Source organism: Allobosea sp. P5_A5, assembly GCF_056400625.1.
The window spans coordinates 226,391-282,087 of record NZ_JBFUKY010000005.1 but is presented as its reverse complement, the minus strand read 5'-3'; the positions used below and the strand labels follow the sequence as shown (position 1 = coordinate 282,087).

The 55,697-nt window shown below is 65.2% G+C and carries 53 protein-coding genes (1 of these 53 cut by a window edge); 31 read left to right on the top strand and 22 right to left on the bottom strand.

Translation table 11 applies throughout. The features are described from left to right. Positions 1-165: 165 nt before the first annotated feature. A complete protein-coding gene (locus AC1DR6_RS12920; protein ID WP_476829640.1) occupies positions 166-2,904 on the bottom strand; it encodes an EAL domain-containing protein in 2,739 nt (912 codons plus the stop codon). A 1-nt stretch (position 2,905) separates the two neighbouring features. Further along, entirely contained in the window at positions 2,906-4,246 is a 1,341-nt protein-coding gene (locus tag AC1DR6_RS12915; RefSeq protein WP_476829639.1) for a FecR domain-containing protein, read from the bottom strand. Between the two features lie 175 nt (positions 4,247-4,421). On the opposite strand from AC1DR6_RS12915, the gene AC1DR6_RS12910 reads away from it, so the two are divergent. Continuing rightward, entirely contained in the window at positions 4,422-6,122 is a 1,701-nt protein-coding gene (locus AC1DR6_RS12910; protein WP_476829638.1) for a ShlB/FhaC/HecB family hemolysin secretion/activation protein, read from the top strand. Between the two features lie 95 nt (positions 6,123-6,217). Further along, entirely contained in the window at positions 6,218-7,498 is a 1,281-nt protein-coding gene (locus AC1DR6_RS12905) for a phospholipase D-like domain-containing protein (protein WP_476829637.1), read from the top strand. Positions 7,499-7,939: 441 nt separating this feature from the next. Here AC1DR6_RS12905 and AC1DR6_RS12900 read toward each other — a convergent pair whose 3' ends face one another. Further along, positions 7,940-8,485 (bottom strand): cupin domain-containing protein, encoded by a 546-nt coding sequence (locus AC1DR6_RS12900; protein WP_476829636.1) that lies wholly within the window; start codon positions 8,483-8,485, stop codon positions 7,940-7,942. 135 nt (positions 8,486-8,620) lie between these two features. On the opposite strand from AC1DR6_RS12900, the gene hisD reads away from it, so the two are divergent. From hisD to AC1DR6_RS12855, 9 genes are all read left to right on the top strand, one after another. After that, complete coding sequence (hisD, locus tag AC1DR6_RS12895; protein ID WP_476829635.1) at positions 8,621-9,928, top strand: histidinol dehydrogenase; 1,308 nt, start codon at positions 8,621-8,623, stop codon at positions 9,926-9,928. 111 nt (positions 9,929-10,039) lie between these two features. Then, positions 10,040-11,089 carry an ABC transporter substrate-binding protein gene (locus AC1DR6_RS12890; protein WP_476829634.1) on the top strand — a complete coding sequence of 350 codons (1,050 nt, stop codon included), beginning with the start codon at positions 10,040-10,042 and terminating at the stop codon, positions 11,087-11,089. Between the two features lie 182 nt (positions 11,090-11,271). After that, complete coding sequence (locus AC1DR6_RS12885; protein WP_476829633.1) at positions 11,272-12,345, top strand: ABC transporter ATP-binding protein; 1,074 nt, start codon at positions 11,272-11,274, stop codon at positions 12,343-12,345. Continuing rightward, the gene (locus AC1DR6_RS12880) at positions 12,342-13,511 is read left to right on the top strand and encodes an ABC transporter permease (protein WP_476829632.1); all 1,170 of its coding nucleotides are present in this window, start codon (positions 12,342-12,344) and stop codon (positions 13,509-13,511) included. Before AC1DR6_RS12885 ends, AC1DR6_RS12880 begins: the two co-directional genes overlap by 4 nt. Further along, positions 13,508-14,341, top strand: coding sequence for an ABC transporter permease (locus AC1DR6_RS12875; RefSeq protein ID WP_476829631.1), 834 nt, complete (start codon positions 13,508-13,510; stop codon positions 14,339-14,341). Before AC1DR6_RS12880 ends, AC1DR6_RS12875 begins: the two co-directional genes overlap by 4 nt. 159 nt (positions 14,342-14,500) lie before the next feature. Next, positions 14,501-15,334, top strand: coding sequence for a transporter substrate-binding domain-containing protein (locus AC1DR6_RS12870; protein ID WP_476829630.1), 834 nt, complete (start codon positions 14,501-14,503; stop codon positions 15,332-15,334). A gap of 63 nt (positions 15,335-15,397) precedes the next feature. Next, entirely contained in the window at positions 15,398-16,060 is a 663-nt protein-coding gene (locus tag AC1DR6_RS12865; RefSeq protein ID WP_476829629.1) for an amino acid ABC transporter permease, read from the top strand. Next, positions 16,057-16,833, top strand: coding sequence for an amino acid ABC transporter ATP-binding protein (locus AC1DR6_RS12860; RefSeq protein WP_476829628.1), 777 nt, complete (start codon positions 16,057-16,059; stop codon positions 16,831-16,833). The genes AC1DR6_RS12865 and AC1DR6_RS12860 overlap by 4 nt, the downstream gene beginning before the upstream one ends. Before the next feature lie 22 nt (positions 16,834-16,855). Further along, a complete protein-coding gene (locus AC1DR6_RS12855) occupies positions 16,856-17,977 on the top strand; it encodes an enolase C-terminal domain-like protein (RefSeq protein ID WP_476829627.1) in 1,122 nt (373 codons plus the stop codon). A 69-nt stretch (positions 17,978-18,046) separates the two neighbouring features. Here the strand turns inward: AC1DR6_RS12855 and AC1DR6_RS12850 are convergent, their stop codons facing one another. From AC1DR6_RS12850 to AC1DR6_RS12840, 3 genes are all read right to left on the bottom strand, one after another. Then, on the bottom strand, positions 18,047-18,448 hold the full coding sequence (locus AC1DR6_RS12850; RefSeq protein WP_476829626.1) for a DUF3597 domain-containing protein: 402 nt from the start codon (positions 18,446-18,448) through the stop codon (positions 18,047-18,049). 37 nt (positions 18,449-18,485) lie between these two features. Beyond that, positions 18,486-19,562, bottom strand: a complete 1,077-nt coding sequence (locus AC1DR6_RS12845; protein ID WP_476829625.1) for an alpha/beta hydrolase — start codon at positions 19,560-19,562, stop codon at positions 18,486-18,488. Between the two features lie 95 nt (positions 19,563-19,657). Then, complete coding sequence (locus tag AC1DR6_RS12840) at positions 19,658-20,236, bottom strand: DNA-3-methyladenine glycosylase (RefSeq protein ID WP_476829624.1); 579 nt, start codon at positions 20,234-20,236, stop codon at positions 19,658-19,660. A gap of 197 nt (positions 20,237-20,433) precedes the next feature. On the opposite strand from AC1DR6_RS12840, the gene AC1DR6_RS12835 reads away from it, so the two are divergent. Then, entirely contained in the window at positions 20,434-20,877 is a 444-nt protein-coding gene (locus tag AC1DR6_RS12835) for a VOC family protein (RefSeq protein ID WP_476829623.1), read from the top strand. Positions 20,878-20,962: 85 nt separating this feature from the next. On the opposite strand, the gene AC1DR6_RS12830 is transcribed toward AC1DR6_RS12835, so the two are convergent. The 6 genes from AC1DR6_RS12830 to AC1DR6_RS12805 are packed head-to-tail and all read right to left on the bottom strand — an operon-like array spanning position 20,963 to position 28,502. After that, positions 20,963-22,183, bottom strand: a complete 1,221-nt coding sequence (locus AC1DR6_RS12830) for a M20 family metallopeptidase (RefSeq protein ID WP_476829622.1) — start codon at positions 22,181-22,183, stop codon at positions 20,963-20,965. A gap of 17 nt (positions 22,184-22,200) precedes the next feature. Further along, positions 22,201-23,820, bottom strand: coding sequence for a dipeptide ABC transporter ATP-binding protein (locus AC1DR6_RS12825; protein WP_476829621.1), 1,620 nt, complete (start codon positions 23,818-23,820; stop codon positions 22,201-22,203). Positions 23,821-23,823: 3 nt separating this feature from the next. Next, positions 23,824-24,648, bottom strand: coding sequence for an ABC transporter permease (locus tag AC1DR6_RS12820; RefSeq protein WP_476829620.1), 825 nt, complete (start codon positions 24,646-24,648; stop codon positions 23,824-23,826). Beyond that, positions 24,641-25,588, bottom strand: coding sequence for an ABC transporter permease (locus tag AC1DR6_RS12815; protein WP_476829619.1), 948 nt, complete (start codon positions 25,586-25,588; stop codon positions 24,641-24,643). Before AC1DR6_RS12815 ends, AC1DR6_RS12820 begins: the two co-directional genes overlap by 8 nt. A 21-nt stretch (positions 25,589-25,609) precedes the next feature. Continuing rightward, positions 25,610-27,166 (bottom strand): ABC transporter substrate-binding protein, encoded by a 1,557-nt coding sequence (locus tag AC1DR6_RS12810; RefSeq protein WP_476829618.1) that lies wholly within the window; start codon positions 27,164-27,166, stop codon positions 25,610-25,612. Between the two features lie 16 nt (positions 27,167-27,182). Then, complete coding sequence (locus AC1DR6_RS12805; RefSeq protein ID WP_476829617.1) at positions 27,183-28,502, bottom strand: M20 family metallopeptidase; 1,320 nt, start codon at positions 28,500-28,502, stop codon at positions 27,183-27,185. Positions 28,503-28,631: 129 nt separating this feature from the next. Here AC1DR6_RS12805 and AC1DR6_RS12800 point away from each other — a divergent pair, with 129 nt between their 5' ends. Beyond that, a complete protein-coding gene (locus AC1DR6_RS12800; protein ID WP_476829616.1) occupies positions 28,632-29,438 on the top strand; it encodes a GntR family transcriptional regulator in 807 nt (268 codons plus the stop codon). A 77-nt stretch (positions 29,439-29,515) separates the two neighbouring features. Here AC1DR6_RS12800 and AC1DR6_RS12795 read toward each other — a convergent pair whose 3' ends face one another. Then, entirely contained in the window at positions 29,516-30,190 is a 675-nt protein-coding gene (locus tag AC1DR6_RS12795) for a GntR family transcriptional regulator (protein ID WP_476829615.1), read from the bottom strand. Between the two features lie 57 nt (positions 30,191-30,247). Further along, positions 30,248-31,639 (bottom strand): flagellar biosynthesis protein FlgA, encoded by a 1,392-nt coding sequence (locus AC1DR6_RS12790; protein ID WP_476829614.1) that lies wholly within the window; start codon positions 31,637-31,639, stop codon positions 30,248-30,250. 130 nt (positions 31,640-31,769) lie between these two features. Between AC1DR6_RS12790 and AC1DR6_RS12785 the strand changes: the two genes are divergently transcribed. From AC1DR6_RS12785 to AC1DR6_RS12770, 4 genes are all read left to right on the top strand, one after another. Then, positions 31,770-32,807, top strand: a complete 1,038-nt coding sequence (locus AC1DR6_RS12785) for a 4-hydroxythreonine-4-phosphate dehydrogenase PdxA (protein WP_476829613.1) — start codon at positions 31,770-31,772, stop codon at positions 32,805-32,807. 68 nt (positions 32,808-32,875) lie between these two features. After that, on the top strand, positions 32,876-33,868 hold the full coding sequence (locus AC1DR6_RS12780) for a Bug family tripartite tricarboxylate transporter substrate binding protein (RefSeq protein WP_476829612.1): 993 nt from the start codon (positions 32,876-32,878) through the stop codon (positions 33,866-33,868). 123 nt (positions 33,869-33,991) lie between these two features. After that, on the top strand, positions 33,992-34,480 hold the full coding sequence (locus AC1DR6_RS12775; protein ID WP_476829611.1) for a tripartite tricarboxylate transporter TctB family protein: 489 nt from the start codon (positions 33,992-33,994) through the stop codon (positions 34,478-34,480). A 19-nt stretch (positions 34,481-34,499) separates the two neighbouring features. Then, positions 34,500-36,011 (top strand): tripartite tricarboxylate transporter permease, encoded by a 1,512-nt coding sequence (locus AC1DR6_RS12770; protein ID WP_476829610.1) that lies wholly within the window; start codon positions 34,500-34,502, stop codon positions 36,009-36,011. Between the two features lie 28 nt (positions 36,012-36,039). Here the strand turns inward: AC1DR6_RS12770 and AC1DR6_RS12765 are convergent, their stop codons facing one another. Further along, the gene (locus AC1DR6_RS12765) at positions 36,040-36,936 is read right to left on the bottom strand and encodes a GntR family transcriptional regulator (protein ID WP_476829609.1); all 897 of its coding nucleotides are present in this window, start codon (positions 36,934-36,936) and stop codon (positions 36,040-36,042) included. A 324-nt stretch (positions 36,937-37,260) separates the two neighbouring features. Here AC1DR6_RS12765 and AC1DR6_RS12760 point away from each other — a divergent pair, with 324 nt between their 5' ends. The 3 genes from AC1DR6_RS12760 (at position 37,261) to AC1DR6_RS12750 (ending at position 41,009) form a co-directional block, all read left to right on the top strand. After that, positions 37,261-38,241, top strand: coding sequence for a substrate-binding domain-containing protein (locus AC1DR6_RS12760; protein WP_476829608.1), 981 nt, complete (start codon positions 37,261-37,263; stop codon positions 38,239-38,241). 223 nt (positions 38,242-38,464) lie between these two features. Further along, positions 38,465-40,000, top strand: coding sequence for a sugar ABC transporter ATP-binding protein (locus AC1DR6_RS12755; protein WP_476829607.1), 1,536 nt, complete (start codon positions 38,465-38,467; stop codon positions 39,998-40,000). Between the two features lie 25 nt (positions 40,001-40,025). Further along, positions 40,026-41,009, top strand: a complete 984-nt coding sequence (locus AC1DR6_RS12750; RefSeq protein WP_476829606.1) for an ABC transporter permease — start codon at positions 40,026-40,028, stop codon at positions 41,007-41,009. Positions 41,010-41,045: 36 nt separating this feature from the next. Here the strand turns inward: AC1DR6_RS12750 and AC1DR6_RS12745 are convergent, their stop codons facing one another. Further along, positions 41,046-41,993 carry a LysR substrate-binding domain-containing protein gene (locus AC1DR6_RS12745; RefSeq protein WP_476829605.1) on the bottom strand — a complete coding sequence of 316 codons (948 nt, stop codon included), beginning with the start codon at positions 41,991-41,993 and terminating at the stop codon, positions 41,046-41,048. 138 nt (positions 41,994-42,131) lie between these two features. On the opposite strand from AC1DR6_RS12745, the gene AC1DR6_RS12740 reads away from it, so the two are divergent. The 8 genes from AC1DR6_RS12740 to AC1DR6_RS12705 all read left to right on the top strand — a co-directional run bounded on the left by AC1DR6_RS12740 (position 42,132) and on the right by AC1DR6_RS12705 (position 49,891). Continuing rightward, positions 42,132-43,295, top strand: coding sequence for a pyridoxal-phosphate dependent enzyme (locus AC1DR6_RS12740; protein WP_476829604.1), 1,164 nt, complete (start codon positions 42,132-42,134; stop codon positions 43,293-43,295). Further along, positions 43,292-44,134 (top strand): transporter substrate-binding domain-containing protein, encoded by an 843-nt coding sequence (locus AC1DR6_RS12735; RefSeq protein WP_476829603.1) that lies wholly within the window; start codon positions 43,292-43,294, stop codon positions 44,132-44,134. Before AC1DR6_RS12740 ends, AC1DR6_RS12735 begins: the two co-directional genes overlap by 4 nt. Positions 44,135-44,197: 63 nt before the next feature. Next, positions 44,198-44,860 carry an amino acid ABC transporter permease gene (locus AC1DR6_RS12730; RefSeq protein WP_476829602.1) on the top strand — a complete coding sequence of 221 codons (663 nt, stop codon included), beginning with the start codon at positions 44,198-44,200 and terminating at the stop codon, positions 44,858-44,860. Between the two features lie 10 nt (positions 44,861-44,870). Beyond that, positions 44,871-45,578 (top strand): amino acid ABC transporter permease, encoded by a 708-nt coding sequence (locus AC1DR6_RS12725; protein WP_476829601.1) that lies wholly within the window; start codon positions 44,871-44,873, stop codon positions 45,576-45,578. Positions 45,579-45,609: 31 nt separating this feature from the next. Continuing rightward, positions 45,610-47,109, top strand: coding sequence for an argininosuccinate lyase (gene argH, locus AC1DR6_RS12720; protein ID WP_476829600.1), 1,500 nt, complete (start codon positions 45,610-45,612; stop codon positions 47,107-47,109). Beyond that, complete coding sequence (locus AC1DR6_RS12715) at positions 47,106-47,870, top strand: amino acid ABC transporter ATP-binding protein (protein ID WP_476829599.1); 765 nt, start codon at positions 47,106-47,108, stop codon at positions 47,868-47,870. The genes argH and AC1DR6_RS12715 overlap by 4 nt, the downstream gene beginning before the upstream one ends. Continuing rightward, positions 47,863-49,188 (top strand): NAD(P)/FAD-dependent oxidoreductase, encoded by a 1,326-nt coding sequence (locus AC1DR6_RS12710; protein WP_476829598.1) that lies wholly within the window; start codon positions 47,863-47,865, stop codon positions 49,186-49,188. Before AC1DR6_RS12715 ends, AC1DR6_RS12710 begins: the two co-directional genes overlap by 8 nt. 13 nt (positions 49,189-49,201) lie before the next feature. Beyond that, a complete protein-coding gene (locus AC1DR6_RS12705; protein WP_476829597.1) occupies positions 49,202-49,891 on the top strand; it encodes an SDR family NAD(P)-dependent oxidoreductase in 690 nt (229 codons plus the stop codon). 71 nt (positions 49,892-49,962) lie between these two features. Here the strand turns inward: AC1DR6_RS12705 and AC1DR6_RS12700 are convergent, their stop codons facing one another. Beyond that, entirely contained in the window at positions 49,963-50,358 is a 396-nt protein-coding gene (locus AC1DR6_RS12700) for a winged helix-turn-helix transcriptional regulator (protein ID WP_476829596.1), read from the bottom strand. 116 nt (positions 50,359-50,474) lie between these two features. On the opposite strand from AC1DR6_RS12700, the gene AC1DR6_RS12695 reads away from it, so the two are divergent. Continuing rightward, positions 50,475-51,209 carry an SDR family NAD(P)-dependent oxidoreductase gene (locus AC1DR6_RS12695; RefSeq protein ID WP_476829595.1) on the top strand — a complete coding sequence of 245 codons (735 nt, stop codon included), beginning with the start codon at positions 50,475-50,477 and terminating at the stop codon, positions 51,207-51,209. A gap of 98 nt (positions 51,210-51,307) precedes the next feature. Here AC1DR6_RS12695 and AC1DR6_RS12690 read toward each other — a convergent pair whose 3' ends face one another. After that, positions 51,308-51,487, bottom strand: a complete 180-nt coding sequence (locus tag AC1DR6_RS12690; RefSeq protein ID WP_476829594.1) for a hypothetical protein — start codon at positions 51,485-51,487, stop codon at positions 51,308-51,310. A gap of 139 nt (positions 51,488-51,626) precedes the next feature. On the opposite strand from AC1DR6_RS12690, the gene AC1DR6_RS12685 reads away from it, so the two are divergent. Beyond that, on the top strand, positions 51,627-52,646 hold the full coding sequence (locus tag AC1DR6_RS12685) for an ornithine cyclodeaminase family protein (RefSeq protein WP_476829593.1): 1,020 nt from the start codon (positions 51,627-51,629) through the stop codon (positions 52,644-52,646). Then, positions 52,643-53,446 carry a phosphate/phosphite/phosphonate ABC transporter substrate-binding protein gene (locus AC1DR6_RS12680; RefSeq protein WP_476829592.1) on the top strand — a complete coding sequence of 268 codons (804 nt, stop codon included), beginning with the start codon at positions 52,643-52,645 and terminating at the stop codon, positions 53,444-53,446. Before AC1DR6_RS12685 ends, AC1DR6_RS12680 begins: the two co-directional genes overlap by 4 nt. On the opposite strand, the gene AC1DR6_RS12675 is transcribed toward AC1DR6_RS12680, so the two are convergent. The 4 genes in view from AC1DR6_RS12675 to AC1DR6_RS12660 are tightly spaced (each overlapping or abutting the next) and all read right to left on the bottom strand, a layout consistent with a single transcriptional unit that may run on beyond the window. Continuing rightward, a complete protein-coding gene (locus tag AC1DR6_RS12675) occupies positions 53,443-54,396 on the bottom strand; it encodes an ABC transporter ATP-binding protein (RefSeq protein ID WP_476829591.1) in 954 nt (317 codons plus the stop codon). The two genes, AC1DR6_RS12680 and AC1DR6_RS12675, sit on opposite strands and share 4 nt — an antisense overlap. After that, the gene (locus tag AC1DR6_RS12670; RefSeq protein WP_476829590.1) at positions 54,393-55,028 is read right to left on the bottom strand and encodes an ABC transporter permease; all 636 of its coding nucleotides are present in this window, start codon (positions 55,026-55,028) and stop codon (positions 54,393-54,395) included. Before AC1DR6_RS12670 ends, AC1DR6_RS12675 begins: the two co-directional genes overlap by 4 nt. Next, positions 55,028-55,657, bottom strand: coding sequence for an ABC transporter permease (locus AC1DR6_RS12665; protein WP_476829589.1), 630 nt, complete (start codon positions 55,655-55,657; stop codon positions 55,028-55,030). The genes AC1DR6_RS12670 and AC1DR6_RS12665 overlap by 1 nt, the downstream gene beginning before the upstream one ends. Beyond that, on the bottom strand, positions 55,654-55,697 hold the end of the coding sequence (locus tag AC1DR6_RS12660; RefSeq protein WP_476829701.1) for an HAL/PAL/TAL family ammonia-lyase. The gene runs 1,435 nt beyond the window's last position; 44 of the gene's 1,479 nt are visible here — the last part of the coding sequence; the start codon falls outside the window, past its right edge; its stop codon occupies positions 55,654-55,656. The genes AC1DR6_RS12665 and AC1DR6_RS12660 overlap by 4 nt, the downstream gene beginning before the upstream one ends.

The window sequence follows — 55,697 nt, the reverse complement described above, 5'->3', positions numbered from 1 at the left end:
CGAAAGGGCCGGCGGAATGATGTAGCGGGGATCAGCGATACAAAATCGGCCGGAACAGGCGATATCATCCACGCGGATTGGCGCGTGATCTCAAGAAAAGCGGTGCTGCCACCGACTTAATCTTGGAATATTTGTTTGATCGCCTGCAGTATCGCGACAAGACTATTATGCGGCTTTGCGTAGCCAAGCTCCTTCGAATTCGGCGGTGGGCACCGGCCTGCCGAAAAGGTAGCCCTGTCCCTCCTGACAGCCGATGGATGCCAGCAGGGCGGCCACCGGTTCGGTTTCGATCCCCTCGGCGATCAGCGAGTGGCCGAGAGCCTTTCCAAGTTCGATCGTCGCCGCGACGATGGCTGCATTACCGCTGCCGGGCTCCAGTGTTCTCACGAAAGTCTGGTCGATCTTGATCGTATCCAGCGGAAAATCGCGGAGCGAGGTCAGGCTGCCATAGCCCGTCCCGAAATCGTCGAAGGCGATGTGCACCCCGATGACCTTCAGCGATGCGAGGATCGCACGGACCCTGCTTACATCGTCGAGAATGATGTCCTCCGTCACTTCCATTTCGAGCCATCGGGGGTGCAGCCCTGTGGCGGCCAGCAGTCGCGCCACATCCGGCGCGAGCGAACCCGTGCCAAATTGCGACTGAGAGAGATTGACGCCGACTCGCAGCGGCGTTCCCTGGTGTTGCCAGACGGCCGCCTGCCGGATAGCGGTCTCCAACACCCAGGCCGAAACACCGTCGGAGAGCGAGCTGGCATTGATCACAGGCATGAACTCGCCCGGCGAAACATAGCCGCGTTCAGGATGGCGCCATCGGATCAGCGCTTCGGCCCCGACGATGGCGCGCGTCCGCAGATCGACCTGTGGCTGATAGAACAGTTCGAACTCGTCGGCTGCCAGCGCCTGGCGCAATCTCGCTTCGAGGCTGACGCGCGTTTCGACGTCTGCCCGCATGGCTGCCACGAACGCCACAGGCGCATCCGCTTCCTGCCGCTGAGCGGCGGCGAGCGCGAAGCGGGCATTGCCCAGCCAGGTTTCCGCATCAGTGGCGTCTTGCGAGTCGGCATGGCCGAGGAAAAGCGGCATGCGGACGGCCCGGTCTTCGGCGGCCAGAGGCATGGCGCGAAACTCTTCGATGATCCCGGTCGCGAACGGCTCCCCATCCGCCTCTGTCGGGATAAGGATCGCGAACTCATCGCTTTCGCTGCGCGACAGGAAGATCCGATTGTCGAGCCGTGTCCGCAGCCGCGCGGTCGCCGAGCGGATAAGCGCGTCGGCGAAGCCTTGGCCTTCGAGGTCGCGCATGCGGCGAAACTGCGACAGGCTGGCGAGGATGAGCCGGTGGGACCGACCGTCCCGGATGGCCTCACTGAGGGCGGCGATCAGGCTGTTGCCATTGGGCAGATCGGCCACGGTGTCGTTCTCCGCGAGATAGCGGATGCGGGCTTGCTGGCGGCGGCGTTCCGAAATGTCGCGCAAGACAGCGCCATGCTGGCGGCCCGAGGGTGTCTCCCAGACCGACCAGCTGCATTCCAGCGGGAAGGTTTCGCCGTTGGCGCGTCGCCCAGTCTCCTCGACGACCTCGCCGTTCAGCGGAGCAAGCCGATGCGCGGCGGCAAGGCTTGCCGGGCCGCTCAGCAAGTCCACGAAAGGCCGGCCCTTCAGCTCCACTGCCCCGAAGCCGAAGATCCGGCTTGCGGCGTCGTTCGACATGGTGATCCGGCCTTCGTCGTCGAGGCAGACGAGGCCGTCGGACAACGACATCGCGACGTTGTGGAAGCGCTTTTCTGCCGCGAGCCCGAGAAGGCCGCGAATGTCGACCTCCTCGACGAGGGCGATCAGCGCATAGCCGAGCGCCGCCACATGCAGAAGCGAGGTGTCGATGGCGACGGGATAGACCGCCTGCAGCGCGATCGCTCCAGCCTCCGCCACAAAGGCCAGCGCCACGGCCGCCATGATCCGAGCCCGCGCCCGGCGCCGCCTCAACAACAGCGCCGCAAACAACGGCACCACAGCAAGCGCGGCCGAAAGCGTCCGCGATGTCGTCTGCAGGATACGCCCTTGCAGCATCGATTCTGCTGCGAGGACCTGCAGCAGCGCGCCGGGAATGATCTTGCCGCCCGGCACCACGAAACGGTCGCCAAGCTCGGCGGCCGTTCCCGCGACGATGATCTTCTTCTCTTGCAGCATCGAAGCTGCTGCGGGGTCGCCCCGCAGGATGTCGATATAGGATACGCCGCGTATCGCCGTCTCATCGATGCCGAAATCGATCCGGAACGCGTGAGCCTTGGGTTCGTGCGCACCAGCCAGCAGCGCGGCGATGGAGGGAATGAAGGGTCCGTCGATCATCGCTCCGAAATCGAAATCCCGGGCGACGCCGTCTGCGTCGGGGGTAACGTTGACGAGGCCGAGCCAAGAATCCGCCTCAAAAGCCGCGAGAGGTCGGTTGACGTAGCCCTGCTTCACGCCGCCCGCCTCGGCGGCGACCTGGCGAAAGATCGGCAGGATAACACTGCCGCCGGCCTGCTTGAGCGCCTCGGCGAAAACGCCGTCTTCGGCCTCGGTCGAGCGAGCGCTGAAATCGACGTCGAAGGCGATATCCGTGACGCCGATCGCGCCGAGCTTGCGGACGAGCTCGGCATGGAGCGAACGGGGCCAAGGCCACCGCCCGATCGCGGCGATCGAACGCGGATCGATCTCGACCAAGGCGATGGTGCCGGTCGGGGCGCGCTTCACGAGATGAAAGCGCGCGTCCAGCACCGTCTCCCGCAAGCGCGGATGGATCCCGGCCAGGATAACCGCCGCCACGGCGAGGACAGCAAAGAAATAGGGCCGCGATGCAAACAGCAGCGCGGCGGCCCAAGTGGCGCGCCTCACTGATGCATAGGAGGGCCGACTGGCCACGTCAGTGTTTTTTGCCGAGGCCCAAGGCCTTGCCGACGCCATTGCCGCCGTTCAGGCCGTAGGCATTGCCTCGCCCCCGATTGTCCACCAGGCCGCCGAGCCCGAGGTCATCCGCAAATTGGGCGATCACGCCCAATAATCCATTGCCAGTCCCCGGGCCACGACCAGCACCAGCAGCAGCGCCGGGACCCGCGGCAGGGCCAGCAGCGCCGGGACCGGCAGCAGGGCTCCGACCAGGCGCCGCGGGTCCATTACTGGAAGGGCCTGCCGGGTTTCCGCCGGGACCGACCGCATTGCCGGAGCCTCCCATCGGTCCGACCGCGTTCACAGCTGCGTTGGAAAGAATGATAACGCCCGTCGCAGGAGAAGGCGCGCTTGTGCCGGTCGTTCCTGCACCGGCAGCCGAGCCGCTTGCCGCGCCGATCGACGAGGAGGCGCCGCTGTTTTCGCTTTTCGCCGTGTTACCGCCATTGCTCGGTTGAAGCCGCCCAGCCCAGTCCTTCGGGTTGCCATTGCTACCGCTGTCGCTGCGGGCCATGCCATTCGTGACCTGCCGGATGTCGAGCCGCAACTCGCCAATCGGCGCGACGATGCGTGCGCCTCCGTTCGAAGACCGTTCGATGACCGGCTGTCCGGAGCCCGACGCGCTTGCCGAAGTCGTCGACGGGGCGCTGCGCAGCGGCACCGAATTACTGTCCGGCCGCAAGCCGCCGGCGGGAACGCGCAAGGGTTGGACACGGGGATTCTGGGGCGTACCTCGCAGCACCGAATCGAGCTGGCCACTGCCTCCCAGCCGCAAGCCGCTCGAAGCTCCAGCCGAGGAGCGAGCGAATTGCTGCGGATTGACCAGCGCATGGTCGCCCGACCGAAAATCGGTGACCTGAACCTGGCCGCGCACGACATCGACCTTCGTCTGGCCGCCCACGATGGTAACCTGGAAGCGGGTGCCCTTCACGACCGCTGCCAGATAGGGCGTCTCGACCTCGAAATGCTGGACGTTCCGCTTCTCGACATCGAGCATGATGCTGCCGGCCTGCTGGATGACGGTGGACAGGCCGGACCGACCCTCTTCCGGCAGGCTGATGGCGGAGTTCGGCGAGACGAGGATCGTCTCCTGGCCGCGCACCAGAAGGACACGTCCGTTCCGCCCTGTCCGAACCGAGTCTCCGGGGCGCAACTGCGTCTGCTGGCTCAGCGAGGCTTGCTGAGACGCCGAGCCGACCCAGGCTTCGCCAGAGCTTTTCGAGACGGTCCAGGCCGCATCCTGCGCCACAACCGATGTGACATGGACGCTCAACAGAGCGACCGCAGCGGCAAGCCAGAGCGAAAAGCGACCACTCATGCACTCATTCCTTGAGTCCGAAAGGCTCCATGCTGGAGCCCGTTGGTCGCACCTAAGCATCAAGCAATGAAGAGAAACTTAGCCCGCCTGCGTCGAACGGCGTTTCGGACTTACACTTCGTTAACCCTTCCTCTTCACTCCTCGTAAAGAATTCAACGGGGCGTGCGACTTTCGAATGTTTAAAGGCTTTCTTGTCCGAGGTTGCGCCATCGCGCTGCTCTGCGCGCCGCCGGTGCTCGCGGGTCCGGCCTCTGCGCAATCGCAGCCGCCCGCGACGCCGTTGCACCCTGCGCCGTCAAGCGTCGATAGCCAGGCGGAGCGCCGCGAGATCGACGAACGGCGCCAGCCGCTCGGACTTCCGGCGGTCGGTTCCTCGGCGGGGCCGCAGGACGAGAAGCCGCTGTTCCGGCTGAAACAAGTGCAGATTGAAGGCGCCTCTGCGCTGACCGCTGCGCAACTCTCGGACGCTTATGTCCCCTATCTCGACCGTGACCTGTCGGCGCAGGACCTTGCGGCGGTCGCGGCCGCGATCACGGCGCAATATCGCGCCGCCGGCTTTCACCTCAGCCGCGCCCTGATCCAGCCGCAAGACATGCGCTCTGGGACCTTGCGGGTCACGGTCGTCGAAGGCGTGATAGAGCAGGTCTCCATCTCGGGCGCCGGCGCCGCCTTCGGGCTGGAAGGCTTGCTCGATCCGCTGACGAGGGAGCACCCATCGCGGCTCGCGACGCTGGAGCGCCAGCTGCTTTTGATCAACGAGCGCCCTGGCGTCAAAGTCGTCGACACGACGCTCGACGAGACTTCGCCGGGCTCGGGCCGCTTCCGGCTCGGCGTGAAGACGGAGACGTGGCGGCTCTATGGCGCGGCCGGCATCGACAATATGGGCTCGGCTTCTTCCGGGCCCTGGCAGACCTCCGCCAGCGCGGCGCTGAATTCGATGCTGCTGCCGGGCGACAGCCTGACGATCAGCGGGTCCTTCGTTCCCGGCTCGCCGCGCGAGATGCGCTATGGCCGCATCGCCTACGACCTGCCGCTTGGTTCCGACAGCTGGCGCATCGGCGTCGCGGCGTCGCACAGCGAGATCTGGCCGGGCGATCTGAGGCGCTATCTCCGAGATCGCTCGGTCGCGGACACGGTCGAGGCCAGGCTCGCTTTCGCGCCTGTGCTGAGCCAGATGCAATCGCTGTGGCTGACGGCCTCGCTAGGGATCACGCGTGCTTCGGAGCGGGATTTCTTCGGCCCGCTTTTCGCTGACAGGATCGGCATCGCGAGCCTCGCTGCCGACTACAAGCTGCATCTGCGCGCCAGCAGCTGGACCTATGCGTCGGTGACGGTGCGCAAGGGGCTTGGCCTCATCGACAAGCAGGATGACAGCCAGGACTGGCTCTCCCGCTACGGCGCTTCTCCGCATTTCTCGCTGATCAACGGCTCGTTGACTCATTACGAAAACATCACCGACAACTGGTCGATCAAGCTGGCAGCCGGCGGTCAGTTGGCCTCCGGACCCCTGCTGAGCTCGCAGCAATATGCGTTGGGCGGCCTCTCTTTCGGCCGCGGTTTCGATGCCGGCTGGATTTCGGGCGACGATGCGCTCGCGGGATCCGCCGAGCTGCGTTACGACCGCTCGCTGTCGCTGCCGTTCCTGAAAGGCTATCAGCTGTTTACGTTCGTCGAGGGGGGCGCGGCGCGCATCAAGCTGCCAGGGCATGACCTTGATCAGAGCTTCGCATCGGTCGGCGCAGGGGTGCGTCTCTTCATCACCGAGGACCTCAACCTCGCCGTCGGCATCGCCAAGCCCGTCATGGTAAATTCGCCCTTCGAACCGCGCAGAGGCGCCCGCTTGCTCTTCTCCTTGTCCAATGTTCTGAGGCTTTGAAACGGAACGCTGCGAGGACCTTGTAGGTCCGGTTGGCGACGCGTAAGCCGCGTGGCGACGCCTTTCCGACGCTGCAGCTTCGAGTTTCCCTGCCGATGAACCTCCGACGCCACCCCCTTGTGATTGGCCTGCTGTCGGCCACCCTTGGTGTCGTCGGCTGCCTTGTGGTCGGCAATCTCCTGCCGGAACGGCAGGAGTTGCGAGAGCCGCTGCCGCATCACCTCGCATCCTCCGATGGGCAGCTCAGGACATCGATGGGAGCGCTCTTCGGCTCCGGTTATATCGCCGGAAACCGCGTTGAGACGCTGGTCAACGGCATGAGGATTTTCCCTTCGATGCTGCGCGCGATCCGGGAGGCGCGGCAAACGATCACCTTCGAGACCTACATCTACTGGCGCGGCGATGTCGCCGCCGAATTCGCTGAAGCGCTGGCCGCGAAAGCCCGTGAAGGAAAGAGCGTGAAAGTGCTGCTCGACTGGGTCGGCAGCATCCCGATGGACGAGGGCCTGATCAAGCGGATGCAGGATGCCGGGGTCGAGATCGTCCGGTTCCGCCCGGTCACTTGGTATACGCTCGATCGCCTCAACAATCGCACCCATAGGAAGATTCTGGTCGTCGACGGGCGCATCGGCTTTATCGGCGGCGTCGGTATTGCCGACGAATGGAACGGCGATGCCCGTTCTCCCCACGAATGGCGGGATAATCATTATCGCCTGGAGGGTCCGGCAGTCGCCGAGTTGCAAGCCGCCTTCGCCGAGCATTGGATCGAGGCGACCGGCGAATTGCTGCTGGGCGATCGCTTCTTTCCAGATATCGCCGCAGCGGGCGACTATGCGGCGCAAATCGTCATCAGTTCCACGCACCAGCGCAATGTCATGCACCTGATGCTGATGACGGCGCTCGCATCGGCGCAGAAGAACGTCCGCATCGCGACGCCGTATTTCGTTCCCGACGAACTCACCAGACGGCAGCTTCTCGATGCGCGCAGCCGGGGTGTCGAAGTCCAGATTCTGGTTCCCGGTGCCCAGACCGATGCCCGCGTCGTGCGGAAGGCATCCCGGCATCTCTGGGGCGAATTGCTTCAGGCCGGTGTGAAGATCAGCGATTACCAGCCAACATTCTTCCACGGCAAGCTCGTGGTGATCGACGATGTCTGGACCTCTGTCGGTTCCACCAACATCGACGATCGGGCTTTGCGCTTGAACGATGAGGCCAATGTTAATCTGTTCGACCAGCGCTTCGCCAGAGCCCAGATCACGGTCTTCGATAGGGATGTCGCGGCCTCTCGGCCCTACAGCCTGCAGGATTGGCAGAACCGCTCAGCCAGCGAAACCTTTTCGGACTGGCTCGCAAGCCTGACCCGCTCGCAGATTTGACGTATGACGAGGGTGAGGGGAGGGATCGCGGCCAGCTTCAGGCTGCGTTTGGTAGCCACTTGCATTCCGCTCGGGCAGGCTGGACGGGGAGCGTTGCCAGGCACCGGGCCGCCTCCGTCCGGCAGGTAACCTTCGGTTAGCCTTGATATGTTGATCGCCGAACATGCGGCGCGACAGCCGGGAGGACCTTCGATGAAGGCGGCGCAAGTTGGCGCGCGTCTGTCCGAGGTTTTCGAGGCCGAGGCTCCTGCCAGAAGTCACTCCAGTTCGAGATTTGCCATGCAGCTCAGCATCAAGACGAAGCTCTCGGCCGCGATCACGGCTCTGACGCTTTGCGTCATGGCAGTAGGCGCTTGCGGATTTGTGGCTTTGCGCTCCGTAACGGAGCGGATTGATCGCGTTGCGTTCGCGCCGGATACGCTGCGCCGCGTCCCGGCCGCCTCAATAGGTCGGCGGCGTAATGGCGCTCACGATCTCGCTTTGCTCCTGCGAGACGTTGCGGAAGCGGTGCGGCTCGCGGCTGTCGAAATAATAACCATCGCCGGGCTGCAGCACGGCCGTTCGGCCGGCCACCGTGACCTCGACCGAGCCGCGGATGACCAGCCCGCCTTCCTGCGCCGAATGTGAAAACGCCTCGCCGGTATCGGCGCCCGGCGCATAGGTCTCGTGGAGCATCAGCATCGAGCGGCTGGGGAAACCCGTCCCGATGACGCGGTAGGAGATCGCGTCCGGCCGACCGATTTCCGCCATATCCGCCGCGCGGCAGAACGGGATAGGCGGTGAAACGGCATGGAGATCGAGGAAAAAGCCGGATAACGTGGTGCCGAGAGCGTCGAGCACCGCATGCAGCGTGTCGAGCGACGGGCTGATCATGTCGCGCTCGATCAGCGAGATCGAGGAATGCGACACGCCCGAGCGAAGCGCCACGGCGCGGACCGTCAGCTTCCGGCGCTGCCGTAACTCCTTCATGCGATCGCCGATCTTCATCCCGTCTCCTCGCGCACCGCCCGGCTGCCATCAAAGCGCGGCTGGTGATTATCTTCAACAGCGACGCTGGGCCGCTTGCGCCAAGTCGTCGCGAACGGGAAGCTCTGGGTCCATTCTGTCGACCGGAAGAGCCTCATGTCCAATTTCGCCCCCGCCCTGGAAGCCGGCATCACGCGCATCAAGGCGCCTGGCCGCAGCGCCTGGAGCGACAACAGCCCGGTCGAGGCGACGGTCAAGACCGTGCTGGACGCGGTCCGGCAGGAGGGCGATGCCGCCGTGAGGCGCTACGCCCGGGAGTTCGACAAGCTCGACATCGATGCGTTCGAGGTGACGGCCGCCGAGCGGACCGCAGCCCTCGACGGCATGGACCATCAGACACGCGCCGACACCGAATTCGCCATCGAGCGGGTCCGGGCCTTTGCCGACGCGCAACGCCAGACCCTGCTGCCGCTCGAGATCGAAGCGTTGCCGGGGCTGCATCTCGGGCATCGCATCATCCCGATCGCGCGCATCGGCGCCTATGTTCCCGGCGGGCGGTATCCGCTGCTGTCGGCGCCGATCATGACCATCGTGCCCGCCAAGGTCGCCGGCTGCGACGAGGTCGTGGCCTGCCTGCCGCCCGGAGCCCATCCCGCGATGATCGCCGGCTGCCACCTCTCGGGCGCCGACCGCATCTTCCGCATCGGCGGCGCGCAGGCGATCGCCGCAATGGCGTTCGGTACGGAAACCGTTCCGGCCGTCGACAAGATCGTCGGCCCGGGCAATGCCTATGTAAACGAGGCCAAGCGGCAGGTCTTCGGACTGGTCGGCATCGACCAGCTCGCCGGGCCGAGCGAGATTTTCGTCGTCGCGGACGAGACCGGTGATGCCGTCACGATCGCGGTCGACCTGCTGGCGCAGGCAGAGCACGATGTCCGCACCCGCGTCGGGCTGATCACGACGGATCGCGACCTTGCGGAAAAGGTGCTCGTCGAGGTCGAGCGCCAGCTCGGCAATCTCTCGACGGCACCGGTGGCCGCCGCTGCCTGGCGCGATTACGGCGAGATCGTCGTCTGCGCCGACGAGGCGACGATGCTGGCCTATTCCGATCATATCGCGGCCGAGCATCTCGAGGTTCACACCCGGGATGCCAAGGCGACGGCCGCCAAGCTGCGCAACTACGGTTCGATCTTCATCGGCGTCGCCGCGAGCGTGGTCTATTCCGACAAATGCTGCGGCACGAACCACACTCTGCCGACCATGGCTGCCGGCCGCTATACCGGCGGCCTCTGGGTGGGCTCCTATCTCAAGACCTGCACCCATCAATGGCTTGATGAGCGTGGCGTCGCGGCGGTCGCCCCGCCGGCCATGCGCCAGAGTGCCAGCGAGGGCCTGGAGGGCCATCGCCGCGCCGCTGCGCTTCGCTTGGCGCCCGCGCAATTGTTGAGCGAGATCGGGGCCTGATCGGCAATAAGATTTCCGTAGCGTGAGGCTGCGAAGCGAGGTCCAATAAGGACAAGGGACCGGCATTCCGCGAGGGGCGGAGCAGCCGGATCGGCACGGGAGAATATGACGATGTCTTTGAAGACTCTTTTCGCGAGCACCGCGCTCGCCGCCGGCTTGACGCTGGCGGGACTGGGCGCGGCGGCTGCCCGTGACCTAACCGTCGTGTCCTGGGGCGGCAACTACCAGGACGCGCAGCGCAAGATCTATTTCAAGCCCTTCGCCGACAAGACCGGCAAGCCGGTGCTGGACGAATCCTGGGATGGCGGCGTCGGCGTGCTCCAGGCCAAGGTCAAGGCGGGGACGCCGAACTGGGACGCTGTTCAGGTCGAGGCGGACGAACTTGCGATCGGCTGCGCCGATGGCCTTTACGAGAAGCTCGACTGGACCAAGCTCGGCGGCAAGGACAAGTACCTTCCGAGCGCCGTGAGCGATTGCGGCGTCGGCGCCATCGTCTGGTCGACGATGCTGTCCTATGATTCCGACAAGCTGAAGACCGCGCCGACCTCTTGGGCCGACTTCTGGGACACCAAGAAGTTTCCCGGCAAGCGCGCTCTGCGCCGGGGCCCGAAATACGCGCTCGAATTCGCCCTGATGGCTGACGGCGTGGCTCCCAAGGACGTCTACAAGACGCTGCGCGACAAGGGTGGCGTCGATCGCGCCTTCAAGAAGCTGGACGAGATCAAGGGCGACATCGTCTGGTGGGAATCCGGAGCGCAGCCGCTGCAGCTGCTGAAGTCCGGCCAGGTCGTGATGACCTCGGCCTATAACGGCCGCATCAGCGGCATCAACAAGACCGAGGGCACCAAGTTCAAGACGGTGTGGCCGGGCAGCGTCTACGCGGTCGACAGCTGGGTGATCCTGAAGGGCAGCCCCAACAAGGACCAGGCGATGGACTTCATCGCCTTCGCCAGCCTGCCGGAAAACCAGTCGAAGCTGCCGCAGGACATCGCCTATGGCCTGCCCAACAACGCCGCCGCCGCCGCCGTGCCGGCGGATCTGGCCGCCGATCTGCCGACCGCGCCGAAGAACCTCGAAAACGCGATCGCGATCGACGTCGACTACTGGAACGACAACATCGAGGACCTGACCAAGCGCTTCAACGCCTGGGTCGGCAAGTAAGCCGCAAACATCGGCAAGGGCCGGCGGCGAAAGCCGTCGGCTCTTGCCGCATGCGGACTTCATCCTCGTTCGGCTCCAAGCCCCGCGATGCAAAGAGCGGCTGGTCCAGCGCGGATTGCCCGGATCTTGCTTCGCCGCAAGCGCATGAGCGCCGCTCTGCCAGATATCGAAAGCCCACCGCCTTGCAAGATCCGAATCCGTTCATTCATTTCAAGGCGATCAGCAAGGTCTTCGGGGCCGTTACCGTCGTCGATGCGCTCGACTTCCACGTCGCGCGGGGCGAGTTCGTCAGCCTTCTCGGGCCGTCCGGCTCGGGCAAGACGACGCTCTTGATGATGCTGGCCGGCTTCGAGACGCCATCGGGCGGGAGCATCCATGTCGACGGCCGTCGCGTGGAGCACCTGCCGCCGCACAAGCGCGAGATGGGCGTGGTCTTCCAAAACTACGCGCTGTTTCCGCATATGACGATCGCCGAGAATGTCGGCTTTCCGCTCAGGATGCGCGGCGTCGGTCGTGCCGAGCGTGACGCCAGGGTGAAGCGCGCGCTCGATCTCGTGCGGCTCAGCCACCTCGCCGATCGCAAGCCCTCTCAGCTCTCCGGCGGCCAGCAGCAGCGCATCGCGCTCTCCCGCGCGCTCGTCTACGAGCCCAAGGTGGTCCTGATGGACGAGCCTTTGAGCGCGCTCGACAAGCAATTGCGCGAGCACATGCAGCTCGAAATCCGCGCCCTGCATCGCGACCTCGGCCTGACCGTGATCTTCGTCACGCACGACCAGGGCGAGGCGCTGACGATGTCGGATCGCGTCGCGGTGCTGAACCACGGCAAGATCGAGCAGTTCGACACGCCGTCCGACCTCTACGATCGCCCGAAAACCCGCTTCGTTGCGGAGTTCATCGGGGAAACCAATTTGCTGGCGGGCCGTGTCTCGCAGCGTGCTGGTGAGGCGGCGACCGTGATGCTGACCGCTGGCGGCAACGTAAGTTGCGACAGGCCAGGCGCGTTCGAGACCGGGCGCGACGTCATGGTCTCGGTCCGGCCCGAAATGCTCCACCTCGTCCAGGACCAGAGCGCGCAGAATGCGCTGCCCGTGACGGTCCAGGACCATGTCTATCACGGCGACCATATTCGCCTGCACCTCGCCCATGGCGGCAACACGCTGGTCGCGCGTGCCGGTCGCCGCGACGCCGCCCCGCCGATCGGCAGCCATGCCTTCGCGAGTTTCGCTTCCGGCGACTGCGCGCTGGTGGCGCCATGAGCGCGCGCCTCAAGGCCCTGCTGCTCGTCACGCCTTTGCTTGTCTTTCTCGGATTTTTCTTTCTCTGGCCGCTTTGGATGATGATCGCGACGGCTGTGCAGGGAGGCACGGTGCGGCTCGCATTCCCGGAAACCGCGACCGCGATCGCGACATGGGACGGGACCAGCGCTCCCCCGACAGTGCTCCAGAACGCTCTCATCCGCGACCTCAAGGCGGAACAGCCGCAGGAACGCTTCGGCGATGCCGTGCGCACGCTGAACAGCCAGCAGGCCGGCTTCCGGACCTTGCTGCCGCGCACCGCGCGTGTCCTGCGCGAGGCCGGCGCGGGCGCCGCCGACGACCTCGCGACCATTGATCCGCGCTGGAGCGATCAGGGTTACTGGCTCGCTCTGAAAAGCAGCATGCCGGCCTATACGGACGCCAATCTACTCGCCGCCGTCGACCTGAAGCGCAACGATGCTGCGCAGATCGAGCCGGTCGCGCCCGATTTCGCCGTTAATCGCGCGATCATGCTGCGGACCTTCACCATCGCGGCGCAGGTCACGCTGCTCTGTGCCGCGATCGGCCTGCCCTTCGCCATGCTGGCGGCGAGCCTGAGCGGCTGGAAGCGCAATGCGCTGCTCGTCGCCGTGCTGCTGCCGCTCTGGACGTCGCTGCTGGTGCGCACCGCAGCCTGGCTGATCCTGCTGCAGGATGGCGGGCTCATCAACCAGACGCTGCGCGCGATCGGGCTGATCGATGCGCCGCTTTCGCTGATCTACAATCGCACCGGCGTGCTGATCGCGATGACGCATGTGCTGCTGCCGCTGATGGTGCTGCCGATCTATGCCAGCCTGATCGCGATTCCGCGCAACCTGATGCCGGCGGCGGCCGCGCTCGGCGCCGCGCCGCTGCAGGCGTTCAGGCATGTCCTGTTGCCGCTCGCGATGCCGGGACTGCTCTCGGGCTCGCTACTCGTCTTCATGGTGGCGCTGGGGTATTATATCACGCCGGCTCTGACGGGCGGGGCGGGCGACCAGATGATCAGCTCGATCATCGCCTTTTACGCGACCGGAACCGCGAACTGGGGCATGGCGGGCGCGCTCGGCCTGTTCCTGCTGCTGCCCACGACGGTGCTCTATGTCGTCTACAGCCGGCTTTCGCGCACTCCGCTGGTGCAGACATGAGCGCGGTGTCGGTTCGCACGGGCGGCACGGCCTTCAATGCGCTGCGCCTGGCTTTCGGCACTCTGGTCGTCGGCTTCCTGCTGCTGCCGCTGGTCGCGATCCTGCCACTGGCCTTCACTGACAGCGTCTTCCTCGTCTATCCGATCAGCGGGCCTTCGCTGCGCTGGTTCGGGGCATTGGCGGAGAGCCAGGCCTGGACGCGCGCGATCGTCAATTCGGTGATCATCGGTACGGGCGCGACGTTGCTGGCGACGGTGATCGGAACGCTGGCGGCGCTCGGTCTCAGGCGCGAGCTTCTCCCTTTTTCCGGGCTCCTGCGCTCGGTCTTCCTGCTGCCGATGGTCGTGCCGGCGGTGGTGCTCGGTGTCGGCATGCAGATCCTCTACGCGCGCATGGGGTTGGCTTCGAGCTATCTCGGCGTGATCATCGCCCACGCCGTGCTGTGCGTGCCTTTCGTGCTTGTCAACGTCGCGAGTTCGCTGGCGGCGATGGACCCGGCGCTGGAACGGGCGGCGGCGAGCCTCGGCGCCTCGCCGGTGCACACGTTTCGGAACGTGACCCTGCCCCTCGCCATGCCCGGCATCCTGACCGGCGCGGTCTTCGCCTTTGCGACCTCGCTGGACGAAGTCGTGATCACGCTGTTCGTCGCCGGACCCAACCAGACGACGCTCGCTCGCCGGATGTTTTCCTCCCTGCGCGAGAACATCAGCCCCGCGATCGCGGCAGCCGCCCTCATCATCATGATCCTGACCTTCGTGCTGCTGCTGGCCGTGAAGGGCGCCTCGCTCGCGCAAGCATTCCGGAAACGCCGGCAGGCCGAGCCGAGCTGACCCCTGCTTCGCCCCATCGGTGAAGCCCCTGGCTCGATTTCGATCAAGGCGCAGGCCCGGTCGGCAGAAATATAGGCGGCGCAGGACGGATTCGGGGCAGACGGAATTCTCGCGGGCGCTTAGAAGCGATCAGCGGCAGATGAACCGTAGGGGAAGAGCATGGACAGGCGTCAATTCAACAAGCTGGTCGCGGTCGGAGCGGGCTCCGCTGCTGCAGGTCTCCTGACCTCGACCGGCGCTTGGGCGGCCGGCTCGCTCGAGCGGGTCAAGTCTTCGGGCACGTTGCGGATCGGCGCGGTCGCCGACGGGGCGCCCTATTACCAGAAGGTGGTGACGGACGGCAGCTGGCGCGGCTTCTACGTCGATATCTGCAAAAAGCTCGCGGACGATCTCGGCGTCAAGCTGAGCATCCTGGAGACCACCTGGGGCAACTCGGTGCTCGACCTCCAGGCCGACAAGATCGACGTGTTCTTCGGCCTGAACCCCACTCCAGAGCGGCAGAAGGTCATCGATTTCTCCGGCCCCGTCTTCAAGAACGCCTTCACCATGGTGACGAAGAAGGGCCTCGGCGCCAAGAGCTGGGCCGACTTCAACAAGCCCGAGATGCGGATCGCGGTCGATATCGGCTCGTCGCACGACGCTGCCGTGACCCGGCTGGCGCCGCTGGCCGAGATCACGCGCCTGAAGACCGCAAGCGACGCGACCGCCGCCCTGCAGGCCGGCCGGGTCGACGCGCAATGCCTGGTGCTGATCCTCTCGCTGTCGCTGCGGGCCAAGAACGCCGCCATCGGCGAGGTCGTCATGCCGACGCCGGGCGATTTCACCACCTCCAACGCGGGCTTCAAGCGCGAGGCGGACCAATCCTGGCGCGAATTCGTCGATGGCTGGATCAGCAAGGAGCGCGATGGCGGCTTCGTCAAGACGGCCATCGTCAAGAACATGGAGCTCGTCGGCGTCAAGGAGAGCGATTTCCCGCCTGGTTTCGAAATCTGATCATCCGGAGGGCGGGGGTTACCCTCGCCCTCCGCGCGATTGCGCTGACGGGGCCTTGCCGCGATGTATGAGTGGGATTTCTCGATCCTGTGGAACTACCGCTGGTTGTTCCTGCAGGGGCTCGGCGTCACCGTGGGGTTCACGATCGCGACGGTCATCGGTGGGCTGACCATCGGCATGACCGCCTCGATCTGCCTGCTGTCGCGCTTCAAGCTCCTGCGCGGGTTCGCGCTCGGTTTCATCGAGATCTTCCGGTGCACGCCGGTCCTCGTCCAGTTGATCTGGTGCTACTACGCGCTGCCGATGATCGCCGGGATCGAGATGACGCCGTTCACGGCCTCGCTCCTGGCTTTGTCCTGCTATGGCGGTTCGTTCTACGCGGAGATCATCCGCGGCGGCATCGTCTCGATCGACCCCGGCCAGTCGGAGGCCGCCGCGGCGCTGGGGATGATGCCGGCGCTGGCGATGCGCCGCATCATCCTGCCCCAGGCGCTGCGTCGCATGCTGCCCGCGCTGATGAATCAGTCGATCCTTCAGTTCAAGAACACCTCGCTGGTCTCGGTGCTCGCGGTTCCGGATCTGGTCTATCAGAGCCAGATCGCGGCGCATGACAGCTTCCGCCCGCTCGAAGCCTACACCGCGGTCGCGGTCGCCTATTTCATGATCCTGTTCCCGCTGACGCTCTATGTGCGCCACCGCGAACGCCGCATGAGCGCATTGCGATGACGGCGGCCCCGATGATCGAGATCAGCCGGCTGCGGAAGCGTTTCGGACAGCTCGAAGTCCTGAAGGACATCGCCCTTCGGGTCGAACAAGGCGGCGTCGTCGCGCTACTGGGGCCTTCGGGCTCCGGCAAGTCCACATTGCTCCGCTGCATCAATCTTCTGGTCACGCCGGATGATGGCCTCATCCGCGTCGGGACGGAGACGTTCCGGTTCGGCCAGGCGGACAAGCCGCCTCCGGCGAGGGCGCTGGCCGCCTTCCGCTCCCGCACCGGCATGGTGTTCCAAAGCTTCAATCTGTTCCCTCACATGTCGGTTCTGGGCAACGTCATCGAGGCGCCGATCCATGTGAAGGGCCTGGACCGGAAGACCGCCACCGAACGCGCGATGGTGCAGCTCGAAAAGGTCGGCCTCGCCGAGCGCGCCAACCAGATGCCCGACACCCTTTCGGGCGGCCAGAAGCAGCGCGTCGCCATCGCCAGGGCGCTGGCGATGGAACCCGAGGTCATGCTTTTCGACGAGGTGACCTCGTCACTCGACCCCGAACTCGTCGGCGAGGTGCTCCAGGCGATGCAGAAGCTCGCGGCCGATGGCATGACCATGGTGATCGTGACGCACGAGATCGCCTTTGCGCGCGAGGTCGCCGACCGCGTGGTCTTCATGCGCGACGGCTACGTCGTCGAGGAGGGGCCGGCCCGCGAGGTGATCGACACCCCGAAGGTCGAGGCGACGAGGGCCTTCCTGAGCCATTTCCACAAAGGCGCCTTGCCGCGCTGACCGCTGCCTGAAAGCCCGACCGATGGACACGATCCGCAATCTCCGCGTCTTCCTGATCGAAAGCCCGATCAAGATGCAGCGCCAGCAGGGCGTCGGCGACGTCAAGGGCACGGTCAAGCGTGTGCTGGTCGAGCTGACTTCGGCCTCAGGCATCGTCGGCTGGGGGGAGGCTGCGCCCTGGGAAGTCTTCACCGGCACGGCCGAGGCCGCGGTTGCCGCGCTCGACATCTATCTGCGGCCTATCGTGATCGGCGCGCCGATCGACCGCATCCGCGCGCTCACGCTGAAGATGAAGAAGGCGCTCGTCGGGCACGGCGAGGCCAAGCTCGCGATCGAAACCGCGATGTTCGACATCCTCGGCCAATCGTCCGGCCTGTCCGTCGCCGATCTACTCGGCGGGCGGGTCCGCGATACGATTCCCCTGTCATTTTCCATCGCCGATCCCGACTTCGATGCCGATATGCGCCGCATGGAGGAGATGGTGCCGGCCGGCAACCGCATCTTCAAGGTCAAGACCGGCGTGAAATCCCACCGCGAGGATGTCGCGCATCTCGAGGCCATGCGGAACGCTTTCGACGACGGGATCGATCTGCGCATCGACTATAATCAGGCGCTCCAGCCCTTCGGGGCGATCAAGATTCTGCGCGACGTGGACCAGTTCAAGCCGACCTTCATCGAGCAGCCGGTGCCGCGCGATTGTCTCGCCGCGATGGCCTCTTTCGCCGCCGATCTCGATACCCCGATCCTTGCCGATGAAAGCTGTTTCGATGCGCGCGATCTGCAGGAGATCATCCGGCTCGGGGCCGCGGACGCGATTTCGGTCAAGCTGATGAAGACCGGCGGCATGCTGAACGCGCAGGCGCTGATGGCGCTTGCCGATCTCGCGAGCCTGCCCGGCTATGGCGGCACGCTCTACGAGGGCGGCATCGCGCTTGCTGCCGGGACCCAGTTCATCGCGGCGACGCCAGGAATTTCGCTCGGCTGCGAGTTCTACATGCCTCACCATGTCCTCACCGAAGATGTGCTGGAAGAGAAGATCGCCAACCGCAACGGCGAGGTCGTGGTGCCCGATGGTCCGGGCCTGGGAATCCGCGTCTCGGATCACTCCTTGCGGTCGAACGCCCGCATTCTCGCCGAGCTCTGACGGCCTGCGAAAACAAAAAACCCGGCAGCGAAGCTGCCGGGTTTCAGATCGCCTACCGATGCGAAGTGCTCAATCGAGCAAATCGGCCGGCACCTTGCCGCCGTTCTCCGACAGCTTCTTGATGACCGCCTTGTGCAGCCAGACGTTCATGGTCGTCGAGTCGTTGGTGTCCCCGGTGTAGCCGAGCTCGTGAGCGAGCTCCTTGCGCGCGGTCATGCTGCTGTCGAGCTTCAGCGCCTTGAGCAGATCGACGATCGAGGTCTTCCAGTTCAGCTGCTGCCCGCTATCCTGCACCGCCTTGTCGAGGATCGGCGCGACATCGACCGATTGGGTCGCGGTACCAGACGTGCTGCCGGCCGAAGCCGGAGCACCATCCGGCGCCCCGCCGGACGGCGCGGACGCGCCGCCGGCCGGTGTCTGCGCCTTGGCCTCACCGAAGATTGCCTTCTTGATGGAATCGAAAATGCCCATGTGTTTGCTCCCTGGCTGAAAATTGAGTTGGTGATGATTAAGAGCCGAAGCCCTTCTTGATCTGGGCTGCGGCGAAGTCCTGAGCTTCCTTTGCCTTGGCAACGACGGCGTCCATGCCGAAGAACTCGTGGGTGACGCCGGTATAGAGCTGATGCGTGGTGTCGACGCCCGCAGCCTTCAGCTTTTCGACGATCATGTCACCATCCGATTTCAGCGGATCGATCTCGGCGTTGATCACGGTCGTCGGCGGCAGGCCCTTCAGATTGGCCGCGACGAGATTGAGCCGGGGGTCGTTCTTGTCGGCGTCGCTGTTCGGCACGTATTTGAAGAACCACTCCATCATCGCCCGGTTCAGCGGCTTCGCATCGGCGTTCTGCTTCTCCGACGGCGTGTTGAGATCGTTGCTGGCGACGGGGTAAACCGCGACGACCGTCAGAGGCTTGGTCAGGTTCTGGTCGCGCGCGGCGATTGCGGTATTGATCGCGAGATTGCCGCCGGCGCTCTCGCCGACGATCGCGATCTTGCTCGGATCGTAGCCCCACCCTTCCGCGTTCTTCAGGACATATTTGTAGGCCTCGATCGCCTCGTCATGCGCGGCCGGAAACTTCTTCTCCGGGGCGAGCGGATAATCGACGGACACGACGGCGGCGCCTGTTTTGCGGGCAAGCGCCGACGGCGAAGCATCGTACACGTCGAGATCGGCGATCACCCAGCCGCCGCCGCGAAAATAGACCACGATCGGGAGCTTGGAGTCCTTCGTCGCGTTCTCCGGCACATACCAGCGCAGGCGCAGATTGCCCATGTCGGCGAAATGCTGGTTCGAAACCTTCAGGCCGGCATGCGGGTCGGCCTTGATGTTCTTGTCCTTGATGATCTTCATGACCGCGTCGGTCGGCGTCGGCTGTTTGCGCGCCTCGCTCGGCTCCAGCGTCTCGATCGGCTTGCCGCCCAGTCCCGCAAGTACGGCGAGCACCTCGGCCATGTCGGCGTCGGGCTTGGGCGCGGTCGCCTGAGCGGCCGCTGCCGGTGCGGGCTGGGTTTGTGCAAAAGCGGGCGTCATCGCGCTGGTGGCCAGCATAAGGGCGAGCGAAGCTGTACGGAGACTGAAGGTCATGAAGGATCCTGATGGGAGAAACTGCCGACATAACCTCCCCCGGCCCGTCGATGTTCCCCTCCGCTCATGACCCGGCGATGACGATGGCGCGACGGTCAGTCGAAGCGCTGCTCGTTCGGCGATGCCTCGCTTCGCGCGAAAGGCCGGCTCACATGCGGCGAGCCGGCCAGTCCGAAGCGCCAAGGCTGGTCCTTGGCTTTGGAAATGCCGATCCGGGGTCCGCGAATAATCATCGGCGCGGTCTCAGGCAAAGCCAAAGTGAAAGGGGGCTGGAAAAGGCTCATGCCGTTATGCGCCGCGCTGAGGCCCAACGCCTGTGCGAGGCGGCCGGGGCCGGAGCATAAATCCTCGCTCCTGCCTCGGCGCGCAATCATGTCGTCCAGTCCGAAACCCGGCACCAGCGCTCGGATCAACACCGCGCCTTGATGGGCGGCCACGATGTTGAAGCACCAGTGCAGGCCATAGGAGCGATAGACGTAACTCTGCCAGGCCGGGCCGAACATCGCCGCGTTGGCGGGCGTCATCCCGCGAAAGCTGTGAGAGGCGGGGTCGTCGCGCAGATAGGCTTCCGTCTCGACGATCGTCCCGCCGACGCCATCGACGAGCAGGAGCGCGCCGATCAGGCGCTGTGCGAGATCGAGGGCGTCGATGTCTTTGGGTCCAGTCGGTGTCAACTTCCCGAAGCTCCTGAACGTCTCTTGAGCGGATCACGAATGCCGGCCAACGCCAGCGACGCGCAAGATGGCACGGCATGCGCACCGGATCGACCGATTGACAATCACGCCAGGATATATGTTGATATCAACTGTAAACAACGGGTGACCGCAGCGACGTTGCCGCTGAAATGGCTGCTGACGAAGGGGAGACGACCATGAAGATCGTGACCAGCCTTAGCTTTCAGGGACAGTGCCGCGAGGCGTTCGAGTTCTACGCGCAGGTTCTCGGCGGCAAGATCACGACAGCGATTTCCTATGCCAACGCCCCGCCAGGCATGCCGGTCAGCGGCGAGAAATACGCCGGCTGGCTGATGCATTGCTGGCTCGAGGTCGGCGATCAGGCTCTCATGGGTGCCGATATGGATTCGGGCTGGGCGCCGAATATCGAAAAGCCGAAGAACGGCTTCGACGTCACCTTGCACAGCACGGACAAGGCTCAGGGCCAGCGCTGGTTCGATGCCTTGTCGGAAGGGGGCAAGGCGTCGATGCCGTTCGGGGAGACCTTCTGGTCACCCGGTTTCGGGTCTTTGGTCGACAAGTTCGGCATCCCCTGGATGATCAATACGATGCCGTCGGCCGGCTGGAAACCGCAGGGCTGAAGCCGGCCGGCGCAAGCCCGCCGCCGGCTTGCAAGGCCGGCAGCTGGCGACCCGCTCGGCATAGCGCCGAACCCTGCAAGCGAATTCAAGCGACTTCGCAGATGTCCAGGATCGTCAGCATGTAGATCCGAATCATATCGAGGAAATCGCGGATCTCGACGCGCTCGTCGGGCATGGTGTTGTAGCGCCCGCCCGGCCCGCAGACGATGCCCTCCATGCCGGCTTCGGCGTAGAGATGTCCGGCATCGGTGCCGAAAAAGCCCGGAGGCGTGATCGCGCCGGTCGGCTGCGTCTCGCCGCGCACGGCTTGGTAGGCCGCGTTGACGGTCTTCACGATGCGGGCGTCCTTGGCGACCTCGAAGGCCGGCATCGACTGGTGGCCTTCCTTCTTCTCGATACGGATCGACGTCTTCAGCCCGGGGAAACGCTCTTCCAGCGCGGCAAGCTCCCGCTTCATGTCGGCAAGCGCCCCTTCTTGCGTCTGTCCGGGCGCATAACGGCCGGAGCCCTTGAGCTTGCAGTAATCGGCGACCTGCGGGGCGCGCCATTCGTGAAGCTCCTTGCCGAGCGCGCCGTGGACGACGCCGACATGGACGCGGTTGATCGATTCATGCTCGGGCGAGCGGGCGCCCGAAAAAGTCATCGCATTGAGCCGCGGAACGAGATCGCAGGCGGCCATGATGGCGTCGGTGGCCTGCTCGCGCTTGGAGAGATGGCGGGTATTGCCGATAAGTTCGATGACGAAGGAAAAGGCGCAGGCATGCATGGTCACGGCCTGCAGGTCCGTGGGTTCGCTGTTGACGAAATAATCGGCGCGGATGCCGTTTCGGATCGCGGCAACGGTGCCGACGCCGCCTTGCAGCTCGCCGACGACGAATGTCAGGATCACGTCGCCCTTTAGTGTCACGCCGGCATCGATCAGCGTCTTGACCGCGCAATAATAAGCCGCGTCGCCCGCCTTCATGTTGGAGACGCCGATGCCGTAGATGAAGTCGTCGTCGACCAATCCGCCCCAGGGATCGACGGTCCAGCCCTCGGTCGCCGGGTTGGTGTCGAGATGGCCGTTGAACAGCAGGCTTTTGCCGCCGCCCATGCCCTTCCAGCGGCCGATGGCATTGGCGCGGCGGCCTTCGTCGAAGGATTGCGCCTCGGCCTCGAGGCCCATCGCCTGCATCTGATCCACGACATGATGGACGAGCACCTTCTCGCCCTCGGTCTCCGAATAGCTCTTGTGCTTGGCCCAGTCCGAAAGGAGCGCGAGGCAGGCGGTCTCGTCGAGCGAATGGATCAGGTCGCGCGGGTTCATGCGTATGGCCTCTGGCATCAAGCGGCAGCCGTCGCCGGGGCGGGCACGGCAGCAAGCAGGGATTGGGTGTAGGGATGGAGGGGGCCGGTCGAGAGCGTCGCGACATCGACGAGATCGACGAGGTCGCCGCGATACATCACCGCGACCCGGTGGGCGATCTGGCGCACCAGGTTCAGATCATGGGTGATGAAGAGATAGGCCGTTCCGAAGCGCCTCTGGAGATCGACCAGCAGCTCGACCACGGACGCCTGCACGGAGACGTCGAGCGCCGAGGTGATCTCGTCGCAGATCACCAGCTTCGGCTTCGAGGCGAAGGCCCGTGCGATGGCGACGCGTTGCTTTTCACCGCCGGAAAGCTGGTGCGGGTAGCGCTCGGCATAGGCGGCCGGCAGGCGCACCTGTTCCAGCAGCTCGCCAATCCGTGCGGCGTCCTTGCGCGCGCCCGGCTCGCCATAGAGCGCCAGCGGCCGCGACAGGATCTCGCGAATGCGATGGCGCGGATTGAGCGAGGAATCCGGGTGCTGGAAGATGATCTGCACGTCGCGGCGATAGGCGCGGTCCATGTCACCGAGCCCTGTAATGCACCGGCCGGCGAAGCGGATCTCGCCCTCGAACGAGTTCAGCCCCGTCATCGCTTTGGCGAGGGTCGATTTGCCGGAGCCGGATTCGCCGACGATGCCGAGAATCTCGCCCGGCATCACCGAAAGGCTGACCTCGCGATTGCCGGTGAACTGGGTGTCCGCGCGGCCGAGCAGGCCGCCGAGAAAGGGCTTGCGTCCGTAGCGGACGCTAACCTTCTCGACCTCGACCAGAGCCGGCCCCTTTTCGGGAGCCTGCGTCTCGACCAGCCTGTGGTCCGGCCGCGGTACGGCGGCCAGCAGCGTCCGGGTGTAGCTGTCACGAGGCCTGGCGAAGACCTCGCCTACGGCACCCTGCTCGACGATCCGACCGCGATGGATGACAGCGACCCTGGTCGCGATCTGCGAGACCAGCGCGAGGTCATGCGAGATATAAAGCGAGGCGACGCCGGTTTCTTCCTGCAGTTCCTTGAACAGTTCGAGGATCTGCCGCGCGGTGATGACATCGAGCGCCGTGGTCGGCTCATCGAAGATGATGCATTCGGGCTGGCAGGCGAAGGCGGTGGCGATGACGACGCGCTGCTTTTCGCCGCCGGACGCTTCGTGCGGATAGCGCCGCATCATCTCTCGGGGCAACTTCAGCCCGACGAGGGCAAGCCGCGCCTCGCCCTCGGCCCAGGCCTGCTTTCTCGTCAGGCCGCGATGCCGGACAAGGACCTCCGCGAGCTGCTCGCCAAGCGGCAGGGTCGGGTTGAGCGAGGTGCTCGGATCCTGGAAGACCATGCCGATACGCCGGCCGCGGATCGCGTCGATCTCGGCCGGCAAGGCTTTGAGCAGATCATGCCCCGTCAGCCCGATGCTGCCCGTTTCCCGGGCAGTCGTCGGCAGCGACCGCATGATCGCCCAGGCGAGCGAGGTTTTGCCGGAGCCGGACTCGCCGACCAGGCCGAGCACCTCGCCTTTCGCGATCGGCAGGCTGACATTGTCGAGCGCGCGCGTGAAACCCGTCGGTGTCGCGTAATCCAGGCTGTAGCTGGCGATATCGAGGATCGTGCTCATCGCTCAGGTCCTCGGATTGAGCGCGTCGCGCAAGCCGTCGCCGAGCAGGTTGAACCCGATGGCGACGAGCGCGACCGCGAGGCTCGGCCACAAGATCATCCAGGGGCTCAGATGCATGAAGCGGCGCGCTTCGGCGACCATGAGCCCCCATTCGGAAGCCGGCGGCTGCGCGCCCAAACCGAGGAAGGAGAGCGTCGCGAACAGCATCACAGCAAAGGCGACGCGGATCGTCATCTCGACGACGATCGGCGCGATCACGTTCGGCAGCATCTCGCGCAGCACGATGAAGCCGGCGCCCTCGCCGCGCGCGATCGCGGCATTGACGTAGTCCTGCTTGCGCACGGCAAGCGCGACCGAGCGCGTCACCCGCGCCATGCCCGGCGCAAAGGCGAGCGCGATGGCGAGCAAAGCGTTCAGGCTGCTCTTGCCGAGCAGGTTCACGATCAGCAGCGCTAGCAACAGGCTGGGGATCGACATGATCGCGTCGACCGTGCGCATGATCGCCTCATCGCTGCGACCGCCGAGAAAGGCCGAGACGGTGCCGATGACGGCGCCGACCAGCGTGCCGAGCGCCGTCGCCAGAATGGCCAGGACGACGGTGGCCCGGGCGCCGTGCAGCAGCCGGCTCAGGATGTCGCGGCCATACTGGTCCGTCCCGAGCCAGAACTGCGCGCTCGGAGTCTTGTAGCGCATCAGCGGCGCCATCTTCTCGGGATCATAAGGCGCGAACCATGGCCCGGCGACCACGACGAGCAGGATCAAGCCGACGATGACCAGGCCAAGCGCGCCTTGGGGCGAGCGCAGCATCCGCTTGAGGATCTCAGTCATACTGGATCCTCCGGTCGAGCCAGGCATAACAGATGTCGGCGAGGAAATTGGCGACGGCATAGGTCGTCGCCATGATGAGCGCGCCGGCCTGGATCGAGGGCAGGTCGCGCGCCTGGATCGCCACGATGAGCTGGCGGCCGATGCCGGGCAGGGCGAAGATCTCCTCCACCACGATGACGCCGCCGAGCAGGTAGCCGACATCGAGCGCGACGATGGTGATGGTCGGCAGCAGCGCGTTGCGCAGGGCATGCTTGAACTGCACCTGCCGCTTCGAGAGGCCCTTGAGCCGGGCGGCGCGGATGTAATCCGAATGCAGCACATCGACGAGTTCCGAGCGCACCATGCGGGAGACATGCGCGATCAGGATCATCGAGACGGTCAGCACCGGCAGGACAAGGTGCTTCAGCCCCTGCATGGGGTCCTCGGTCAACGGGACATAGCCTGTCGCCGGGAGCCATTGCAGCCAGTCTGCGAACACCAGCACGAACACTGTCGCTGTGACGAATTCCGGCAGCGAAACGCCGATATAGGACAGGAAGCTGACCCCGAGGTCGGCCGCCTTGCCCCGGCGCACCGCCCCGACGATGCCGAGCGGGATCGCCACCGTCAGCATCAGCACGATCGAGAACAAAGCGAGCAGCAGCGAGCGGCCGAGCGCCTCCAGCATGGCCGGTGCCACCGGTTGTCCCGTCCGCATCGAGACGCCGAAATCGCCGTGGAGGACACCGCCCAACCAATGCAGATATTGCATCCAGATCGGGTCGTTCAGCCCCATTCTGGCCCGCACGGCCGCCAGCGCGTCCGGCGTCGCGTTCTCGCCCAGCATCATGACGGCGGCGTCCGCCGGCAGGACCTGGGTGATCGCGAAGACGATCAGCGACACGACGAGCAGCGTGTAGCCGATCAGCAGGACGCGCTTGAGGAGATAGGCCGGCGACATGCTGGCTTGCCCGCTTTTCGCTCAGCCGCGCTTCGGCGCGTTGGCGCCGAGCGAGACGTAGTCTAGCCGGTAGATCGAGCCGCGCGGGTGGAGCTGGTAGCCTTCGACCCAGTCGCGCTGGCCGGCCMGCAGATCGAAGAAGGCCGGGATGATCGAGGGCACCTCGTCATACATCAGCTTCTGCGCCTGCGCGTAGAGCGCACGCCGCTTGGTTTCGTCGACCGTGGAGCGCGCCTCGAAGACGACCTTGTCGAAGGCGGCGTTGTTCCAGCGCGTCTCGTTCCAGGCGGCGTTGGAGGTGTAGAGCAGCGAGAAGATGGCGTCGGCGGTCGCCTGCATGTTGTAGAAGCCGACATAGAAGGAGCCCTTCTTCCAGACCTGGTCGAGATAGGTCGCATGCGGCATGGTCTCGACCTTGATGTCGAAGCCGGCCGGCTTGGCCATCTCACGCAGCGCGACGGCGAGCTGCGTGCGCTGGCCCGGACGGTCCGAAGCGATCAGGGTCGCCTCCAGCCCCCTCGGATAGCCGGCCTCGGTGAGCAAAGCCTTGGCCTTGGCGATATCGGCCTTCTTGGCCGGCTGGTCGGTATAGAAGCGATAGGCAGGGTTCAGCGGAGTGTCGTTGCCGGGCGAGCCGAAGCCTTCCGTCACGAAATCGACCATCGCTTCGCGGTCGACCGTGAGCGCCAGCGCCTGACGAACGCGAACATCGTTGAACGGCTTCTGGTCGCAGCCGAAATTGACGTTGCAGAACTGCCCGGAAGGTAGCCGCAGCGGCTTGACGCCCGAAGCCTTCTGAAGCCGGCCGAACTCCGTTGGCGGCGTGGTGCTGAGCAGGTCGGTATCGCCCGCGATCAGCGCGGAAGCCTCGGCGCTGACGTCCGGGAAGACCAGCACCTCGATGCGGTCGAGATAGGGGCGCCCCTTGTCGTAATAAGCCTCGTTGCGCGCGACCACGACCTGCCGCTCCGGCTCGAACGAGACGAGCTTGAAGGGCCCGGTGCCAATGGCCTGCCGGTCGAGCTTCTCCAGCCCGCCCTTGATGACGGCAGCCGGGATGATCTTGGCGTTGTTGTAGGCCAGGGTCACCGGCAGGTCGGCGAAGGGCGCCGAGAGCGTGAAGACGATGGTGGAATCGTCCTTGGCCACGACCTTGCTGATCGGCCCGACATTCTGGCGCGCGGGCGAGGCCGTCTTGGCGTCGAGGATGGCCTCGAACGTTGCGACCACATCCGCTGCCGTGCAGCTCGAGCCGTCATGGAAGCTCAGCCCCTTGCGCAGGATGAAGGTCCACTCCGTCAGATCGGGCGAGCTCGTCCAGGATTCGGCTAGGTCTGGCTCGGCGCTCATATCGACCTTGACGCGGGTCAGGTTGGAATAAAGCAGCTCCGCCACGAGGTATTCCGGGTTCACCCGGCTCTGGAGCGGGTTCAGCTTCGAAACGGCTTGGTCGACGCTGACGCGCAGCGTGCCGCCACGGCGGGGCGCTTGCCCGAAGGCCGGGACGCCCGACAGGGCAAGACCGCTCAGAGCGGCGGAAGCGGCGAGGAAATCGCGGCGATGGATGCTGCTCGGCATGGGACGCTCCTTCGGCTCAGGACGGGTTCAGGTCGGGATTGATGTCGGGCCGGAAATCGGCGGCGAGATATCTCAGGACGGATTGCGCCAGCGAGGCGATGTCGCTGATCGTCGTGTGTTCGCCCGGGGCATGGATGTTGCGCGACGGCCGCCCGAGACCCCCGAGCAGAACCTCGCTGCGGCCGGTCGCACGCTGGACCCAGCCGAAATCGGAACAGCTTGCCGCGCCCCAGCGGCGGAACTCCTCCGGCGCGTAGCCGAAGCCTGCGCCGACGGCGGCCTGCCAGCGCGGCCAATGCGGCCCGCCTGGATCATCGGTCGGCGCCAGATGCCCGACCAGCGCGATCTCGACGATCAACCCGGTGACGGACGAGACGGCGCGCCGCACCGTATCCTCGATTTCCGACAGCGCCTGCTCGAAAGTCTCTTCCGGCGTATAGCGCCGGTTGAGCGTCAGCTCGAGCAGGGCCGGGACCTGCCCGCCGGCGGTGCCGCCCTTGATCGTGGCGATGTTGAGCTGTGCGGTCAGCACGGCCTTGCCGGGCGGCGGCGGCAAGGCCGAGGCACGCGAGCTGACGCGGGCCTTCAAAGCCGCCAGCGCATTGAGCAGCGGCAGCGAGCCGTCGATCGCGCTATGGCCGAGGCCGAGACGATTGCCCTCGCCGGCATGAACCGCCTGCCCATGAACGCGCACGAGCAGGTTGAACAGGCCGAAGCAGCCGGCCCAGATGCGCGGCTCCGCGCTGCCGTTGAAATTGAGGATATGGCCTTCGAGACGGTTCTGCTCGGCAAGATACCGGATGCCGGGATAAAGCCCGCCCTCCTCGTCGGTGCACAGCAGCAGCATCGGATCGTAGGCGAGGGGGATGCCGCAGGCATCCGCCGCACGCAGGGCCAGCAGGACGGCGGCGATGCAGCCTTTCATATCGGCGGCGCCGAGCCCGGTCAGGCTCTCGCCGTCGCGTCCGAGGCGGAACGGGTCGGTTGTCCAGCCCTCGGCGGGCGGCACGGTGTCGACGTGGAAATACAGGCCGCAGACGGGCTTGCCGGTGCGTCGCGCGGCGATCAGATTGGTGCGCGCACCGTCCGCGGGAGAGTGGGGGACGCGCCACAAAGCTTCGGGCACCGTCACCCGTTCGGTCTGCAGTCCAAGCGGCGCGACCAGTTCTTCCATCAGGCCTGCGAAACCGTCATAGCCCCGGCCCGGCGGAAACGACGTGTCGATCGCGATCATCCGGCCAAGATCGATAACGGCGTCTTCGACCTGCGCCGCGATCCATTCATCGCTTCGCGTCAGCAGGTCCGCATGACCGAGAGACATGTGCGTCGTCGTCATCGCGACGTCGCCGCGCTTGTCGCGCGCAGGGTCGATCTGCAATGGAGCACTGAATTTGCAGCGACCGGGCGGGCCATCTGGCCATCCTCCAACATTCATATAAACTATATAGAAATAGGACTGGACCGCATGCTGCCTGTCAATGCCAAAAAAGCGACGCCCGTTGCCGATGGAAAAGGCATGGCGGCTGGCGCGCCCGTGCTGCCACGGTTTGGTGCCGGCGAAACGTCCCCGCTTTACGAGCGGGTCAAGCGGCACATGTCGGAGGCGATCTTGGTCGGCGAATGGCCGCCGGGGATGGTGCTGCCAAACGAAACGGTTCTCGCCGGCGGCTTCGGAATCGCTGTCGGGACCGTGCGCCGGGCGATGAGCGATCTGGTCGCGGAAGGGCTGCTGACGCGGCGCCGAAAGACGGGCACGGTGGTGACCGGCCGCACGCCCCATCACAGCCTGCGCTTCTTCTTCCAGTATTTTCGCTTGCATCGGGCGGATGGCAGTCTGGTCCGCTCGACCAGTCAATTTTTGAGCATGACCGTCTCGTCGCCGACGCCAGCACAGGCACTGGCCCTGCAGCTCAAGACCGGCAACGTGATCCTGATTCACCGCATCCGGCATGCCGACGGCCGGCCTGTGATGCACGACAGGCTGGTGCTGTCTGCGGATCGGTTACCCGGCTGGCCGAGCGAAGCCACTGAGCTGCCCCCGTTGCTTTATCTCCATCTGCTGGAGCGCTACGGCATCCGCATTTCGGCTGTCCGCGAGCAGATTACCGCCGACCTCGCCACGGAGGAGGACATCGCCTTGCTCCATCTGCCCGGCCGCGAGGCGGTTCTCGCCATCGACGAGGTCGCTTACGATCAGGCGGGGACCCCCACCATTCTCGGCGTCCATCGCGCCACGACGTCGGCCCACGCCTACGTCAACGAAATCCGCTGAGCTGACGTCGAACAAGGCGGCGCGCGCGGGCGGTCTTCACTGCTCTGGGATCGCCGCTCACGGCGAAGCCGGCCAGGTCAGGGGCTGACGCTGTCGGCCACGCGCGTCAGCGTATGGGCCATATGGCGCCCGATCGCCTCCGCCAGCGCATCGCCGTCCCGTTTTGCGAGCGCCGCCATCATCTCCTCGTGCTCGGCGACAGCACCGGCCCATTTCACCGGCCCCTCGTTCCCGACGAAGCGCAGGCGCTTGATGCGGGCCTGCAGCGTCTCGTGCATCTCGGTCAGCACCGTGTTTCCGGATGCAGCGACGATCGCGGTATGGATCGCCTGGTTGAGCTTGAAATATTCCAGCCGGTTGCGCTGCGCGTAAAGCTCCATCATTTGCGCATGAAGGGCAGCGAGAGCCTGGATCGTCTCGTCGGAGGCCTGCGCGCAGGCCAGCCGCCCGCCGAGCTGCTCCAGCGAGGTCAGCACCTCGAGGATCTGACGGAGATCGCTCGCCCTCAGCTTTCGCACCACCGCGCCCTTGGTCGGCTGCATCTCGACCAGCCCCTCGCTGGCGAGCGACTTGATCGCCTCCCGCAACGGCGTGCGGGAGACGCCGAGCTGCGCGCCCACCAGGCCCTCGTTGATGCGCTGCCCCGGCTCGAGCCGGCCTTCGATGATCATGTCGCGCAGACGCTCCAGCACCTCTTCGTGAAGGGTGCGTCGCGGCGTGATGCGGATGATGTCTCCGAGCGCCTCGGTCATGGTCACATCGTCGCTCCAGCCTACGGGTCTGTTTTACGTCAGGTCATCGCTGCCCTGTCAAACCGGGAAGAACAGCGAGTCCTGCCGGCGGCGCATCGCCAGCAAGTCCGAATCCGCGGGGATTTCGACATCGGCCAGCCGGATCGCCTCGCCCGCCGCCACCGGCCGGACCAGATTTCGGTTGGCGACGAGGTAGAACGGAGCCGGCGCTTCCGCCGAAAGCGGTCCGGCCGGACGAATTTCGGCGCCGACATCGGCGATGCTGTGGTGGTGACCGCCCATGGACAAGGTCGTCCCGGCGTTGAGGTCGCGGGTGGGGACGGCTACGAGCTCCTGTCGCGGGCGGTAATCCTCGCCATAGCCCGAGCGGCCTAGACCGGCGGCGTCGAGCAGAGACGTCGCGACCTCGACACCCAGGAGATGGCGCGGAAGATAAAGCGCGGCATGGCGGGCGTCGCGGCTGACGACATGTCCCTTGCCGGCCAGCATCTCCCAGCTCTCGGCATTGTCGCAGCGCACGACGATGAAGACGCCGCCGGCGAAGCTTGCCTCCTCCGCGAGCCGCAGATGATGAAAGACATCGATCCGGCGAGGTCCCGCCAGAAGGCCGCCTTCGCCCGCCTGCGAGAACAGGTCGGCGATTTCCGGGATACGCGCAGGTGGAGCGTGAAAGCCGGCGACATCGACCGTGAAGCCGAGCGCATTGGCGACAAGGACCATCTCGCAAAGATCCGGAACGGCGCGCAACGGGAAGGCGCTGCCGAGGATACGGGCGCGCTCGGCGGCAGCTTCGACGACTGAGCGCTCGCCGGGGAGCCAGCAATCGGCGAGCGCCGGCAGATGCCGCGTCTCCCCGTTGCAAGCGACCGCGCCTGAAGCGGGGTCGAATACGAAGTCGTATTCGCTGGATTTGCCGACAGCGACGATGTCGAGCCCCAAGACCTCGGCCCAGCTCGCAAGCCCGATCAGCAGGCTCGGCTGGTCGCCGTCGACGGGTGTGACCACGACGCCGCGCTCGCGGGCGAGATGGGCGAGGCCTGGACCGACCACGCTGTCGGCCTCCTTCGAGACCAGCGCGACATGCCGCTTCGCCTCGATCGCCGCGAGGCTGTGACGGGTTGCGGCCTCGGGGCTGCCGGTCGCCTCGACCAGCAGCGCGAATGGCAGGCCGATCACGCTGTCAAGCCTGCCGGCCGCCACGCAAAGCCCCGCATCCCAGGCGCGTTTCGCCGCCTCGGGTGTTTCGCAGGCCATCACCAGCGCCGGCTCGTATCCGGCGGCGAGGAAAGCGGCGACAGCCGCGTCGGCGGTCACATCGACGGCGATGCGGGCCTCGATCAGAGCCGTCCGACGAGACTGCGCCAGATAGCTCCGGCCGAAACTCCCGCTACCGATCAGGCAGGTTTCGATCGGCTGTTTGATGCCGGCGTAATGCGCATGGAAATTCATCGGCGTCTCCCGTTCGACCCGCTGCCCCATCGGACATCGGGCGTCTCTCGTTATGCTGCATACAGCATACTTGTCGCGTTTCGAAGCCTGTGCTAGTCGAAAGGGCAGGAATGACAACGGAGCACGGCCGATGAACGACCCGAACAAGGCCGTGAAACCCGTCATAGCGGTCGCAATGGGCGACCCGTCCGGGATCAGCCCGGAGCTCACGGCGCGGATTCTGGCCGAAGCCGATCTTCGCGATGCTGCCCGCTACGTCGTGTTCGGGGACAAGCGCCTACTGGACCTCGGAAGCGCGGATTCAGGGGTCGATCCGGATGTCATGCTCGTGCAGGATGGCGGCGCTCTTCCGGTCGCCTCGGATCGCCCGGTCTTCATCGACCTCGCCAATCACGACCCCGCCGACCTTCAGCGCGGCAAGGCGACGCTTGCCGGCGGCAAGGCCGCCACGCAGAATTTCCGACGGGCTTTGCAGTTCGCCGCGTCAGGACAGGCCGATGCCGTGTTCTTCACGCCCTTCAACAAGGCGGCGATGCGCTTCGCCTATCCCGGTTACGACGACGAGATCCGTTTTGTGCGCGATGCCATCGGTTTTGAGGGCCCCGCAAGCGAATTCAACGTGCTCGACAAGCTCTGGAATGCGCGTGTCACATCGCATATTCCGTTGTCGGAAGTGGCACAGAACATCACGCAGGAGCGCATCCTGCGGGCACTGACGCTGGCCGACGCCAATCTACGCGCGGCCGGATTTTCGCCGCCGCGCATCGCGGTCGCCGGCATCAATCCTCATGCGGGCGACGGCGGCAATTTCGGACGTGACGAGATCGACACGATCGAGCCCGCCGTCCAGGCCGCCAAGGCCAAGGGCTTCACGGTCGAGGGGCCTTTCCCCTCCGACACTGTGTTCTTGCGGGCGAAGAACGGCGATTTCGACGCCGTTCTGACGATGTATCACGACCAGGGACAGATCGCGATGAAGCTGATCGGCTTCGACCGCGGCGTCACGCTGATCGGCGGCTTCCCCTTCCCGATCTGCACGCCGGCGCATGGCACAGCCTACGAGATCGCCGGCAAGGGTATCGCGAACCTCGGCGCGACGCGGGCTGCGCTCTCGCTCGCCATCAAGATGACACAGGACGGAAAGGCCGGGACCCGCGCCGCGGCCTGAGCAAGGCCATTCATTTGGGAGCCGCCGGCAAGAGCGGCCCTTTTCAAATCAAAATCAGGGAGAAAACAATGAAAACCACCATTCTATCAGCCGTGATCGCGGGCGTGGCGCTTTGCGGGGCGACCGTGGCCAAGGCCTGGGAGCCGACCAAGCCGATCGAGTTCATCGTGACGTCCGGCGCAGGCGGTGGCACCGACAATTTCGCCCGTCTCGTGCAGGCGATCATCACCAAGCATAAGCTCGCGGAGCAGCCCATCGTCGTCGTCAACAAGGGCGGTGGCTCGGGCGCGGAAGGCTTCGTCTACGGCAAGGGCGCCAAGGGCGACCCGACCCATGTCATCTTCGGCACCAATAACGCCTATCTGCTGCCTTATGTCGCTAAGCTCGGCTACAAGGTCAGCGACCTCACACCCGTCGCCGCAATGGCGTTCGACGAGTTCCTGCTCTGGGTCAAGGGCGATGCGCCCTATGCCGACGCCAAGAGCTATGTCGAGGCGGTCAAGGCCAAGCCGATGGGCTTCAAGATGGGCGGCAGCCAGTCCAAGGATACCGACCAGACGCTGACCTCGATGATCCAGGACGCCAACGGCGTGAAATGGATCTACGTGCCGTTCCAGGGCGGCAGCGCCGCGGCGGTGCAACTGGCCGGCGGGCATATCGACTCCAACGTCAACAACCCCAACGAGAATGTCGGGCAGTGGAAGGCCGGACAGGTGAAGCCGCTTTGCGTGTTCTCGCCGGAAAAGCTCGCCAAGAGCGACGCCGTCTTCGAGGGCAAGGGCTGGGGCGATATCCCTACCTGCAAGGCTTCCGGGATCCCGATCGAATCCTTCCGCATGCCCCGCACCGTCTGGCTGCCGGCCGGCGTGCCGGACGATGCGGTGACCTACTATGCCAACCTGATGGAGAAGGTCAGCAAGACGCCGGAATGGACCGAATTCGTCCAGCGCACGGCGCAGACCGCGAAGTTCATGAAGGGCAGCGAGTTGGCCGAGTTCATCGCCAAGGACGACGCCGCCAACAGGACGGTCTTCGAGAAGGAAGGCTGGGTCGCGAAGTAGGATTGCGGGACCGGTTTTCCGGTTCATTTCGGAAAACACGCGTCATCCCGGCTTGGCCCGGGATGACGCTCCTATCCTGACAACCCTGCGTTTCTAGCCGTTTCCGCAAGGAGCCAACTCCCCATGATCACCCGGTTCTGGGCCGAGATCGCGATGGCGGTTCTGACGCTCGTCTTTGGCCTCGTCATCGTGAAGGGCTCGCTGGAATTCGGCATCGGCTGGGATTCGTCCGGGCCGCAGCCGGGCACCTTTCCCTTTTATGCGGGGTCGCTGATCGCGCTGGCGAGCCTCGGCACGCTCGGGCTGACCGCCGGCAAGCGGATGACGGACGGAGCAGCCCTGACTGAGGCTTTCCTCGACGCGGAGCGCGGCAGGCGCGTCCTGTCATTCCTGTTGCCGCTTACCGCGTTCGTGCTGCTGAGCGTGACGCTCGGCATGTATGTCGCGACGATCCTCTATCTCGTTTTCACGATGCGCTTCCAGGGCGGCTATGGCTGGATCGCCAGCCTTTCGACGGCTCTGATCACCGCCGCCTTCTTCTACCTGTCGCTGGAAAAATTCTTCCAGATCGCGCTGCTGAAGGGGCCGCTCGAGCCCCTCCTTGGCCTCTAGAGAGAGCACGGCTTCCGGCATGGAGAACATCGCCAACCTGATGCACGGCTTCTCGGTCGCGCTCACGACGCATCATCTTCTGCTGATGGTGGCGGGTGTGCTGCTGGGCGTGCTCGTGGGCGTCCTGCCCGGCCTCGGCGCGCCCAACGGCGTCTCGCTGCTGCTGCCGCTGACCTTCTCGATGGACCCCGTCTCGGCGATCATCCTGCTGACTTCACTGTATTGGGGCGCGCTGTTTGGCGGGTCCACGACCTCGATCCTGTTCAATATCCCCGGCGAGCCGTCCTCGGTGGCAACGACCTTCGACGGTCACCCGATGGCCAAGCAGGGACGCGCCACGGAGGCGCTGTCCTTCGCCTTCCTCTCGGCCGGCTTCGGGGCGCTTTGCGGCGTCATTCTCATCACATTGCTGTCCGGCTGGGTCGCAAGCTTCGCGCTGCGCTTCTCGTCGCCGGAATATTTCGCGGTCTATTTCATGACCTTCGCGAGCTTCATTGGGCTTGGCGGGGCGTCCCCCTTCAAGACCATCGTGTCGATGGGCATGGGCTTCGCCATGGCCACCATCGGGATGGATTCGGTCTCCGGCAATGTGAGGCTCACCTTCGATTACGACGTGCTGCTCGCGGGCGTCAGCTTCCTGATCGCGGTCATCGGGCTCTTCGGCATCGGCGAGCTGCTCCTGACCATGGAAGAGGGGCTGAAGTTCGAGGGCGTTGCCGCCAAGGTCCGCATCCGCGACGTGGTGACGACCGCCGCCAAGCTGCCGCACTACTGGCTCGCTCTGTTGCGCTCATCGCTGATCGGCATCTGGATGGGCATCACGCCGGGGGGGCCCACGGCCGCTTCCTTCATGAGCTACGCCATGGCGAAGCGCTCGTCGCGCAACCCGTCGAAATTCGGAAAAGGTGAGCCCGAAGGCGTGATCGCGCCTGAGACGGCCGACCATGCCGCCGGCTCAGCCGCGATGCTGCCGATGCTGGCGCTCGGCATTCCCGGCTCGGCCACCGCCGCCGTAATGATGGGCGGGCTGATGATCTGGGGCCTCAATCCGGGCCCGACGCTGTTCACAGACCGGCCGGATTTCGTCTGGGGGCTGATCGCCTCGATGTATCTCGGCAATGTCGTGGCGGTCGTGATCGTGCTGGCGACGGTGCCGCTTTTTGCCTCGATCCTGCGCATCCCCTTCTCGATCATCGGCCCGGTCATCGTCGTGATCTGTTTCATCGGCGCCTATACGGCGGCCAGCCGCGAATTCGATATCTGGCTCGCGCTTGTCTTCGGGCTCGTGGGGTACCTGTTCAAGAAACTGGATTATCCGATCGCGCCGCTCGTGCTCGCCATGGTGATCGGCGACAAGGCCGAGGACGCTTTCCGCCAGTCGATGATCTTCAGCCAGGGCTCGCTGTCGATCTTCTGGTCGAACGCGCTGGTTGCCACGCTCATGGCCATCGGCCTCGTCCTGCTGCTGATGCCGCTCGCGGGCAGCGCTTGGCGGCAGATACGATCACCTCGTCGCGAGCGTGTCGGCTGAAGGCAGAGAAGGCCATGATGATGTTGCGCTAGGCGGCGTCGCCAAGAGCCGGCAGGGATTGCAGCAAGGTCTTCCGCGCCGAATGCAGATGGCGTCGACAGTAGAACTCGATATCCATCGGATTTCGAGATTTCAACGCCGCGATATAATCTAGATGCTCAGAGAGGGCCGCGCGGTTGCGCTCGCGTTCACCGGTTTTATTCCACTGGTAGTGATAGTGGAAGATCATCGAGATGACGTCGTAGAAGTCGATCACGAAGCGATTGCGCGATGCGAGGTGGATGAGCCGGTGAAAACGCTCGTCGAGCGGCGAGAATTCGGCCGGGTTTTCTTCGACCCGCTTCAGCAGGGCGTGATGCTCGGCCTCAAGCTCCGTCAGCGCGGCCCAGGCGGAATGATCCGGGGCGAGGCCGGCGAAATGCAGCGCCGATCGCAGTTCGAACATTTCGCGCACATCCATGAGTTCGAGCGCGAATTCATGCGTGAACCCCTTCAGCACCCACTGACTGTGGCGCCGTTTCTCGATCAGGCCGAACCGCGAGAAGCGGATCAGGAATTCGCGGACCGCCGACACCCCGACCTGAAGGTCGCGGGCGATATCCGCTTCGCTGATCAGGTCGCCGGGTTTGACGCCGCCGGCCAGGATACGCTGCATGAATCCACGCTCGATAATGGCGGCGAGCGGGTCGGTCTCGTTGTCGGGGAAGAAATCGGCCGCAACGGGCTTGCGAAGAACCGTTTTCTCGCGGCCGGTCCAGCCGATGATCCCTGCCTCGGATAATTGGGTCAGGATCGAGCGCACGGTCGTGCGGCTGACGCCGAGTTGCGCGACCAGCTCCGCCTCCGAGGGCAGCTCGTCGCGCTTGCAGATACCGCGCAGGGCCGCGTTATAAGCCTCCTTGAAGAGCGTTTTAGGCTTGGCCATCCAGCTGACTCGTCTTGCGCCGCAGAGCCGGCGGGCGCAGCTATAGCTCTCAGCAACGTTTTTTGTCGATGAGAAACATCGGGAGCAGAGAGCCTGCGGTAGAAGCGGCGACGCTCGAAGGTCTGCGGGGAACCGTAATGGGCCGCGTCACCGCAATGCAAACTAAATAAGGCCAATCTTCGCTGCGATGCAGCGCAGAATCAGGCACAGGCTGCCATCAAGTGCCTTGCCAACCTCCGGAACTGCCGTTACGCTTCATCTGTATCTAATCAATAAGGTACAAGAGCTCAGCAAAGAGCCTTATTCTCTGGGAGGAGCCCCGTCATGATCACTGTCACGCGCTCGCGCGTCTGTTCCCTGCTCGCCGGCGCCGCTTTCGCACTGGGTGCATCTGCGATGTCCGCCCCGGCCCGGGCCGATGTCACCATCCCCATCATCGTCAAGGACACCACGTCCTTCTATTGGCAAATCGTGCTCGCCGGTGCGCGGAAGGCCGGCAAGGACCTCGGCGTCAACGTCCCCGAACTGGGCGCGCAGAGCGAGGCGGATGTGAACGGCCAGATCTCGATCCTCGAGAATTCCGTGGCGGGCAAGCCCGCCGCCATCGTAATCGCGGCGACCGAAAAATCCGCGCTCGGCGCGCCGATCACGGCGGCGGCGAAATCGGTGCCCATCATCGGCATCGACTCGGCGGCGGACTCCACGGCCTTCACCTCCTTCCTTACGACCGACAACGTCCAGGGCGGCCGCATCGCCGCCGACGGTCTCGCCGCCGCGATCAAGGCCAAGACCGGCAAGGAGCAGGGCGATGTCGTGCTCATCACCTCCCTGCCGAACGCCGGCTCCCTCGAGCAGCGCAAGCAGGGCTTCATCGAGCAGCTCAAGAAATATCCGGGTCTGAAGCTCGTCGCCGACCGCTATGCGGACGGGCAGGCGGCGACCGGCCTCAACATCACCACCGATCTGCTGACGGCGAATCCCAACCTCGTCGGTATCTTCGCGTCGAACCTCATCATGGCGCAGGGCGCCGGTCAGGCGATCGCGGAGAACGGCATCAAGGGCAAGGTCGCGTTGATTGGCTTCGACAGCGACGAGCGGACGGTCGGCTTCCTCAAGGACGGCGTCATCGCGGCCCTCGTGGTACAGGACCCGTTCCGGATGGGCTATGACGGCATCAAGACTGCGCTGGCCGCCTCCAAGAAGGAAAAGGTCGAGAAGGATGTCGATACCGGCGCCAACCTGATCACCTCCGCGACGATGAACGAAGCACGCGCGCAGGAACTCCTGAACCCGAAGGTCAAGTAAGGCTCGGCAGGGGGCGCTCCGTCGGGTCAGCGGGCGCCGCTGTGGCGGCGCTCGCCTGATCTGCCCGAGAAAGGCCGTCAGTCCCCGCAAACGCAGATCGAGCGGTTCGCCGCATCGCTCCGCTCCTCGGCGCGCTGCCTCTCGAAAGCGAAGTTCGGGCCGAGCGCCTGCCCTTCGGCGTGTGTCCTCGGACCTCCCTGCACTCGCGACAACAAGGCTATTCATGCCGGCAGCGCTCGACGTGCTTCCCCATCCGACCAGCGACACGCTGCCGCCGCGGGGCGGGCCCATCCTCGAGCTGAGAGCACTCGAAAAAAGTTACGGCCCGGTGCTGGCCCTGCGGCCATCGACGCTGGCGTTCGAAGCTGGTGAAATTCACGCCATCGTCGGTGAGAACGGCGCCGGCAAATCGACGCTGATCAAGCTCCTCACCGGCGTCATTCGTCGCTCCGGAGGCGAAATCCTCTGGCGAGGGAACCCTGTCGCGCTGGCCACGCCGCAGGAGGCGATCGACCACGGCATCAACGCCGTGCACCAGGAGGTGGTGCTTTGCCGCCATCTTTCGGTGGCCGCCAACATCTTCCTCGGCGACGAGGATGCCCGCTTCGGCCTTCTGCGAAAACGCGAGATGAATCGCGCCGCGCAGCGAATCCTCGATGATATGGGCTTCCAGCTGCCTGCCCATGCCGAGCTGGGCTCGCTCACCATCGGCCAGCAGCAACTCGTCGCGACGGCGCGAGCTTCGCTGCGTGGCACGCGCTTCATCATCTTCGACGAGCCGACGGCCTATCTCACGCGCCAGGAGGCCGCCCAGCTCTTCGCCCTGATCCGCCGCCTGAAGGCCGAGGGTGTGACGATCGTCTACATCTCGCATCGCATGGAAGAGATCTTCGAGCTGGCCGACCGCGTCTCGGTGCTGCGCGACGGCCTGCTGGTCGGCACGCGCCAGATCGGCGAGACGAACGACGCCGAACTGGTCTCCATGATGATCAACCGCTCGCTGGAGCAGATCTATCACAAGGAGACCATCGCGCGGGGCGAGCCGCTGATCGAGGCGCGACACCTCTCCGGCCAGGGCTTCGCCGATGTCTCGCTCACCGTCCGGCGCGGCGAGATCGTCGGGCTCTACGGGTTGATCGGCGCGGGACGCTCGGAGTTCGCGCTCTCGCTCTTCGGGCGCAACCCGAAGATGGCGGGCGAGATCGCGTGGAAGGGCAAAAGCGTCGACATCACTAGCGAGCGCCGCGCGATCGATCTCGGCATGGCGCTCGCCCCCGAGAGCCGGCGCGACCAGGGCCTCGCGCTGAACCTGCCGATCGGCCTCAATCTCAACCTTCCCGTTTACGACCGCCTGACCAAGGGCCTCCTCATTTCCCGGAGCGAGGAGAGGGCGGCGGCGGAACGGCAGATCCGCGACCTGCAGATCAAGACGCCCGGCCCGCGCTCGCTGGCCTCCTCGATGTCCGGCGGCAACCAGCAGAAGATCGTGATCGGCAAATGGCTGAACCACGGCGCCGAGCTCTTCATCTTCGACGAGCCGACGGTCGGCGTCGATGTCGGCACGAAAGCCGAGATCTACCGGCTGTTCGGCGCGTTGCTGAAGCGCGGTGCCGGCATCCTGCTGATCTCGTCCTATCTGCCCGAGGTGTATGAGCTCGCCGACACGCTGCACGTCTTTCGAGGCGGCAAGCTCGTCGGCACGCATGACTACCGGGCGGCAAGCCACGAAGACATCCTGGCCGAGGCGATCGGCGTCTGACCCCTCAACCGGGAGACCACTCTCCATGTCCCTGCCGAGCGAGAATGCCAACGTCGCGGCCGCCGCCGTGAAACCCAAGCGGAACTTCGGCTTCCTGTTCGCCCTGACGTTGCTCGGGCTTCTGCTGTTGCTGTGCATCGCATTGTCGATCGCGACGCCCAATTTCGCGACGCCGCTCAACGTCACGAACCTGCTGCGTCAGGGCTCCATGATCGCGATCCTCGCGATTGGGCAGACCTTCGTGATCATCACCGCCGGGATCGACCTGTCTTCGGGTGCGGTCGTCGGCTTTTCGACGACGGTGGTTGCCTGGCTCCTGTCTCACGGCGTGCCCTCCTTCGCCGCGATCCCGTTGACGCTGCTGATGGGCCTCGCGATCGGCCTGTTCCACGGCTTCGGCATTGTCCGCATGGGCCTGCCGCCGTTCATCATCACGCTTGCGACGTTGACGGCGCTGCGTGGCATCGGCCTCGTCATCACCAACGGCTCGACTATCAACATCGCCGATACGAGCTTCACCGGCTTCTCGATCGGCAACCTCTTCGGTCTCCCCAACCTGTTCTGGATGGTGATCCTCGTCGCGGTGCCGTCCTTCGTGTTTCTGCATATGAGCCGCTGGGGGCGTTACCTCTTCGCCGTGGGCTCGAACCCCGAGGCGACCCGTCTGTCCGGCGTCAACGTGCCGCGCATGATCTACCTCGCCTATGCGCTCTCCGCCGTCCTTTCGGCCTTTGTCGGCGTTCTTCTCGCGGCGCGGATCGGTGTCGGCAACGCGACCCAGGCCGAAGGCTGGGAGCTCCAGGCGATCGCCTCCAGCGTCATCGGCGGCACCTCGCTGTTCGGCGCGGTCGGCTCGATTCAGGGCCCGCTGATCGGCGCCTTCATCCTCGCCACCATCAATAACGGCGCCAACCTGCTCAATATCAACTCATTCTGGCAGCGCATCATCACCGGCGTGCTGATCATCCTGATCGTCTTCTTCGACCAGCTGCGTCGCCGCCGGAGCTGACGAAGGCACGACGCGGCGCCGCGCTTCCTGATGAAGTCATCGGCGGGGGCTACGACGGGCACTTTTAGGTCCATCCGCCCGAACGTTTTGCGCGTCCGCGCGATAGCGCGTCAGTTCCTCGCGCACGATCTCGAGGAAGCCGGCGAGCAGAACCTCTTCGCGATGGAGGCTCGGAAACATGGCGTGGCCATAAAACAGGATTTCCGGCTCGAAGGGGCGGATGGCGATGCCCAGATGGCGGTAGTCATCGGCAGCGATCGGATTGCAGATGCCGACGCCCAGCCCTTGCGCGACCAGGGCGCAGATCGCCGCGCTGAAAGGCGTTTCCATGACATGATGGCGTTTCACATTCGCATCGTCGAAGATCCTGTCGACCCGCGTTCGGGCGCCGTCTTCGAGCGAGAGCGAAATGAACGGCTCGCCTTCCACATCTTGCGGCCTCAGGGACGCCCGCTCCGATAGACGATGGCCGGGCGGCAGCACGCAGACGCCTGGTATCGCGTAGAGCGGGGTGTGCTCGACCATGGGCAAGTCGATCAGATTGGCGACGAAGCCGATATCGCAATGCGAAGTCGACATCCAACGCGTGATCGTGCCGTCATTTCCCATCTGCAGCGAGACGGCCGCGTTCGGAAAACGATCCTTGAACCGCTTGATGCAGCGGGGAATGAAGCCGAGCGCGACGACCGGCATGGCGGCGATCCGCAGGCGCCCCGTACCCAGCGCGCGAATGTCCCGCGCCGCATGGGCAAGGTTTTCGAGACCCAGAAAGCTGCGTTCGACCTCGCGATAGAAGGACAGTCCCGCAGGCGTGGGGAGGATACGGCCGGCCTTGCGTTCGAACAGGCGCAGATCGATCGAAGCTTCGAGCTCGGCGATCAGGCGGCTGATGCTGGGCTGGGAGGTTCGCAGCTCCTGCGCCGCAATCGTCATCGATCCGCGCATCATCACCCGTCGGAACGCCTCGATCTGGCGGAGATTCATGGTGCGATGCCCATATCAGATTTGAATGGCGACCCGAAAATCTGAGATTTGACCAGATGCCTGCTGACCGCAATAGTTTTGCCCATGTCAGCGCGCCCGCCCATCGCAGCGACGCCTCGCCTCACCGGGATGGCTTGCTTGCGCTGTGGCGAGCCTTGGCCGGTCGACGAATATGACGTCGGCTGCCCGCGTTGCGCCTCGGCAGGCCACGCCTCCAATCTGCGCCTGACCTATACCGGGGACGGGCGCGCGATCTCGCTGCCTTATCCGGATGCCCTCTCCCTCGGCGAGGGGCACACACCTTCCATCGAACTCCCGAAGCTGGCGGCCGAGCTCAATGTCGGTCGGCTTTCGGCCAAGCTCGAATGGTGCAACCCGACCGGCTCTCACAAGGACCGGATGAGCGCGCAGCTTGTCGCGCGCGCGCTCGATCGCGGCGCCCTCTGCATCGCGGCGGCGTCCAGCGGCAATGGCGGCCTCTCGATCGCGGCCTATGCGGCCCGTGCGGGGCTCGCCTGCGAGGTCGCCTCGACCGAAGCGCTGGCGCCGTCCTACCGCCGCGCCATCGAGGCCCACGGCGCGACGCTCGTCATCTGCGCCGACAGCATGTCGCGGTGGGCGCATCTGGCGCGCCGCGTCGGTGAGGGGGCCTTCGCCGCGACCAACTACAAGGTTCCGGCGATCGGAACCAATCCCTTTGGCATCGAAGGCTACAAGGCCCTTGCGGGCGAGTTGGCCAAGGAAGCCCTGCCCGATCTTGTCGTGGTGCCGACCGCGCGCGGGGATCTTCTTTCCGGCCTGCGTCTCGGTTTCGAGGAGCTAGGGCTGGGCATGCCGACGCTCATCGCGGCGGAACCCTTCCCGCGCCTCGAGCGCGTCCTGGCAGGCGCGGATTATCGCGCCAGCTTTCCGGGCGAAACCCGGCAGTCCTCGATCGCCGGCAGCACCGTGACGTGGCAGGCCGTCGAGGCGCTGCGCGTCTCGGCTGGCCGGGCCGTTCCTGTCGACGACGAGGGCGCGCGCGCAGCCCAGACGCGGCTCGCCCACCACGGACTGCATGTCGAATTGTCGGCCGCTTCGGCGTTGGCGGCATTGATCATGCTTGCGGGAGAGGGCGCCCTTGCCGGCTGCCACGCCGTCCTTGTGCTGACCGGCTCGGGATTTCGTGACCCGGGCGAGAGCGAGATGGCCGCAAGGGCCCCAGACGAGGCAGCCTCCCGAGAGGCGCCCGCGCAGCCGGCAACGACCGGCGCTTCATCACCGAGAACCGATCGATCGGTCCAACAGAGGGAAAACGGATGACCAAAACACATTCCTGCCTGCCGGCACTGTCGGCTCTTGCCCTGACATTCGCCTTTGCCGCCCAGGGCGCGTGGGCACAGGCTCTGCCTCCGGTGCCAGAGGCGATCAAGTCGGCCGGTGTTCTGCGGGCCGGTGTCCGCTGCGACCAGCCGCCCTATGGCTACAAGGACGAGACCGGCAAGTTCGCTGGCGTCGAGACCGACATGGCAATCCAGATCGCCATATGGGCCTTCGGCGCGCCCGACAAGGTCGAGCTGACCTGCGTCACGGCCGAGAACCGCATCCCGCAGCTTGCCGGCAAGAAGGTCGACATCCTCATCGCGACTTTGGGCATCACGCCGGAGCGGGCGCGAGTGATCGACTTCTCCAAGCCCTATCGCTGGGGCGGTTCGGACATGCTCGTCGCCAAGGACAGCCCGATCAAAAAGCTAGACGACGTCGCCGGCAAGACCGTGATCATGCTCAAGGGCTCGACCCAGGCGAAGTGGTTCGAGGACAACATGCCCAAGGTCGACAACCTGCGGCTCAACACCGCCTCCGATGCGCTGCAGGCCCTGAAGCAAGGCCGCGGCGATGCCTATACCCACGATGCCGCGACGCTCGTTGTCATCGCCGCCAAGGACCCGAGCCTGCGTCTCGTCGGCGAGCCCTTCGCCGTCTCGGATGCCGCTGCCGGCGTACGAAAGAACGAGGCGGAATGGCTGGCTTACGTCGATGCGTCGCTCGATCGCATGAAGGCCGAGGGCCTTTACGCAAAATGGGTAGACAAGTGGATCCCGGCCGAGATCCGCCCCTTCTACATCGACGCCTTCACCAAGCCGAAGCCGACCGCGCGCTGATCCCTTGCAAGGGCCGGGAGCCTCCAGGGCTCCCGGCCGACAGGCAGCGGAGGAGCGCGCGCCATGGAATTCGACGTCGTCTATCTCATGGCGCAATGGCCCGCACTGCTGCGCGGCCTGTGGCTGACCGTACAGATCAGCGCGATTTCGATCGTGCTGTCGCTGCTGGTCGGCGTGGCGGGCGCGGCGGTGCGGACGCTGCACGTCCCGGTCCTCGACAAGGTCGTGGTCGGCTATGTCGAGTTCATCCGCAACACGCCGCTGCTCGCGCAGCTCTTCTTCATCTTCTACGGGCTGCCGGGCATCGGGCTCAAGCTGTCGCTGTTCTGGTCGGGCGTGCTTTGCCTCACGGTCTGGGCCGGCGCCTACCAGATCGAGAACATTCGCGGCGGGCTCGAGACGGTCGGCAAGGGGCTGCGCGAGGCGGCATTCTCGCTGGGCCTTTCGCCGTGGCGCTATTTCCGGCTGATCGCCGCGCCGATGGCCATTCGCGTCGGCCTGCCCTCGATGCTCAACACCTCGATCTCGCTCCTGAAGAACTCGTCCTATCTCCAGGCGATCGGGCTGGCGGAGCTGACCTATGTCGCCATCGACCGGATCTCGATGGATTTCCGGACCATCGAGACGTTCGCCGCGATCTGCGTGATCTATCTCGTGCTGGTCCTGTTCCTGTCCTTTCTCGCCAGCCGGCTCGAATACCGGCTGAACGCGCCATTCCGGCATTGAGGAGGGCGCGATGGAACTCTTGATCCGGAACCTCCCCTTCATCCTGCAGGGCCTGGCGATGACGCTCGGGCTGGCGCTTGCGACGCTGTTCTTCGCGACGATCATCTCGTTTGCGCTGGGCACGCTTGCGACGTTGCGCTTCGGCTGGCTTCGCGTCGTGGTGCGGGTCTATGTCGAGCTGTTTCGCGACATCCCGCTCGTCGTGAATATCTTCTTCATCTTCTTCGTCGCGCCGCTGTTTGGGCTGAACCTGTCGCCTTTCGCCGCCGTAACGGTCGGGCTCTCGCTTTGGGGCAGCGCCAACGGCATCGAGATCGTGCGCGGTGGCTTCAACGCCGTCGCGAAGCATCAATGGCAGAGCGCCGCAGCGCTCGGGCTGAAGACCTGGGAAGTCTATGTCTTCGTCACCGGCCCGCAGGCGCTGCGTGCGATCCTTCCGCCCTTCGTTGGCCTGCTGACGCTGCTCGTCCAGGCGACGTCGCTCGGCGCGCTCGTCGGCGTGAACGAGTTCTTCAAGGTCGGCCAGATCATCGTCGAGCGCACGACCATGATGGAAGGCTGGAACCCGGCCTTCACCGTCTATGCCGCGGTGCTGCTGACCTACTTCGTGATCTGCTCGGCCCTGACTTGGTTCGGCCGTTGGCTCGAACGACGCCTGAAACGCGACCGGCGGCTGGCGTCAGTCAGACCGGCCGCCCCACTCCCACAGCTTCCCTGATCAACATCGCCTTGCCGCGAAGGACATCGCCATGGAATCCAAAGTCAGCCGTCGCTTGACCGAATCTGTTGCCAAGGAAGTCTGCGAGCATATCTACGCGCCGCGTCTCGCCCGGGATTTCCGTACCGTTTTCGGCTACATGAGCGACCTCAACCAGGCGCATGTCCTGATGCTGGCCCGTTGCGGGCTGATCTCGCCGGAGGCCGCGAAGTCCCTGGCCGGTGGCCTGTTGCGGATGGAGGAAGAGGGGCCGGAGGTCGTAGAGCTCGATCCGGAGCGCGAGGACGCCTATTTCAATTACGAGGCGCACCTCATCAAATTGATAGGCACCGAGGCAGGCGGCCGGATGCATATCGCCCGCAGCCGCAATGACCTGACGGCGGCGCTGGATCGGCTGAGGGCTCGCGACCTCCTGCTGGATGCGGGCCAGGCTCTGCTGTCGGTCGAAGAGCATGCGCTGGATGGCGCCTTCCGCTTCCGGGACGTGGTGATGCCGGGCTACACCCATCTGCAACCGGCCCAGCCGGTGACTTACGGCTTCTACCTCGCCGGCGTCGCGCAGTCGCTGGAGCGGGATCATGGCCGCCTCACCGATGCCTGGGCGCGCACCAATATCAGCCCGCTCGGCGCCGGCGCGCTCGCCGGCACGACCTTCGCCATCGACCGGGACGGCGTGGCGCGCTCGCTTGGCTTCGAAGGACTGGTCGAGAACGCGCTCGACGCGGTGGCGACCCGCGATTTCGGCCTGGAGATCCTCTCGGGCCTGACACAGATCGCGCTCGTCTGGAGCCGCGTCGCGCAGGACTACCACGTCATGGTCAGCCATGAATTCCAGACGATCGAGTTTCCCGACCGTGTCACGGGAACCTCCAGCATCATGCCGCAGAAGAAGAACCCGGTGGTGCTGGAGCATCTCAAGGGCAAGGCCGGCCATCTGCTCGGCCTTTACGTGGCTTCGGCCACGGCGGTGAAGGGCACGCATTTCACCAACACCATCGACGGCAATCGCGAAGCGATGCGCGGCGTCTGGGAGGGCGGCGAGGAAACCTTGCGCTGCCTTGCGCTGCTGGACCTCGTCGTCGCCAGCGCGAGGCCGAACGCGGCCTTGATGAAGCGCCGCGTCACCGACGATTTCGCCTCCGCGACCGACTTGGCCGATCTGATGGTGCGCGAGGCCGATCTCTCGTTCCGCGAGGCGCATCATGTCGTCGGCGGCGTCGTCCGCGCGGCGATGGATGCCGGGATGGCGGCAGACAGCATCACGACCGAGATGGTCGACGACGCCGCGCGCGAGCAGCTCGGCCGTCCGCTCGGCCTGTCGGCCGATGCCGTCCGGACCAGTCTTGATCCTTCAGCCAGCGTCGCCGCGCGGACACTTCCCGGCGGACCTGCGCCCGATGCCGTCGCCCGCGCTGTCGAAGCGGCGCAATCTCGCCTGGAAGCGCGGCGCGCTGCCCTGGCAGAGAAGCGCGGCAGGCTGCAAAGCACGCGCGACACCCTCAAGCGCGACCTGAAGGACCTCGCCGCATGAGCGGGGCGCCGCTGATCAGCCTGCGCGGCATCGGCAAGCGCTTCGGCGCGCACCAGGCTTTGCGCGGCATCGATCTCGATGTCGCGGCCGGCAGCGTCGTCGTTCTGATCGGCCCCAGTGGGTCCGGCAAGAGCACGCTGATCCGCTGCATCAACGGGCTTGTCAGGCCCGACGAGGGCACGCTTCACATCGCCGGCCAGCCCGTCGATATCCGGCATGAGAGCGCCTGGCAGCGGATGCGGACCGAGGTCGGAATGGTGTTTCAGGACTATGCCCTGTTTCCCCATCTCAGCGTGCTCCGCAACATGACGCTGACGCCGCAACGTCGCCGCAAGGTGCCGCGTGCGCAGGCCGAACGCGAAGCTCGCGAATTGCTGGCCCGCGTAGGCCTCGCCGACAAGGCCGAGGATTATCCTGCCGCGCTCTCGGGCGGGCAGCAGCAGCGTGTCGCGATCGTGCGCGCTCTCGCGATGAAGCCCAAGGCCATCCTCTTCGACGAACCGACATCGGCGCTCGATCCCGAAACGATCGGCAGCGTGCTCGACGTGATGAAAGACCTCGCGCGGGACGGCACGACGATGGTCGTCGTCACCCATGAGATGGGCTTCGCTCGCGAGGTCGCCGACCGGGTCGTCTTTATGGCGGAGGGCCAGATCCTCGAGGAGGGCGCGCCGGCGCCGTTTTTCGCAGGGCCACGCCACGAGCGGACCCGCGCCTTCCTGTCCAACATCAGATCTTTCGGAGAAACAGCCCATGGCTGACGCAGCCGGCGTCCTGGCATCGAACTTCACCACGAACCCGTATTGGTGGGATGCCGCGGCGCCCGAGACTGCGCGCGAGCCGTTGCCCGAGACCACCGATGTTCTTGTCGTCGGCTCCGGCTATTGCGGGCTTTCTGCCGCAGCAGAACTGGCCCGCAATGGCGTCGACGTGACCGTCGTCGATGCGGAGGAGCTAGGCGCCGGCGCCTCGACCCGCTCCGGCGGCATGGTGTCCAGCGGCCAGAAACTCGTGATCGGCGGTGCGATCAAGGGCGTCGATGCGGCGCGTATGCAGCGACTGCTCGAGGATTCGCTGTCCTCCTACGATCATCTCAAGACATTGATCGAGGATCGGAAGCTGGATGCCGACCTCGCCGTCCTCGGGCGCTATTTCGGCGCCCATGTCCCAAAGCATTACGACCGGCTGCGGCGGCAGGGCGAGCTTCTGGCCCAGCACACCGGCGTCACGGTGCATGACATCCCGAAATCGCGCCAGCACGAAGTCACGAAGACCGATTTCTACCATGGCGGCATCGTGATCGACGAGTATGGCGGGCTGCACCCCGCCAAATATCATCGCGCGCTGCGCCGTCTTGCCGAGAGCCACGGCGCGACTTTGCGGTCCCACGCTCCCGTTCTCAAAGTCAGAGAACTAGCGAACGGCTTCCACGAGGTCGAGACCGGTCGCGGCCGCATCCGCGCCAAGCATGTTTTCTTCGGCACCAACGGGTACAGCGACAAGGCGAGCGGCTTCCTGCACAGGAAGATCGTCGGCGTTCGCAGCTACCAGATCGCGACCGAACCGCTTCCGCCGGAGCTGATGGCCGAGATCAACCCCGGCAAGCGCATGATCACCGACTCCAAGCGCGAGCTGATCTATTCGCGCCCCTCGCCCGATGGCACGCGCATCCTCTTCGGCAGCCGGCCGGGTATGTTCAATCTGCCCGAGCGCGACGCCGCGCCGCGTCTTCACGCCCTGATGCTGAAGGTCTGGCCTCAGCTTGCGGGCTACCAAGTCACGCATTGCTGGAGCGGCAAGGTCGGCATGACGGCCGACAAGATCGCCCATATGGGCCAGATGAGCGGCATCGATTTCGCGGTCGGCTGCAATGGCAACGGCGTGGCGTTGATGACCTATCTCGGACACCAGTCCGCCCTGAAGCTTCTCGGCAAATTGAACCGCAAAAGCGCCTTCGACGACCCGGCTTTCCCCGATATTCCGGTGCCGTTCTATGACGGGCGCCCCTGGTTCCTGCCGATCGTCAGCGGCTGGTACCACTTTCAGGATGCGCTCGCGCGTCGATCGGCCGGGCTGTAGGCGGGAGAGGGTGATGGCAAAGGTTGCGATGATATCGGGTGCGAGCCGCGGTATCGGCCGGGCGATCGCGGCGGAGCTCGGGCGGCAGGGATACGCGCTCAGCCTGGGCATTCGCGATCAGCGCGCCATGCCGGGCGATGATTTCGCGCCGAGCGGCCTTGCTTGCTTTCCCTATGAGGCCGCGGGCCTCGGTGACGAGCAGGCTTGGACCGCCGAAACGATCGCGCGCTTCGGCCGGATCGATGTCCTGGTCAATGCCGCCGGCATCCTGCGCGACGTCTCGTTGGAAAGCGGTGATCCGACCGACCTCGACGACCTCCTGGCAATCAACGTCAAGGCGCCGTTTCGTCTGATCCAGGCGGCACTTCCGCACCTTAAGGCTGCCGGGGAGGGCAGGGTGATCAATATCGCCTCGCTGTCGGGCAAACGCGTGCGCAACGGCAATGCCGGTTACCAAATGAGCAAATTCGCGATGATGGCGCTCTCGCACGCTGTGCGTCAGACGGCATTCGGGTCCGGCGTCCGCTCGCTTGCGCTCTGTCCGAGCTATGTCGCGACCGACATGGCCGAAGGGGCTTTGCCGCGAGCGGACATGACCCAGCCGGAGGACATCGCCCGTCTCGTCGCCCTGATCGTCGGGCTACCGAACACCGCTTCGATCTCCGAGCTGATCGTGAACTGCGGTTACGAGGCGATGTATTGAGCCAGATGTGGTGACGCCGCAGCGCAACCCGGTCCGCGACAAGGCGAGACGCCGGCCTCGCCAATGTCCTCCTACCGTCCTTCACTCGCCGCTTCGCGCTGGGCGAACAGGCGGGTGACCTCGACCATGTTGGCCGTGCCCCAGGTGCAGAGAGGCACCATCGCCTGCGCCAGGCTATGGCCCAACGGTGTGAGAGCGTAGTCCACCCGGGGCGGCACCTCGTGGTAGTCCGTCCGCTTCACGAGATCGTCTGTCACCAGCTCCTTGAGCTGCTGGATGAGCATCTTGTCGCTGACGTCGCGTACGGCTCGCCGCAGCTCGCCATAGCGGGTGGGGCCGCCCTGGGCGAGGAAATACAGGATCAACGGTTTCCACTTGCCGGCGATCAGCCGAAGCGTCGCGTCGAGACCGCAGGTGAAGCCCGGTAGCGTCGGCGTGCAGTTCTGGGCCGGAGGCGCTGAGGGCATCGTCGAAGGGACAGAATGATGGGGCGACATTTCCGGGACACTTACCAAATGGTGCATACTTGTCGATAAGTAGGTTAGCCGCCAGTTCAGTGCAACCTCAGTCAAGGAAGCACATCATGAACAGACTTCAAGGCAAGACCGCAGTGGTCACCGGCGGCGCGAGCGGCATCGGATTTGGCGCAGCCAGACGCTTCATCGAAGAAGGCGCAACCGTTTACCTCTTCGGACGGCGTCAGGACGCGCTTGCCAAAGCCGTGGCCGAGCTGGGCCCCTCGGCCCATGCGGTGAACGGCTCGGTGACCGAGCTGGCCGACCTCGACAGGCTCTATGAGACGGTCAAGGCAGAGCGCGGCGGGCTCGACATCCTGTTCGCCAATGCCGGCACCGGCGCGTTCGCACCGCTCGGCGAGATCACACCCGAGCACTATGACCAGATCTTCGACATCAACGTGAAAGGGCTGATCTTCACGGTCCAGAAGGCTCTGCCGTTGATGGCGGCCGGCTCGTCGATCATTCTGACCGGCTCGAGCGCGGGAGCGATGGGGACCCCGGCGTTCAGCGTCTACAGTGCAACCAAGGCGGCCGTGCGCAACCTTGCGCGAAGCTGGGCGCTGGACCTGCGCGGCACTGGGATCCGGGTCAACGTGCTGTCTCCCGGGCCGATCACGACGGAACTCGCGTTGCAGGTGCTCGGCGAAGACGGGATGGAGGCGATCGGAGCGACGACTGTGCTTGGCCGCATGGGCGACGCCTCAGAGACGGGCGCAGTCGCTGCGTTCCTCGCCTCATCGGATAGCAGCTTCATGACGGGCGGCGAAGTCTTCGTCGACGGCGGTCTGGCGCAAGTCTAAAGGCGCTGACGGCGCCAAGGCTGAGGGCGTCGGTGGCAATCGCCGAGGCCCTCAGCCGCCTGCGAAGCGCGACGGCCCGGGCGGTCTCGTCAGTACGCTCAACGCAGCTTGGCGATCCCGATGCCATCGAGTTTGGCGCGATCTTTGATCGACTCCTCGCTGCGCGTCATCGCCTTCGAGATCGCTTTCAGCGCCATGCCCTTACTTGCGAGCAACTTCAGCTTCGCGAGTTCTTCACTCGTCCAGGGTTGGCGGTGCCGTTCAAATCGGTCGGTCACGATCCTGTTCCTTTCTCTCGGACATCACGGCCATTCAAGCGGATATAGCAGAAGCGCGACCGGCTGTGAGCTTGCCGGCTGTATGCGACCACCGCTATCACAATGGGCCTATTCCGGTGCCCAGCGCAGAAAGCGGACCATGACCCAAACCACCCATGCTCCGCTTTACATCGACTTTCTCAATGCGCTTGACGTCGAAGCCTTGCGGCTGACCGATGCCGAGATCATCGCGGCTGTGGAGATGGGCCTTGCCGCCCAGGGGCAAAAGGCGACCGAGATCGAGCCGCGTGTGCATCTCATGCCCAAGGCGGGGGCGAACGGCCATTTCAACGTGCTGCGTGGTGCTTTCCGCGCGCCGATCAACCGTGCCGGCGTCAAGGTGATCGGCGACTTCGTCGACAACTACAAGCAGGGCCTGCCCTCCGAGATGGGACTTCTGTTCCTGATGGACCCGCTCACCGGCGTACCCACCGCGATCGTCGACGGAAGCCATCTCACGGACATGCGCACCGGCGCCATCACCGCGATCGGCGCCAAGCATCTCGCCCGCAAGGGCTCGAAAATTCTCGGCCATATCGGCGCGCGCGGCACGGCCTACTGGAATGTGCGCCTGCTCGACGCGCTGTTCGACTTCGATGAGATCCGCGTCCACTCGCGGCGGCCCGAAAGTCGCGATGCCTTCGCCGCCCGACTTTCCGCCGATCTCGGCAAGAAGATTACCGTCACGGAGGATTGGCGCTCCTGCGTCGAGGGTGCCGATATCGTGGTCGAGGCCTCGCGGCTTGACGCGCCGGAGCCTCTTTTGAAGACCGAATGGATCAAGCCCGGCGCATTCGTTGTGCCTTACGGCACGATGAGCGCGGTCGAGCTCTCGCTGACGGACATCATGAGCAAGCTTGTCGTCGACGACTGGGGCCAGTGCAAGGGTGGCCCCTTCGGCTCGCTGCGCGCGCATGTCGAGGCCGGCAAGCTCTCGGAGCAGACGCTTTATGCCGAGATGGGTGAGATCGTCGCGGGCCTCAAGCCCGGTCGCGAAAACGAGGACGAGACCATCCTGTTCTGGCATCGCGGGCTGTCACTGTCCGATATTGCCCTCGGGCATTTCATGCTCGAGAAGGCGAAGGGCATGGGGCTCGGCCAGCGGCTGCGCTACGCGTGAGCCTGGTCGCAAATGCGCGGATGTATGCCGTCTCTCCAGCCGTAGCGGCGCTTTGGGGCGAATTCTTCGCGCAGGTCTCGCGGGTGAGCGGCGTTGACTTGACCGTCATTCCGCATGGGGCGCCCGCGCCGCTGGAAGATCTGTGGCAGCGGGACGATCTCGGCCTGGCCTTCATCTGCGGCTTTCCCTTTGCGGGTGGCCGTTTCGCGGTCGAGCCAGTTGCCGCGCCCATCCCCCTTTCAGGCGATGGCCGGCCGGTCTACGCAACCCATCTGGTCACCCGTGCCGATGGGCCGATACGGACACTCTCCGACAGCTTCGGCACCCGCATCGGCTGGACGGTCGAACATTCGCAGTCCGGCTTCAACGCCATGCGCACGCATCTTTTGCCGTACCGGCGCAAGGAAACGCCGCTTTATGCCGAGAGCGTCGGGCCGCTGCTGACGCCGCGACGCGTGATCGAGGCCGTGCTGGACGGAACAATCGACCTCGGCCCGCTCGACTCCTATTTCTACGACCTGCTGCTCGCGCATGAGCCGGAGACGGCAGCGATGCTGCGCATCGTCGATACCACGGCACCGAGCCCCGTGCCGCTGCTGGTCGCGTCGCGAACGGTGGACGAAGCGACGGTCGGCCGGCTCTCGCATGCTTTGCTCGGCATGGCACAGGAGCGTGCAGGCCAATCGATTCTGGCAGGCCTTCGCCTCGCCGGCTTCGCCAAGGTCGAGGCTGAGAATTACCACGTTTTGCTTCGACGGGCCGAGGCAGCCGATGCAGCCGAGTACCCGGTGCCTGCCTAGGCTGACGGCAATTCCAATCCGCGAGCCCGGATCGCCGCGAGCGTGACCACGCCGAGAGGCCGGCCTTGCGCGTCGGTGATGGTCGCGGCGTCGTGCCCCGACCCCAACAGGGCCGAGAGGACCTCGCGGATATCCGCGGTGTCGCGCAACTCCGGGCCAGCCCCGGCATGTCCCGGCTCCACCATCGCCGATGCGGGGATCAGCGAAAGCCGCCGCAGAGCGCGGTCGGCGCCCACGAAATCGGCGACGAAGTCGTCCGCCGGGGCGGCGAGCAGCCGATCGGGTGTATCGTACTGCACCAGCCGTCCATCCTTCATGATCGCGACCTTGTCGCCCATGCGGATCGCCTCGTCGATGTCGTGCGTCACCAGAATGACGGTCTTCTTCAGCCGTTTGAGGATGGCGAGGAACTCCTCCTGCAACCGTCCGCGCACGACCGGGTCGACGGCACCGAAAGGCTCGTCCATCAGCATCACCGGTGGATCGGCGGCGAGTGCGCGGGCCACGCCGACGCGCTGGCGTTGGCCGCCCGAGAGATGGCGCGGATAGCGTGACATGTCGTGGGCCGGGTCAAGGCCGACGAGAGCAAGCATCTCCTCGCTGCGCGCCTTGATCCGCGCGGTGTCCCAGCCCAGCAGCCTCGGCACGGTCGCGATGTTCTGTGCGATCGTCATGTGCGGAAACAGGCCGATCTGCTGGATGACGTAACCGATATGGCGCCGTAGCTCGACCGGGTCCGCCTGGGTCACATCCCTGTCGCCGACGATGATGCGGCCCGAACTCGGCTCGATCAGCCGGTTGACCATCCGCATCATCGTGGTCTTGCCGCAGCCGGAGGGGCCGATCAGCACGCAGACCTGCCCCTTCTCGATGATGAGATCGAGCGCATCGACCGAAGGCCGTGCGGCGCCGGGAAACAGCTTGGTGACCTTCTCCAGCCGGATCGTCATGAGGCTCCCATCCGCAGCTGGCGCGTCAACAGCCGTTCGATGCCGGCAAAGATGATCTCGACCGCGAGCGCGAGCAGGGCGACCGCGACGGCCCCCGCGATCAGTTGCGGAAAATTGAAATTGGCCATGCCGGCGGTGATCAACTCGCCAAGGCCGCCCCCGCCGATGAAGGCCGCCAACGTCGCCGCCGACACGATCTGCACAGCGGCGGTGCGGATGCCGGCGAAGATGACCGGCACGGCCAACGGAATCTCGATCCGCGTCATCACTTGCGCATCGGAGAAGCCCTGTCCGCGCGCGGCGTCGACGATGTCGGCATCGACTTCGGTCAGCCCGGTATAGGTGTTCAGCAGCAGGGCCGGCAGGCCGTAGAGCGTCAGCGCCACGACCGAGGGCAGGAAGCCCGTGCCGAGCAGTGGCAGCATGATCACCAGAAGCGCGAGCGACGGCACGGTCCGCAGGATGTTGACCAGTGCGATGGCGCTGTTGGCATAGCCACGATGGCGCGTCAGCAGGAGCCCGAGCGGCAGCGCCATCAGCAGCACCGCGGCCAGCGCCACGCCCGTCAGCCAAAGATGGTCCTCCACCGCCGTCCAGAAGATGCGCGGATTGGTGGCGATCCAGCCGGCCATCAGGCGCTCTCCGCCTGGTTGACGCGCAGGTGCAGCTCGACGCGGCGCAGCGTTTCGTCACAGACGATGGCGAGTGCCGAGGTCACCACCGCGCCGGCGACGACCTTCTCGCCAAAATCCTGCGTGATGCCCTGGAAAATGATGTCACCCAGCCCTCCTGCATTGATGAAGGCGGCCACGGTCGCGACCGAAACCTGCGTGACGACGGTGACACGGATGCCGGCGATGATCACCGGGAGCGCCAGCGGCAGCTCGATCGCGAACAGGCGCCGCCACCGTCCGTAACCCATCCCGTCGGCGGCATCGAGGATGTCGGGAGAGATCTGCTGCAGACCCGTCGCGACATTGCGGATGATGATCAGCAGCGCATAGGCCACGAGGGCCACAATCGCAGGCCAGAACCCCAAGCCCAGATAAGGGATCAGCAGCGCGAAAATCGCCAGCGCCGGCACGGTGTAAAGTGCGCCCGAAACCAGCAGCACGACGAGGGCAAAGCCCGGCCTGCGCGCGGAGAGGACGCCGAGCGGCAAGCCAATAGTGAGCGCGATCAGAAGGCCGACGCCGACGAGCTGGATGTGCTCCCACAGCGCGATCAGCAGACGGTCCCAGTTTTCGATGGTCCAGCTCACGGCATCGATCCGCCGCTGCTGGCCCGCTCGGCCGCGATGA

Excerpts from the sequence above, each read along its gene's own strand:
- AC1DR6_RS12710 (WP_476829598.1), top strand. The coding sequence starts at position 47,863 with ATGGCTGACGCAGCCGGCGTCCTGGCATCGAACTTCACCACGAACCCG.
- AC1DR6_RS12830 (WP_476829622.1), bottom strand. The coding sequence starts at position 22,183 with ATGAACCCGCGCGACCTGATCCATTCGCTCGACGAGACCGCCTGCCTC.
- AC1DR6_RS12765 (WP_476829609.1), bottom strand. The coding sequence starts at position 36,936 with ATGGCCAAGCCTAAAACGCTCTTCAAGGAGGCTTATAACGCGGCCCTG.
- AC1DR6_RS12735 (WP_476829603.1), top strand. The coding sequence starts at position 43,292 with ATGACCAAAACACATTCCTGCCTGCCGGCACTGTCGGCTCTTGCCCTG.
- AC1DR6_RS12905 (WP_476829637.1), top strand. The coding sequence starts at position 6,218 with ATGAACCTCCGACGCCACCCCCTTGTGATTGGCCTGCTGTCGGCCACC.
- AC1DR6_RS12855 (WP_476829627.1), top strand. The coding sequence starts at position 16,856 with ATGGACACGATCCGCAATCTCCGCGTCTTCCTGATCGAAAGCCCGATC.
- AC1DR6_RS12685 (WP_476829593.1), top strand. The coding sequence starts at position 51,627 with ATGACCCAAACCACCCATGCTCCGCTTTACATCGACTTTCTCAATGCG.
- AC1DR6_RS12670 (WP_476829590.1), bottom strand. The coding sequence starts at position 55,028 with ATGGCCGGCTGGATCGCCACCAATCCGCGCATCTTCTGGACGGCGGTG.
- AC1DR6_RS12780 (WP_476829612.1), top strand. The coding sequence starts at position 32,876 with ATGAAAACCACCATTCTATCAGCCGTGATCGCGGGCGTGGCGCTTTGC.
- AC1DR6_RS12915 (WP_476829639.1), bottom strand. The coding sequence starts at position 4,246 with ATGAGTGGTCGCTTTTCGCTCTGGCTTGCCGCTGCGGTCGCTCTGTTG.
- AC1DR6_RS12750 (WP_476829606.1), top strand. The coding sequence starts at position 40,026 with ATGTCCCTGCCGAGCGAGAATGCCAACGTCGCGGCCGCCGCCGTGAAA.
- AC1DR6_RS12725 (WP_476829601.1), top strand. The coding sequence starts at position 44,871 with ATGGAACTCTTGATCCGGAACCTCCCCTTCATCCTGCAGGGCCTGGCG.
- AC1DR6_RS12870 (WP_476829630.1), top strand. The coding sequence starts at position 14,501 with ATGGACAGGCGTCAATTCAACAAGCTGGTCGCGGTCGGAGCGGGCTCC.
- AC1DR6_RS12835 (WP_476829623.1), top strand. The coding sequence starts at position 20,434 with ATGAAGATCGTGACCAGCCTTAGCTTTCAGGGACAGTGCCGCGAGGCG.
- AC1DR6_RS12760 (WP_476829608.1), top strand. The coding sequence starts at position 37,261 with ATGATCACTGTCACGCGCTCGCGCGTCTGTTCCCTGCTCGCCGGCGCC.
- AC1DR6_RS12745 (WP_476829605.1), bottom strand. The coding sequence starts at position 41,993 with ATGAATCTCCGCCAGATCGAGGCGTTCCGACGGGTGATGATGCGCGGA.
- AC1DR6_RS12910 (WP_476829638.1), top strand. The coding sequence starts at position 4,422 with ATGTTTAAAGGCTTTCTTGTCCGAGGTTGCGCCATCGCGCTGCTCTGC.
- AC1DR6_RS12755 (WP_476829607.1), top strand. The coding sequence starts at position 38,465 with ATGCCGGCAGCGCTCGACGTGCTTCCCCATCCGACCAGCGACACGCTG.
- AC1DR6_RS12850 (WP_476829626.1), bottom strand. The coding sequence starts at position 18,448 with ATGGGCATTTTCGATTCCATCAAGAAGGCAATCTTCGGTGAGGCCAAG.
- AC1DR6_RS12860 (WP_476829628.1), top strand. The coding sequence starts at position 16,057 with ATGACGGCGGCCCCGATGATCGAGATCAGCCGGCTGCGGAAGCGTTTC.
- AC1DR6_RS12875 (WP_476829631.1), top strand. The coding sequence starts at position 13,508 with ATGAGCGCGGTGTCGGTTCGCACGGGCGGCACGGCCTTCAATGCGCTG.
- AC1DR6_RS12785 (WP_476829613.1), top strand. The coding sequence starts at position 31,770 with ATGAACGACCCGAACAAGGCCGTGAAACCCGTCATAGCGGTCGCAATG.
- AC1DR6_RS12775 (WP_476829611.1), top strand. The coding sequence starts at position 33,992 with ATGATCACCCGGTTCTGGGCCGAGATCGCGATGGCGGTTCTGACGCTC.
- AC1DR6_RS12770 (WP_476829610.1), top strand. The coding sequence starts at position 34,500 with ATGGAGAACATCGCCAACCTGATGCACGGCTTCTCGGTCGCGCTCACG.
- AC1DR6_RS12845 (WP_476829625.1), bottom strand. The coding sequence starts at position 19,562 with ATGACCTTCAGTCTCCGTACAGCTTCGCTCGCCCTTATGCTGGCCACC.
- AC1DR6_RS12880 (WP_476829632.1), top strand. The coding sequence starts at position 12,342 with ATGAGCGCGCGCCTCAAGGCCCTGCTGCTCGTCACGCCTTTGCTTGTC.
- hisD (WP_476829635.1), top strand. The coding sequence starts at position 8,621 with ATGTCCAATTTCGCCCCCGCCCTGGAAGCCGGCATCACGCGCATCAAG.
- AC1DR6_RS12820 (WP_476829620.1), bottom strand. The coding sequence starts at position 24,648 with ATGACTGAGATCCTCAAGCGGATGCTGCGCTCGCCCCAAGGCGCGCTT.
- AC1DR6_RS12900 (WP_476829636.1), bottom strand. The coding sequence starts at position 8,485 with ATGAAGATCGGCGATCGCATGAAGGAGTTACGGCAGCGCCGGAAGCTG.
- AC1DR6_RS12805 (WP_476829617.1), bottom strand. The coding sequence starts at position 28,502 with ATGACGACGACGCACATGTCTCTCGGTCATGCGGACCTGCTGACGCGA.
- AC1DR6_RS12800 (WP_476829616.1), top strand. The coding sequence starts at position 28,632 with ATGCTGCCTGTCAATGCCAAAAAAGCGACGCCCGTTGCCGATGGAAAA.
- AC1DR6_RS12865 (WP_476829629.1), top strand. The coding sequence starts at position 15,398 with ATGTATGAGTGGGATTTCTCGATCCTGTGGAACTACCGCTGGTTGTTC.
- AC1DR6_RS12695 (WP_476829595.1), top strand. The coding sequence starts at position 50,475 with ATGAACAGACTTCAAGGCAAGACCGCAGTGGTCACCGGCGGCGCGAGC.
- AC1DR6_RS12715 (WP_476829599.1), top strand. The coding sequence starts at position 47,106 with ATGAGCGGGGCGCCGCTGATCAGCCTGCGCGGCATCGGCAAGCGCTTC.
- AC1DR6_RS12790 (WP_476829614.1), bottom strand. The coding sequence starts at position 31,639 with ATGAATTTCCATGCGCATTACGCCGGCATCAAACAGCCGATCGAAACC.
- AC1DR6_RS12705 (WP_476829597.1), top strand. The coding sequence starts at position 49,202 with ATGGCAAAGGTTGCGATGATATCGGGTGCGAGCCGCGGTATCGGCCGG.
- AC1DR6_RS12890 (WP_476829634.1), top strand. The coding sequence starts at position 10,040 with ATGTCTTTGAAGACTCTTTTCGCGAGCACCGCGCTCGCCGCCGGCTTG.
- AC1DR6_RS12795 (WP_476829615.1), bottom strand. The coding sequence starts at position 30,190 with ATGACCGAGGCGCTCGGAGACATCATCCGCATCACGCCGCGACGCACC.
- argH (WP_476829600.1), top strand. The coding sequence starts at position 45,610 with ATGGAATCCAAAGTCAGCCGTCGCTTGACCGAATCTGTTGCCAAGGAA.
- AC1DR6_RS12815 (WP_476829619.1), bottom strand. The coding sequence starts at position 25,588 with ATGTCGCCGGCCTATCTCCTCAAGCGCGTCCTGCTGATCGGCTACACG.
- AC1DR6_RS12730 (WP_476829602.1), top strand. The coding sequence starts at position 44,198 with ATGGAATTCGACGTCGTCTATCTCATGGCGCAATGGCCCGCACTGCTG.
- AC1DR6_RS12825 (WP_476829621.1), bottom strand. The coding sequence starts at position 23,820 with ATGAGCACGATCCTCGATATCGCCAGCTACAGCCTGGATTACGCGACA.
- AC1DR6_RS12675 (WP_476829591.1), bottom strand. The coding sequence starts at position 54,396 with ATGACGATCCGGCTGGAGAAGGTCACCAAGCTGTTTCCCGGCGCCGCA.
- AC1DR6_RS12700 (WP_476829596.1), bottom strand. The coding sequence starts at position 50,358 with ATGCCCTCAGCGCCTCCGGCCCAGAACTGCACGCCGACGCTACCGGGC.